Here is a 57,671-nt window from a genome sequence, read left to right as displayed (position 1 = left end):
TCAATCATTTCCATGGCTTTGTTAAAAGGTATTTCCATCACTTCAATTTCTTCCCCTTCAATTTCCAAACCGCCGCCGTGATCAATTTTATCCGAATCTTTATATTCTCCAATAAATAAGTGCACGCGCTCTCTCACTATGCCCGGGGATAAAAACACGGTATTTATGGCTTTTAAATTTGAAATATGGTACCCCAATTCTTCCTTGGCTTCTCTAATTACCGTTGTTTCTGGCAATTCGCCCTCGTCAATCGCGCCACCGCAAACTTCGATGGAAACGCCTTGGGAAACCCCAGAAATAAAAACCGGTATCCTGAACTGCTTTGATAAAACAACTTTTTTTGTTTCAGGGTTATACAGCAATATTGCAACACCATCGCTCTTGCCGTAAGCTTCGTGCGACAAGCGTTTCCAGTTGCCGTTTTTAAATTTAAAATCGAAATCGATGCGTTCCAATTTGCCCCAAAATTGGGATAATACGGTTGATGTTATGTTTTTTATTCTTTTATCTTTTTTCATCAAATTGTGCTCTAGCCTCAGTTTCTATATTCAATTGATTTACTCTGGCATCTACTTTTCGTTTAAAATCAGTATCGGCAATGGTGGCCACATTATCTAAATAACGCACCACTTCTTGTCGGCGAATTTCAGAAAAATCCAAACCTTTCATATTCGCTTTCATGAGTTCTTGAAGCATCCCCAATTTGGTATCGTAATCTTTTTTGAAATAAATTTCGGGATTGTCGAACCAATCGGTTTCCAAATCGAAATCGGTTAAACGCAAAGAAATGGCACTTTGAATATTCCGAACATCACGCGATGAAAAGAACGGAAATATCTTTTGGATTTCTTTATACAAACTCGCGTAAAACAGATGCTCGTTGGTGTCGTGCATCTTATCCGCTTTTTCAAAAGCCTCTAAAACCCGCTCTTCCGATGGTTTTTCAATTACATTTAAAATATCGCCCATGCTTTTTGCCAACCCTTGGTCTTTTAAATAGCTATAACCTTGTGGGTTTTGCATATTCACGAAATCGGGCATGGTCTTATCAAACTTTTTCCACCACAGATAGTCTTGATCTAAAAAGTCGTGTTCGGTACGTGCGCCATCAATTTTAAAACGCCCTTGCACACGCGAAATCACGGCTTTATCCAACATTTCGGGAAGATTGGTGAATAACCCGATGGAACTGTTGCCGTAATTTACCGCATAGGCGCCTTCGGTATAACGTAAAAACACGCCGATAACTTCTTTTACACCAGCCGAAACACCTTGCGCTGTTCGCTCCTGTAAATTATTTTCGGCATCGTCAATTGGTGCGAAAATGAGTTTTGAAGGGTCTTGTAAAGGTTTCATCCACTCTACCATTTTTTCGGCAGAACCACCTTGAAATGTACTAATCAAAGTATCTGGCATGGGGTGAAACAAAAACGGAATATCCAAATGATCGCAATGCTCTTTTAGACGCGTTGCAATGGCAGCAATAAGCATGCTTTTTCCGGTTCCCGGAATGCCGTAGCCCATAAAAACGGGCATAAAACCGCCTAATTCTTGAAACGGATTTTTTTTGGCGATAAAATCGTAACTCAACATGCGCTCGGTTAATCGGCGTGCAAAATGTTTGGCATCCCGATTACCCACAATTTGTTCGAATTGGATTTTATTGAACTCGATGCTTTTTGCGGTTCCCGAAAACACATTGTTCCAACCGGAAACGGCGAATTCCGATTTCTCCAATTTATAGGTTCTGTCTTCAATGGTTTCGGTGTATTCCAAAGTACTTTTTCTCAGTTGGATTTCATCAATCAAAGCTTCAAAATAAACCACCGTAAAATTGATAACATCTTTATCGGACTTTATAATTTCAGGATGACTCAAATACTTATCAAAATAGAACAAACTGCACGATATGCCTTTTAAGGGCGATAAGAAAGACACTTCCGGAATACCGGCAAACTTCTGTTTCATCACACTTAAATCGTCTGAAGCGTGTGGTTTTAAATCGTGCAATATTTTGTATGCCGTAGCAAAAAGCATAAATGCCGTTGCGGTGTGCATTTTGCTTTCAAACTCGCGCTTTCCGTTGTTATCCAAAGCCGATTTATTCTCATTCAAACTCGATAACCCCGAGGCGTCGTAATAGCTATCCTTAATCCAAATTCCTAATGTGATACCTTCTTGAACGGCATACAGGGCTTGGTTTAAACAAACAGGAATCGCTACCGAATCTGGTAACAATCGCTTTTTTAAAGCTAGAATAGTTTTTGAAACCGCGGTGATTTCAGTCGATTTACTACCGTTATTGGCACGCGATAAATACAGTAAAATAGATTCGTCTTTTGCATCTTTTTCTCTGTTTTTAGCACGGTCACCTTGAACCCATTGTATAGATTTCAAATACGATGCCGCTTCGTCGCGAATCATGTCGAGTTCGGTTAGTTTTATTGGGAAAGTTGAGTTGTGGTTCATATGTTTATTCTTTACGTCATTGCGAGTGAAACTTGGCAATCTGTTAAATTTGATGAGATAACCACATCGCTTTGCTCCTCGTTATGACGTTAATTTTTTAAATCTATTTCTAAACCAGCTATCTGAATCGGAGCTTTTTCAAGCCCATTCATAATCTCCGGAGTTTTGTTATATAATAATTGAATGATCCTGTGGGGAGCAAACACATATTTTCGTTTAAAAATAGCATCCCACTTTTGCAGCGTTTGCTTGCTAAAAAAGCCGCCTTCCTTAACCTCGCTACCGGAGCTAACTTCATCCAATCGTAACGAAATGGCATACGATTCCAACGGAATATCCTTTTTACCAATAGCCTTTAAAAGGGCATGTGTTATCTCGTTTTCATCTTTTGCAAACACATTGTGCATGGGACCCAAATCAATGCGTTTTATCTGTTTTGGCAAAACCTTTGGCAATTTCCTATCAATGGTATAGGCCATGGTATCCAGGGTCATGTCTCTATCGGCAACCGTTTTTAAAACCTCGTAAATGTCATCTTTATAATCGTTTACATCCTTTCCATCATAATTAAAATACATAAAACAGATAAAGGGCCGGTTATGCGATACATCATAAAAACTCCAGCTCACCAACAAATCGGCAACCGATTTTTCTGGAGCCTTCAGTATTTTTCCCTGCACAAACCGATTGAAAATATATTCCTTTTTAACCGACGAGTAATACACTATCGATGCCGCCTGAAACAACCTGCTTTTCTTAATCGGTTCTTTTTTTCGCATTAAGGTATCCAAAAACTCTTCCTTAATAGTATCAATGGGTGTAAGCTTGCCCAAATACTCATCGCGCAACTCCAAATCGTTAAACAAATACCTAAATTCCAAATAATTGGGAAACCCAGAATATGTTAAATCCACCTTCATATTATCCTCGTCGTCGTACATATATTTAATGCGCATGGCTTCAATAGAGTACAATAACAAATCGCAGTATTGCTTAAACAATTGCACCTCAACGTCATTACAAATCCTTTGGCGTTGCACGGCAACAATCAATTCTTTAAAAGCAAAATCGACCATTTTATGATAGAAAACATAATGCTCTTTAGAATCGAGAACAGCAGAATCCAATGGTGTTACTATGTGGTTTATGGACATTTTTTAGTCTTCAGTATGCAGTATCCAATAAGCAGTTTTGCCACGAATACACTAATATTTTAATAATTTGGGCGTTACCCGAGGGGTCGGGCTTTCACTACTCGCTTCCTCCTATCGTCGGCGAGCTCAAACATACCGCTCAATCCCTAACGCGAAAAACGAAACTGGTTTTTAAACTTACAACGCCCTTTAATAAGATTCCTGCCTTTGCAGGAATGACAGCTAACTTAATAGATCGTCTTCTTTAGCCTCTGGTTTTGGATTAGGCTTATCGCCTTTTCCGCCGCCATCAGCTGGTTTGTTGGCATCGGCGTTATAATAATCTTCAAAAATCTCTTTCATATCGATGCCGTAGCGCTCAGCAAAATTCTTTTGTATATCACTATCCTTCACACGAATTTCCTGTAAAGCCTCGGCATAACTACTATAAACACCTTGCATCACTTTTTCGTGCACCGGAATATTGTCCATCATATCTTGTCGTGCCTTGGCACTTGCCGTATGCATTGACGCTAAGGTTTCGCCAATATGCTCATCGGTTTTAACACCTAAATGTTCTAAAATAGCAGCAAATTCCTGGTCGGTTCTCGCTTTTAAAGCCACCACGTAACCATCGTAATATTTAAGGCGCTCTTCGGTATCACTCTTTAATTTGGCGCGATGTGTTTGCAAGTTACTGCGTAACGATGTTAATACTTTAATGGTTAAATTGTGCTTGTGCACAAAGCTGTCTTTACTTGCTGCAAGCGTTGTATAGGCGTTTTTAAGACCTTCCAGTTCTTCAACCTTTTGCTCTAAAGCGGTTACTTTACCAATAGCCTCGGAGTATTCTGGAGATTGTTTATCGGCAATGTCCCCAAGTTCCTGGCGGGCCTGTTTTAAAAGCGCGTAGCGTTCCTCTAATTTAGCTTCAACTTCGTTCTTTTTTTCTAAGGCTTTTGTGTGGTTTTTAGAGGCCTCAACAATGGCTTCTTTTAGTTTTTCTTCAACTTCCTTTATCTCTATTTCCCTGTTTTTTAAACGAGATACTGCAGCTTGACTTTTATAAGACAACTCACTTAAAAGCGTTTGAACATCGGCGTTCTCAATACGTTCCTGGAACATGGCTTTGGCCTTATTATCGGCTCCTGCACGTACTTTTTCAGCAGCTTTAAATTCTTCCTCTTCTTTTTTAATCTTGCTTTTGCGGCCCCAAAGGTTGTTCCACCAAGTATCTGGCTTGTTTTTGGCATCTTCCAATTCAATTCGCGCACGGTCCAATGCTTTTTGGGCATCGTCAATTACCTTTTGTTCGGTTGCGTTAAGCGATGAGAATTTTTCAAAAATAATGCCCACCTCATCTTGATAATCGGTTAAATCTTTAATGGCATCCAAAAGTGTGGTTCTGTCTTTTTCAGCCATGTGCACCACATCATCCAAAGTGGCATTCAGTATTTTTTGCCGAACTTCCGGGTCATCTTCTTGAGACAATTTAGATTTCATCGTATCAATGGCTTTTCCCCAATTGACATCTACTTTTTCGTTCTTTTCGTTTGAAGAGGTTTCTAATAAATCAAAATCATCTGACATGGTATATCTTGTATTTTAGGTTTAACAATTTTTATAAACAAGCAATTTCGTTAAAAAATATCAATTTCAAAATTAATCCTGCTTAAATTATTGGTATGTTTTTTTTACAAAATGTTACATTGAATTTTATAGGTGCCATCAAAACTTATTTTTAAAAATATTTTTTTAGGGGAACGGAATAAACATCGGACTTTTAGCACAATTTAAACCTCTAAAATCCAATGCGATACCATTATTATTTATAATAGTTAACAAAAAAATGGTATATTTGAATAGCTATTAACCCAAATAAAGCACTGTAAATGCTTGTAAATTACATAAGTCTCTCATTTTTCCGCATGCCATTAATTACACAAATTGATATAGTTACCGTGTTAATTATTGTTGTTGTTATTTTCTCTTTTCTGTTGATACTTGGTGTTAGAAAATCTTATTTGCTAAAAAAAGAAAACGACCGTTTAAACAGTATGAATACAACTATTGAAGAAGAAAATGAAAAGCCCTATAAAGATTTTACCGATGGGCACATGTATGGTGGCAACTAATTAAAAAAGACAAAACGCTTTAAAATTAAAAAGCCTGCAATTGCAGGCTTTTTAATTTTAGCATTACCGTATTAATTTCTTGTATTTTATTCGTTTGGGCATCAAATCGCCACCCAATCGTTTCTTTTTGTTTTCTTCATAATCGCTAAAACTACCCTCGAAGAAATACACCTGCGAATTGCCTTCAAAAGCCAAAATGTGCGTACATATTCTATCTAAAAACCAACGGTCGTGACTAATTACAACGGCACAACCTGCAAAGTTCTCCAAGCCTTCCTCTAAAGCTCGCAATGTGTTAACATCCAAGTCGTTGGTTGGCTCATCCAAAAGCAACACGTTACCTTCTTCTTTTAGCGTCATAGCCAGGTGCAAACGGTTACGCTCACCACCGGAAAGTAATTTTACTATTTTGTTTTGCTCACTCCCAGAGAAATTAAAACGACTTAAATAAGCTCGGGAATTTACTTGTTTTCCGCCCATCATAATCAACTCTTGCTCGTCGCTAAAGTTTTGCCAAATCGTTTTTTCTGGGTCTATATTGGAATGACTCTGGTCTACGTAGGCAATTTTTGCCGTATCGCCTACCTTAAACTCGCCTTTATCTGGGGTTTCTTCGCCCATTATCATTCTAAAAATAGTGGTTTTACCAGCACCGTTTGGTCCAATAACACCCACAATTCCCGCTTGTGGCAGGTTAAAGTTTAAATCTTCGTAAAGCAATTTATCATCGTAACCTTTGCTAACGCCGATAGCTTCGATAACGTTGGTACCCAATCGTGGGCCATTAGGAATGTAAATCTCCAATTTTTCATCGAGCTGTTTTTGGTCTTGACTCATGAGTTTGTCATAATTCTTCAAACGTGCCTTTTGCTTGGTCTGTCTGCCTTTTGCACCTTGTCGCACCCATTCCAGCTCGCGCTCAAGCGTTTTTTGGCGTTTTGATGCCGCTTTTCCTTCTTGTGCCATTCGTTTCGATTTTTGGTCTAACCAAGATGAGTAGTTGCCTTTCCAAGGGATCCCTTCGCCTCTATCGAGTTCGAGAATCCAGCCGGCCACATTATCTAAAAAATATCTATCGTGGGTTACTGCAATTACGGTGCCTTTATATTGTGCCAAATGATGCTCTAACCAATGTACAGATTCCGCATCTAAGTGGTTGGTTGGCTCATCCAGCAATAACACATCCGGCTCTTGTAAAAGTAAGCGACATAAGGCTACACGACGGCGTTCCCCACCAGATAATATCGAGATTTTTTTATCGCCATCAGGTGTACGCAGCGCGTCCATGGCAATTTCAAGTTTGGTATCGAGTTCCCAAGCATTTGCTGCATCAATTTGATCTTGAAGTACTGCTTGACGGCTCATCAATTTCTCCATTTTGTCTGGGTCGCTATAGACTTCTTCCAACCCAAACATATCGTTAATTTTGTTGTATTCGTCAAGTATGGCAACCGTTTCCGCTGCGCCTTCTCGAACAATTTCCATTACGGTTTTGTTCTCGTCGAGTTTTGGTTCTTGCTCTAAATAGCCCACGGAATAATCTTGCGAAAACACCACATCGCCCTGGTAGTTTTTATCTACACCCGCAATAATTTTTAGCAAAGTGGATTTACCCGAACCGTTTAAACCAAGGATTCCAATTTTGGCACCGTAGAAAAAACTTAAATATATATTTTTTAAAACGGGTGTATTGGCACTCGGGAATGTTTTTGTAACCCCCGACATTGAGAAGATTATCTTTTTATCGTCGCTCATTTTTGTTTGTTGTAATTTGTTAAGTTGTATATAAAGGCTATACCCTACCCTTTAAAGCATTAAATACCCAAGCGATACAGAAAAAGCCACCTCCAACGGCCGCAAACCCCCAACCTGCAACATCGTCATATCTAAAAGCGCCCAATCCTATTAAGCCAAGGCCTACAAAAATCATAATCCAAGTAGCCCAAGCCAATACCGTATTTTTATTCATTGCCATAATCTTATTCTTAAATTTTTGATGGTTAGTTTAAAAGCAAATATCGCTTTTTTACATAAAAAAAGCACCCTTTAACGGATGCTTTTTATTAACTGTTTGGAAGAAACCCCATTTTACCCATTTGATAGTCGCGCATGGCCTCCATAATTTCGGTTTGCGTATTCATAACGTAAGGGCCATAAGTTGTTACCTTTTCATGGAATGGTTTTCCCGATAAAAATAAAAGCTTGCTCTCTGCCTTTGCCTCTATTGAAAACTGATTGCCGTCTTGATTAAATTCAATCAATTGATTTTTATTTTGAATTAAATCGACTTCATCATTCACTTTTACGTTTCCGCTGAGCAAATACAGTACTGGTTGATGCTCGTTATCAATTTTGATATGGTGCTTACCACCTGCTTCAACATCAATCATATATACATTAACCGGCGTTTGTGTAGCAATTTTTCCGTTTTTACCTTCTAAACTTCCAGCGATCACTTGAATGCTTACTTTTTTGTCTTCGGAAAAGACCAGGTTAAATTCATCTTTTTTAACATGCTGATAATTGGGTTGAATCATTTTTTTTTCGGCTGGTAAATTCAACCATAATTGAATACCTTCTAAAGTGCCACCATTTTCTACAAAGGTTTTTGTTGGTCGCTCTGCATGAATAATCCCTCTGCCCGCGGTGGTCCATTGTACGTCTCCGGCTTTTACCACGCTTTCGTGCCCCAAAGAATCGCGGTGCAATTGTTCGCCCTGAACCAAAAATGTGATGGGCTCAAAACCACGATGTGGATGCGGGCCTAAATCGAACGGGTTGTTTCTTTCATCAATAGCATAGGGTCCGTAATGGTGTAATAATACAAACGGGTCTATCATATCGATGTGTTGTGTAGGTATAGGTTGGCGCAATTTTATGGGGCCCATGTTTACAAAATCGCTTCGTCCTATGGTTTTTATTGTATTTTGTTTCATAATGTTGTTATTTTAATTTCCATGGAAACTATGTGGGCAAAAAAAAAAGCACTAGCGTATTTTATCGAGTAAATCGCTTAATTGTTCTGCCTCTTTTTCTGTTAAATTATCCAGTAAATCCACATTAAAATCTATTGATATTTTTTCTAAGAGCGCTAATCCCGCTTTGGTTATTTGAATATGAACTACCCGTCTGTCACTGCTACAAGGCATGCGTTCAATGAGGTTTTTAGCGCATAGCTTATCCATTAACCGTGTTGCATTTGGTGCCCTATCAATCATGCGTGCTTTAATCGTTTGTACTTTTAAAGGTGTTTTGGCACCATGCAAAATTCTTAAAATATTGTACTGCTGTGGCGAAATACCGAAAGGCTTAAAAAAAGCATTTTGATGTGACGTAATCCAATTTGCGGTAAATAAAATATTGATTAACGCTTTTACTTTGTTGTTTTCAAACTTCGAGTTAACATCTTTAGAAATATTGCCCATGGCACATCTTCAAATTATGGTTAAAACATTCAATCATCCTATCAAGATAAGACATCTTTATACGCGTCGTGTTTCTTTTTAAAAACAGCGGCGGCGAATGGGCATAACGGTATAGCTTTAATATTATTCGCTCGCATAAAATCTACTGCCGCTTCTACTAATTTATAACCAACACCCTGTCCTTTTAATTTTTCGCTAACTTCGGTATGGTCAATAATAATCTTCTCTTTTCCTGCATAGGTATAGGTCATTTCAGCCTCTTGACTGCCTTCAATCTCTATATAGAACTTTCCTTTTTTGCCGTCGTCAAACTGTTTGATTTCCATATTATAGTGCTTTTTGAAATGTTTGTACTTTATTTTTTAATGCTGAATTTAAATCCTTATTCACGATTTTACCTTCTGAAAAATTATCGCCAAAAAACGGCAATGAAAACGTTTCAACAATATGGGCGTCGTGCCTAGGGAAACGATCTTGGGCCATAGCCAATACCGATGCGCCACCTCTTCCGCCCGGTGATGCCGCCATCAATAGCATGGGTTTTCCGTAAAAAGTTTTTGCTTCAATTCTCGACATCCAATCAAAAATATTTTTAAATGCCGTTGAATACGCCCCGTTATGTTCGGCAAGCGATAAAACAATGCCATCAGATTCCTTTATTAATTTCAAAAATTGATGAGCAGGTTCTGGAATTCCTGATTTTTTTTCCAAATCAACCCCAAAAAGCGGTAATTCAAAATCATTTAAATCTAAAATATCAGTTTTAACATTTTCAACCAAACCAGAAGCATAAGTCGCTAATTGCTTATTAATTGAGGTTTTACTATTGCTTCCTGCAAACACTATAATGTTTTTCATTTATTTAGCTATTCTTTTATTAAAAATGTAAGATACAATTAATGCCACAATAGCCAAAACAGCGGTTCCTTCTTGCCCATCGCCTATCATGTAATGAGCAAAAAACGCTAATATAAAGGCATAAAAATAGCCTGCATAAGCCCACTCTTTAATGGCTTTAAAATTCGGATTCCAAATAGCAATCAAACCAAGTAATTTTGCCGTTGCAAAAGGGTAAATAATATAGGTTGGATATCCAAAACCTGTAAAAGCCTCTTTAATAGCTTCGTGTTGAAAAAAATACATGCTTACTGAAAATAGCATTATTGCCGTTAGCAATCCTGTGGCCGTGTAATAAATTATTTTGTCTCGTTTCATTTTAATTTATATATTTATTAATACTGCAAATATAGCATAAAAATATTTATATTCCTAGGAATATATTTCCATGTAACTGTTTTTGCGAATTCATCAACAAACTCGAAAATAAAATTTGAAACTTTTGTACATTAGCGTCAAACTTAAAATACATGGATATTAACTTCAATAAAAACGAAGACCACAATAAACTTCTACTTTCCGAATTAAATAAAAAATTAGCAAAAGTTAGCCTCGGTGGCGGTAAATCGCGAATCGAAAAACATAAAGCCAAAGGTAAAATGACCGCGAGGGAACGCATTGATTATCTTCTGGACTCCAAAAGGAACACCATAGAAATTGCGGCTTTCGCCGGCGAAGATATGTATGCCGAACACGGCGGTTGTCCGTCTGGTGGCGTAGTGGTTAAAATGGGTTATATAAAAGGCAAACAGTGTATTGTTGTTGCCAACGATGCCACGGTTAAGGCCGGCGCCTGGTTTCCCATTACGGGAAAAAAGAATTTAAGGGCACAGGAAATCGCTATTGAAAACAAGCTTCCGATAATATATTTAGTCGACTCTGCCGGGGTGTATTTACCCATGCAAGATGAAATTTTTCCTGATAAAGAACACTTTGGACGCATTTTTAGGAACAATGCTGTGATGAGCAGTTTGGGCATTACCCAAATTGCTGCGGTAATGGGTAGTTGTGTTGCCGGTGGCGCCTATTTGCCGATTATGAGCGATGAGGCGTTGATTGTTGATAAGACAGGAAGCATTTTTCTTGCCGGGAGCTATTTGGTTAAAGCCGCCATTGGGGAAACCATTGATAATGAAACTTTGGGCGGTGCCACAACACATTGTGAAATCTCTGGTGTAACCGATTATAAAGCAAAAGACGATGCCGATGCCATAAATACCATAAAAAACATTATGGATAAAATTGGCGATTTTGACAAAGCTGGTTTTAACCGAAGTGAATCAAAAAAACCAAAAGAAAACCCTGAAGATATTTATGGTATTATCCCGAAAAGTCGTGCCGACCAATACGATATGTACGACATTATTAAGCGTTTAGTTGATCATTCGGAATACGATGAATACAAAGCAGGCTACGGACAAACCATTATTACTTGCTACGCCAGAATTGACGGTTGGGCCGTTGGTATTGTGGCCAACCAACGCAAATTGGTAAAAACCAAAAAGGGCGAAATGCAATTTGGTGGCGTTATTTATAATGATAGCGCCGACAAAGCGACGCGGTTTATTGCCAACTGCAACCAAAAGAAAATACCCTTAGTGTTTTTACAAGATGTTACGGGCTTTATGGTTGGCAGTAAATCTGAACATTCGGGCATTATAAAAGACGGTGCTAAAATGGTAAACGCAGTAAGCAATAGTGTGGTTCCTAAATTCACCATTATTATAGGTAATTCGTATGGCGCAGGAAATTATGCCATGTGCGGAAAAGCATACGACCCCAAATTAATTGTGGCATGGCCAAGTGCAGAACTGGCTGTTATGAGCGGGAATTCTGCAGCCAAGGTTTTACTCCAAATTGAAAAAGCATCACTTGAAAAACAGGGTGAAAAATTCACCAAAGAAAAAGAAGATGCACTATACAAAAAGATAAAGGACAGATACGACAACCAAGTTTCGCCATATTATGCGGCTGCTCGAATTTGGACCGATGCCATTATAGACCCATTAGACACCAGAAAATGGATTTCAATGGGGATTGAAGCGGCTAATCACGCGCCCATTGAAAAGCAATTTAACATGGGTGTTTTGCAAGTGTAATTTTTCAATCTTACGAAAATTTTGTACCTTTTGTATTGAAAATCAATAATTTCAATCATGGGAACAATAAAATCATTAAACAAATGGGCCAATGCGCATACTTACTTGCCACTTGATTTAATTCGCATTGCCCTTGGTGTCTTTCTTTTTATTAAAGGCATCAACTTTATGGGAAACAGCGAAATGCTTATGAGTCTTTTTGAACCTGTTCAAAATATGGCCGGTGGCATGTTTATTATCCATTATGTGGCACCGGCACACTTTATTGGCGGTATTTTAATTGCCTTTGGTTTATTAACTCGTTGGGCTATAATGGCGCAATTGCCAATATTAATTGGCGCGATTGCCATTAATTTTTTGGGCGAGATGAATTCGGACAATTTAACATTGGCATTAATCACGTTTTTAGTTTGTGTTTTCTTTTTGTTTTATGGCTCTGGAAAACATTCAGCAGATTATTACTTTAAAATGCAACAGTGAGATTTAAAAGGGTTATCTATTAAGTGATTATCCAGCGTAAAACTGAGCGCAGTCTAAGTTTTTATGTTTTGAAAACCAAAGCATTTCGACTGCGCTCAATGTGACATTTAGAATAGAAATTGACTTTTTTGGACGGCCTCCTTTAATATTTAAACTATACTTCTATTTTAGCAACTATTTGTTTGTCTTTGGTTTTGGTTAATCGAATTATTTTAATGTCTTTTGTTTCATTTGGTTTTCCAAAGTTTTTAAACATGGTAACCTTCATAAACGTTGGGTTTTCTATTTTTTGATATCGATCTCCAAAATAATTCACTTTTATAAAATACGTCCCTTCTTTTGCATGCTTTAACGTGAATTCCTCTGGTCCAAAACCTTGGGTCATATCTTGCGATAACCTACCTCCTATTTTGGTTTTTGGGTGGCTGTAATAACATTCTTCCAGATTAGGGTCGATAATATGCAAATCAATATCGGTGTCGTTATGGTTCCAATCTATAACAACTCTTATATCAAACGATGCCTCGTTTTTATTTGCATTTATGAAATCTTCATTTTTTATTTCAGCATTTTTTTGAAGTAATGTATTGATTTCATTTCTAGAAATTTGTTGCATGCCGGCAAACTTTCTTCGGTCGTTATTTTTGTAAATAGCACCGTTAACAATACCATTTAATAAATTAAAAGACTCTTGAGCCAAACCTATTTCTTGATAAACCAAGGCTAAGTCTCGGTACGATTGGGAATCTTCAGGTCGCAATTTTAATACTTGATTGTAAATATAAGCTGCCAACCCATAATTATTTGCTTCTTCTAATTTGTAACCCAAAACCCTTAAAAGCTCGTAATTATCAAAATCCAATTCTGCTATGTTCGTTAATATTCTAAGCGCAATTTCTTTATTGTTCCATGTTTTAAAATAATCGAACACATCAATATAATAAGCGGGTACGTGTTCATATTTTTCCCTTTGAGACAAGTAGGTTTTATAGGCATCTTCCAAAGATTTCGAATTATTTAATTCAACAATATAAGGTGTATTCAGTGTTTGTGTTTTTATTTTTAATCGTCCTTTATATCGGTTTTTGTTCTTTCTTGAGCTATTAAAATTGCGCGCTGTATTCGTTCTATTATTATTAAACGTACTCGTTATAATAATAACGCCATTTGCCGCTCTACTACCGTATAAAGCTCCGGCAGAAGCACCTTTTAGCACTGATATACTTTCAATATTATTAACATCGATTAAGTCGTCAACATTGCCACTTACTGGCACACCATCAATAACGTATAGCGGTTGATTGTTGCCATTTAATGACGTAGCGCCTCTTATCATAATATTAGAACTAGCACCTGGATTATTTCTAGAACCTACTTGCACACCAGCAATTCTTCCTTGTAAAGCACTGGCAATATTTCCTTGATAGCCAGCACTCAAATCTTCACTTTTTATGGTTGTAACCGAACCTGTTAATGATTTCCTTTTTTGTGTACCGTATCCAACAACAACAACTTCATCTAACTGCGCCGAATCTTCTTGCATTGAAATGTTTACCGTTGATGAGCTGCCTATTGTTGTTTCAAGAGTTTGCATGCCGATGTAGCTGAATATTAAGTCTGCGCCTTCATCTGCATTTATCGAAAAATTACCATCAAAATCGGTTTGTGTTCCTGTGTTTGTTCCTTTTACAATTACATTAACTCCTGGAAGTGGCAGTCCAGATTTGTCTAAAACTGTTCCTGAAAAATTCCCAGAATTCGGTGTTTGGTTTGTTTGTCTTTCTTCAGTTTGGGTTTCATTTTCCTGTACAGCAATAACCTTTTTACCATTATTTCTATTGATGATTCTATTGTATTCTTCCAATAATTCTTCCGGTGGCGTAATTTTATAGCGCACATAATCCCAAACGGTTTCCAAAACAATTAAAGACGTGTGGTTACTTACCAAATTATAAAACATACTATGTTTTACGATTTCATCTTTATTCATATCGCTTTCTTGCTGAAGTTTATTTAGTTTCTTTTGAGCCCAAATACGTTTTACTAAATTATTTGAAGCCTCCGATTGTATAACTAAAGTGTCTTTTTGAGTAATCTTGTTTCCGTAACCAAACTGCAAAATCACCATATCATTTTTCTTAAAATTTTTACCGGTAAACGAAAAATCCGTTGAAACGGTTATGGCATTATTCGGATAAACTTCCAAGTTTTTGTTTGAAGACTCAAAACCTAAAAACTTAAAAGATTGATACATCACTTTATCAACTGATTCTTTAACGGTAGCATTTTTTAGATTGATATACTTTCCGTTGGTAGCTTCGCAAATACTATTCAGCTCGCTATGATTTGCTTTAACAATACTGTTTACAACATAAATGGGCTGACTTGTATTAACTGCCAAATCGCTTAAATTTTTCATGCCATCAGAAAACATTAGAATTTCTTGGGATGAATTATTCAAAAATAAATTAGCATAAGATGTACCACCATCATAAACCGTATTTATTAATGCTTGTTTAAGATTTGACCAATTTCCCTTAGATATTATATAGTTTTTGGTCGATAGTATTTGATTACTGAATTTTACCAGTTCTACTTTTACATCTTTTAAATGGTTGATGTAATTATCTAAAAACTCAAGTTCTTTTTCCAAATCTCTTGATTTCATTGATAATGATGCATCCCAATAAATACTAATTTCACCAGCTTTTTCCCTGAGTTTTTTATTGGTTTTTAAGGTTTTATAGATATAGAAATAATCATCATAAGTTATGGTTTTATTACTGTTGAAATACTGTGGAATTTTAATGGTTAAAGACTCACTCGGGGTGTAATTCTTCTTTTCAACTTTAGCGTAAAAATTATTATACAAGGCTTTAAATTGAAAATTTTCAATATGTCCTTCTTTTAATGAAGGTTTCATTTTTTGATCGAACACATTCATTTCCAAAACAAAATGATCTAAATGTTTTTTAAACCCCAAAGGCAAATGAAAGTAATGCGCCTCTTCACTAAAAATCAATTCTTGTTCGTGTGCCAAAACCACTCTTTTATAACCTTTTGCCGGAATCGGGTAAATTCTTGCTTTGTAATTATTACCGGTTCCTTTTTCCAATAAAACAGGGTCTACGCGTCGTCTTACTACAGCTTCAAAAGCAACGCGACCTTGTTCTTTTTCCACTACAACGGCTTCTCTAAGTTTTCCGTTTACTTCAAGCGCCAATCTCGATACACGTTGCCCTTCGCCTAACGGAAAAGCCAATTCGCCTTCTAAAACATTGGATGTCGGGTTATAAAAAAGCATGTCGTAAGTCGTGGTAGCTATGTTTCCAACAACGTCTACTTTTACATCTAACGATGTAATTCCCAACTTATCGTTCCCTACTTTTATTGATGGCATATTTTGGGAAAAGAAAGCAATCGGAAGGATTAAAAAAATAACTTTTAATAAGGTTTTCATAATAGTTGATTTTTAAGTTTAGCATAAAACTATCATCAAACTATATATTAAAAAACCAGAAATGAGTGAAGCGTGCTTTTGGGTGAGTTAACTATAAAAGCAAAAAAGGTTAAGCTCTCGCCTAACCTTTTAAATTATTGATTTACTATTATTATTTAATGTCGGTACTAAAAGGAAGCAGCAACTGAATGCCTTTTCGTTGCGACATCGCTTTTATATCCTGCATGATTTTGTAATTGGCCTCACCTAATTCTTCTTTTAATATAGTTTCTTTTGTTTTAGCCAAACCAAAACTTTGCAAAATTTTATCGAGGTCTTTCTCAAAAACGGGGAACTCTTTAATTTTATAATCCTCAATTTGCGCCATGTCTGCGGCATGTTTTAGTGCCACTTCCAAACCACCAAGTTCGTCAACCAGTCCATTGTCTAAGGCGTCAACACCTGTCCACACCCTGCCCTGTGCAATGGCTTTAACATCATCTTGTGTCATATTTCTACCTTCGGCAACCCTATTAGTGAACAACTCATAAATATTATTGATACTTTCTTTTATAAAAGCTTCTTGGGTATCGCTCATGGGTTCAAACAAACTATAAACCACGGCATTTTTATTGGTTGAAACCTGTTCGGCATTTATGCCCCATTTATCGGCGAGCCCTTTTACATTTGGTAGCATGCCAAAAACACCTATACTGCCAGTAATTGTTGTAGGTTCCGCTATAATTTTATCGGCATTACTGGCGATGTAATAACCACCGGAAGCGGCCACATCGCCCATCGATACTATAACCGGTTTTACTTTTTTGGTCAGTTCTATTTCGCGCCAAATAAGTTCGCTTGCCAAAGCGTTTCCGCCTGGTGAATTTACACGAATTACAACCGCTTTAACCTTATCGTCTTCTCTGGCTTTTTTTAACGAACGGTTTACAGCGCCTTGACCGACATATTTCTCGTCGCCCTCACCGTATATAATTTCACCTTCGGCGTAAATAATGGCAATGTGATTACTGCTTGTTTTTGTTTTGATTTTGTTGGCCGTATGAATGGCATAATCCTTTATAGAAATGCTGTTTATCTTTTTTAAAGCTTCCAAATCTAGAGCGTGTCTTAAACCATTTTGAAACTCATCGTAATATGCAATCTTATCAATCATTTTTGATGCTATTGCCAATGGCGCAGTTCTCGACAACAAACTGTCGGCAATAGTGTTTAAGCGTTCAGCAGATATGTTTCTGCTTACAGAAATTTCTTTTTTAAGTTCGCTCCAAATCCCATTTAAATACCCTTCGATTTGCTCGCGATTATTGGCGCTCATTTCGTTTTCCAGAAAAGGCTCAACGGCACTTTTATATTTTCCTAAACGGATGACCTCCATTTTAATCCCCGATTTTTCCTGGAAATCCTTAAAGTACAAATGTTCTGTAGATAAGCCGTTAAACTCCATCATACCTGCGGGATTCATGTAAATAGTATCGGCAACAGAACTTAAATAATAGTCTTTTTGCGTATAAATATCGGCGTACGCCACAATAAACTTATCCGATTTTTTAAACTCCAAAAGGGCATCTCTAATCGCTTTGGTTTGCGAAATTCCCGCTTGAATAAAATTATTATCAATAGTGATGCCTTTTATTTTATCATCGGTCGCCGCATATTTTATGGCATCAATAATATTGAAAAGACCATCTTTTCTATCTTCATTTAAAAAGCTGTATTGCTTAAAAACCGTTTTTCCGGCATAGTCTTTTATAGGGAAATCCAGTTTCAGGTTTAACACCGAATTGTTTTTAACAATAATGTTGTCATCTGCCGACGAGCCTGCCAACAACCCGATTACTATGAGTAATGCAAAACAAATAAACAGGAATACAAAAATTCCCGTAACGGTAGAAAGGACGCGCTTTATAAAGTTCATATTTTAAATTTTGATGGTTAGTAGATTAAACGGTGGCAATGTTACAATTAATTATGAACTTTTAATTGTTTTAAGATTTTGCTGCGCTGGATTTTGCCTGAAGTGGTTTCATTAAATTGTGCAACGTTGTAAATAGCTTTTGGTTTCTCGAACTTTTCCAACTCTGAAAACACGGAATCAGCCATGGTGTTGGATTCGTCTTCAACAACCAAAATTACCTGTTCGCCCAATCTTTCATCTTTTTCAGAAGCTATAAAAAAGCGTTGTTTTATTTTATTTTGAAGTTTGGCCTCTATCTGTTCCGGGGAAAACTTAATGCCTCCAGAGTTTATAATGTTATCAAAACGACCCAGCCATTCAAATTCGGTTTCAGAATACAACTTTACAATATCGTTGGTTACTATGGGCTCGGTTGAAATTTTAGGCGCATCAATTACCAAACAATTTCGCTCGTCTTGAGACAATAAAATATTTGGCAGTGTTTTAAAATGGGATGAAGCCACAGACCCTGCTTCACCAAAATTGTTAAGCTTTTTTAATGCGATATGCGTTATGGTTTCCGTCATTCCATAAGTTTCATAAACATTTGATCTTATGCCTTGGATGGCTTTTTTCAAGTTGTTTGAAACAGGTGCGCCACCCACAATAATAGTTTTAATGGCATCGCAATAGCCGTAGATTTTTTCAAGTTGCAAAGGCACCATAGCCACAAAATCGTAATGCTTTTTGTAATCGAAAATAGGTTGCGATGTAGGCTGTCTTAAATCTAGTTCCAAGCCTAAAATGATGGCTCTAACCAGCATCATTTTACCTGCAATATAATGTGCTGGCAAACAATATAAAGCCGTATCGCCCGGGTTTAATTTAAGGTAATTGCCCGTCGCAACGGCCGAATTCACCATGCCTTGCTTGCTTATCTTAATAGGTTTTGGTTTGCCCGTAGAGCCCGAAGTGTTTACCGTTATATAATCTTTTTTATCCAACCAATCGAGTAGAAAATTGCCAATATCCTGCTCAAAAGGGCGGCCTTCTTTTACAAAACTATAGGCTACCTCATCAAGGTCTTCAAATGAATAATGATTTCTATCGAGTTTGAATTTTGAATGTACTTTACTATAATCGGGTATCATGATTTCCTATTTCTTCTATTATTTTATAATTTTCTTTTGGAGGCTCTACAACATCGCCCAACAACCTGTCTTTCCAATTGGACCAATTGTATTTTTTTGATAAGATGAAAAGCAGTATTGGAAATATAACAAATACGGGGACAAATATTTCGGCTATTCCCATTTTTTCTGGATCGGACATATCTTTTAAAATTGAATCCGTTTGAAACGCTGTCCAATCTGCCGTAACCAACAATGCCGTAAACAAATTGTTTGCCGCATGAAAACCTAAGGCCAGCTCCAAACCATCGTCCATTAAGGTAATGATACCTAAAAACAAGCCTGTCCCAATATAATATACCATTATGATATAACCTAATTTTTCAACTTCCGGGTTTGCAATATGTAACAATCCAAAACCTATCGAGGTTATTAATAATGGTGCCCATTTATTTTTTAAAACAACCCCAAGTCCTTGCATCAAATAGCCTCTAAATAAATACTCTTCAAAACTGGTTTGTAAAGGCACAAGCAAAATAGCTATAACACATAATATTAAAAAGGGCTGTAATTGAAAGTTGAGAACGTAATCTTCGGGTGTTAAGAAAAAATAATCGACAAGCACAAAACCGCTAGACACTATGCCCCATAGAAAAAATATAAACCAAAAGCGTTTCCAATCTATTTTTTTTCGAGCTGTTGTTAAGTGTGTTAAAGGCTGTTTGTGTAAAAACTTTGTTGTTAAAAGCAAGCCAACCAAACCAATGGCAAACGATAAAAGCATTAAAAACAAAAACAAATTATTGCCTAAAAGCGCTACCATTTGCGGTATGTCTCCAGGAATTTCGCCACCGCCCATAACTTTTATACCTATGCCTATAGCTAAAGGAATCATCCCTATTAATTGCCACGCAACAAATACAAAAACAGAGCCTACTAAATACCGCCACCAATCGTGTAATACATTAAATGTTTGATTTATATACATTATAAAATTTTATGTTAAAAGTTCTAAATTCCAAGCTCGTTTTTTATGGTTTTGCAATGTACCATTTTTTACTTGTAATGGGCTATCAAAATTATTGGTAAATAATGCGCCAGTACCAAGTCCTTGGGGTAAATCGCTTTGCTTTACAAAAGTGTATTGGGCTATGGCATTTAGCCCGATATTACTTTCCAAAGCACTGGTAATCCACCAACCAATATTCAGTTTTTCAGCAATTTCTATCCACATATCGCTACCTTTAAAACCGCCCACTAAACTGGGTTTTAAAATAATGTATTGCGGACTTATGGTTTGTAGCAGTTCCTTCTTTTTTGTTACAGAAAAAACACCTATTAATTCTTCGTCTAAAGCTATGGGTAATGGCGTATTTTCGCAAAGGTTTGCCATGGCTTCAATTTGACCCTGTTTTATGGGTTGCTCGATGGAATGCAAATCGAAATCCGACAACATCTTCAACTTTTCCAAAGCTTCATCTTTTGAAAAAGCGCCGTTGGCATCCACGCGTAATTCAATATCTTTTGATGAAAATTCCTTTCTAATCGATTTAATCAGATTGATTTCCGTTTGAAAATCTATGGCTCCAATTTTCATTTTTATACAATTGAATCCCGCTGAAATTTTATCTTTTATTTGCTGCTTCATAAATGCCTCGGAACCCATCCAAATGAGTCCGTTTATAGGAATTGAAGCATTGCCTTTTGTAAATTCGGAAGGGAATAATTCAAATTTATTTTCACTTTCCAAAGATTTAAAGGCCATTTCCAACCCGAATTGTATGCTGGGGAATTTTTTCAACTCATCCAATAACAGCCCTAATCCTAAATGGATGTTCACACAAGTCCATTGTAAAATATCTTCGTAATGCGGCACATCGTCAACACTCAAACCACGAAAAACACCACATTCGCCAATGCCTTTTTTTCCGTTGTGCTCAATAACAATAAACCAAGTTTCCTTGGTTTTTAAAACCCCGCGCGATGTTCCGCTGGCTTGTTTAAAGTTTAAAATGTATTTGTGGTACGTTGCAATCATAGAATTTTCAAAAATAATCAATAAAAATGTTTAATTTGTAAAGCTTTAAAACTAATTTAAAAACCATGCAGTCTCCCGAATTTCCTGATATTATACTATTTGCTATTCCTTTTTTTATCCTTTCGATGCTTATCGAATTATATGTAACGGTAAAGGAAGGCATTAATTCTTACGAAAAAAAAGATGCCATTTCGTCCATTACCATGGGTTTGGGCAACGTGTTTTTAGGGTATTTTAGCAAAGCTCTGGTTTTGTTGTCGTTTTTATTTATTTATGAAAACTTTAGACTGTTTACCATTCCCGTTGCATGGTGGAGTTTTGTGCTTATTTTTTTTGCTGATGATTTTGCTTACTATTGGTTTCATCGCATTTCGCATGAGTGTCGTTTGTTTTGGGCATCGCATGTGGTGCACCACTCGTCGCAGCATTACAATTTAAGTACGGCGTTACGGCAAACCTGGTCTGGGGGTTTTTATTCGTTTATTTTTTGGTTGTGGCTGCCATTGCTCGGGTTTCATCCCGCGATGATTATGTTGCAAATGTCTATTAGTTTACTCTATCAATTTTGGATACATACCGAAGCCATAAATAAAATGCCCAAGTGGTTCGAGGCTGTATTTAACACGCCGTCGCACCACCGTGTGCATCACGGTAGCAACCCTATTTATTTGGATAGAAATCATGCGGGCATCTTAATTATTTGGGATAGGTTGTTTGGCACCTTTCAGCCAGAACTTAAAGATGAAAAAGTGATTTACGGATTGGTGAAAAACATCGACACCCACAACCCTATCAAGATTGCATTTATTGAATGGGTTAATATGTTTAAAGATGTGTTTTCCGGTAGAAAATCCATTACTAAAAGATTTCTTTACTTTATAAAACCACCGGGTTGGAAACACGATGGCACAGGCAAAATCTCTGACGATTTACGGAAAGAATGGATGGATTCAGTTGGCGGTGAAAAAAGAATGTAAACAAACTACAACTCCAAACTCTCGCCAATTTTTAATAGCATTAAATCTTTGCCTTTTTCAAAAAACTTGCGTTTGGCAACTTCGTGATCAATTTCAATATAGCCAAACGTATCAAAGTGATAGCCTAAAATTTTATCGCATGCTACAAAATCACTGGCCAAAATAGCATCATCAATACCCATGGTGAAATTATCGCCAATGGGAAGAATCGCTAAATCTAATTTTGTTTGAAGTGGAATCAATTTCATATCAAAAGTTAAAGCCGTATCGCCGGCGATATAAATATTTTTGTGCTCGCCTTCAATTACAAAACCACCTGGTTGCCCACCATAACTGCCATCGGGAAACGATGACGTATGAATGGCATTGACGTATTTTACACTTCCGAACTCGAAATCCCAAGTGCCGCCATGGTTCATGGGATGGCCTTCCAATCCCAAATTCTCGAAGTGCGAAACAATTTCAAAATTAGAAACAATAACGGCATCGGTTCGTTTTGCAATGGCTTCAACATCCAAAATATGATCTTGGTGCGCATGGGTTAGCAAAATATAATCTGCCTTAAGCGTATTTATATCAATATGTGACGCTTTATCATTTCCCGTAATGAAAGGATCGACTAAAATATGAGTGTCCTCAACTTGAATGCCCAAACTCGCGTGACCGTAAAATGTGATTTTCATGTGTTCTAAATTTTAACAGAAAAATACAAAAACTATAACAAATGTCCAATTCCCATTAAAATAGCCAAAAACACCGTGGTTAAGGCTAATTTTTTCAGTTCGGGATCTAACAATTTAGGGTCTTTATTGTTGTTTATTTTTTTTATGTGAACAATTAATGGCAAATAGGCAACCACAAAGATTAAATTGAATGGTGAGGTATAATACAAAATGCCGAAAAGCCCCGATAAAATTATAGCGGATACTATTAGCACCGTGTGATAAGTTTTAACTTTATTTTGTCCCAATTTCACCGCTAGTGTGATTTTATTCGATTTTTCATCCGAAATTATATCACGCATGTTGTTCAAATTTAAAACGCCCATACTCAACAAGCCGATGGTGCAGGCTGGCAAAAAAACCACATGGTCAATGGTTTTCGCGTACAGTACATAACAACCAATAACGCTTACCAATCCAAAAAAAACAAATACAAAAACATCGCCCAAACCTCGGTAGCCATAAGCATTTTTTCCAATAGTATAGCGCATTGCCGCTACAACACTTGCAATTCCCAATACAAAGAAGAGCATGGTGAGTAAAAAATGTTTAACGCCAAAAGCCGTAAATACTAGTGCGAAAGCCAATGTTATTGAAATTAAAATATTAATTCGGATGGCATGAAACATATCATCGGGTGATATTTTACCACTTTGAATGGCGCGCTCCGGCCCTATACGGTCTTTATTATCGGTGCCTTTAATACCATCGCCATAATCGTTTGCCAAATTGGAAAGTATCTGTAAACTTAGCGTCGTTAAAATAGCCAGAACACAGATTTTCCAGTTAAAATAACCATTATATGCCGCTAAACAAGTCGCTAAAATAATTCCGGAAACCGATAGCGGTAGCGTTCGTAAACGCATGGTTGAAATCCAAATAGAGATATTTTTCATTTACGGAATCCATTTTTTTACAAAGTTAGGTTTTCGTTTTTCAAGAAAAGCATTTCGACCTTCAATAGCCTCGTCGGTCATATAGGCTAAACGGGTTGCTTCGCCAGCAAATACCTGTTGCCCTACCATGCCATCATCAGTTAAATTCATAGCAAATTTTAACATTTTAATTGATGTTGGCGATTTTGCTAATATTTCCTGTGCCCAATTATAAGCGGTATCCTCTAATTCGTCATGCGGAATTACGGCATTTACCATACCCATATCGTAAGCTTCCTGAGCGGAATAATTCCGACCCAAAAAGAAGATTTCACGGGCTTTTTTCTGTCCCACCATTTTTGCCAAATATGCAGACCCATAGCCGCCATCAAAACTGGTTACATCGGCATCGGTTTGTTTAAAGATAGCGTGCTCTTTACTTGCTAAAGTTAAATCGCAAACCACATGTAAACTATGTCCGCCTCCTACTGCCCAACCAGGAACCACTGCAATAACTGCCTTTGGCATAAACCGGATAAGCCGTTGCACTTCCAATATGTTTAACCGGTGGTAGCCATCTTCTCCCACATAACCTTGATGTCCCCTGGCTTTTTGGTCACCACCCGAACAAAAACTCCAAACGCCATCTTTGGTTGATGGCCCTTCGGCCGATAACAATACCACCCCTATATTTACATCTTCGTTGGCATCATAAAAGGCATCATAAAGCTCGCTGGTTGTTTTTGGACGGAAAGCATTTCGAACATTTGGTCTATTAAACGCAATTCGTGCTACGCCATTATATTTTTTATAGGTAATATCTTGATATTCTTTAGCGGTTACCCATTTTGCTTGTTCCATTTTTTATATTTTAGTCAAAAATAAATTTTATTTCATTAAAACACTTGTTTCAGCATGAAAAATAGCCTTATTGTAGTCATTTTAATTTTTGTTTCATTTTTAAGCAATTCGCAATCTTATGAATTTGAAACCCTAATAGATTTAGAAACAACCGATGTGATTAGCCAAGGCAATACGGGAACTTGCTGGAGTTTTTCTGCATCGTCGTTTTTGGAAAGTGAAATCATGCGTACTACGGGCAAAAAAATAGATTTATCAGAAATGTACACCGTTCGAAACACCTATCCGAAAAAGGCTTGGAATTACATTATGAGACAAGGCAAAGCACAGTTTAGCGAAGGCGGTTTAGCCCATGATGTAATTAATAGTGTTGCAGATTATGGCTTGGTACCAAACGCTGTGTATCCTGGTTTGGAAGCTCATACCACAAGACACAATCACTCTGAAATGATAGCTGTTTTAAAAGGCATTCTCGATGTTTATATTGAAAATCCCGGGCGCCAGTTATCTCCAAAATGGAAACAGGTAACCGAAAGTGTTTTGGATATTTATTTGGGCAAAAACATATCAACTTTTAATTATGAGGGCGTACAATACACCCCGGAATCATTTTTAAAAATGACAAAAATAAACCCGAAAGATTATGTTAGCATTACCTCGTTTTCACACAAACCTTTTAATTCAAGCTTTATACTAAACATTCCGGATAATTTTTCCAACGGGTCGTTTTTAAACGTTAAGCTAGACGATTTAGTGGACATAACAAATAAGGCGCTAAAAGCGGGTTATACTGTTGAATTGGATTGCGATGTAAGCGAAAAAACCTTTTCATCAAAACATGGTTTAGCGGTAATTCCTGAAGATACTATTAACCAAATTGAAGCCTTGGAACGTGTACTGCCGGAAAAAGAAATCACCCAAGATTTAAGGCAGCAAGAATTTGAAAATTACAATACCACCGACGACCATTTAATGCACATTACCGGAATGCTAAAAGACCAAAATGGAACGACGTATTATAAGGTAAAGAATTCTTGGGGTAAAAATTCAGACCGTGTAGCAAATGACGGTTATATATATATGAGTGAGTCCTATTTTAGGTTAAAAACCATTTCTATCATGGTGCACAAAGATGTTTTGCCAAAAAATTTATTGAATTAAAATGAAATAAATTTGAAAATAAATTGAAAAACATAGGTTTGTAGTCTTTTATTTATTATTTTTGTCCAGATTTAAAATTTAATCGGTAAAAACAATCACTTTAACCTTTTTTTTATTTTATCGATTATTTAATCCCAACATCTATGCTATTTACAATTACCATTTCAATTTCTACGCTCGTTGCTATAAATTTTTTATTGTTAAAATTTAGCAGCAACAAAACAAACAGAACCTCAAAAGTAAATAAAAAACCTATTGTTTTAAAGCCAACTATTGTTTTAAAACAAGAATCTGAAAAACTTGCACCTACAGGAAGTTAACAGCATATATTTTACCAGGCTATCGTTTTATTCCCTTTTTGATTTAATAGTAAATTCACTTTACTAAAGTGCTTATTGCCAAACCAATATCCTCTATTTGCGCTTAACGGAGAAGGATGTCCCGACTCTAAAATACAATGCTTTTTCGTATTGATTAATTTGGCTTTTTGTTTTGCAAAACCGCCCCAAAGTAAAAATACAACTCCTTCTTTATTATCACTTATTAGCTTTATCACTGCATTTGTAAACAGTTCCCAGCCTTTTTTTTGATGGCTACCTGCTAGATGCGCCCTTACTGTTAACGTGGCATTTAACAATAAAACACCTTGGTTTGCCCAACGTGATAAGTTTCCGTTTTTAGGATACGGTATGCCTAAATCGCTTTCAATTTCCTTAAAAATATTAATTAACGATGGCGGATGTGCGATACCTTCATTTACCGAAAAGCACAAACCATTTGCTTGCCCAACGCCATGATAGGGATCCTGACCAATAATTACAACCTTTACATCGTTAAAATGGCACTGATTAAAAGCATTGAATATCTGGTTTTCAGGAGGAAAACAGGTTTCATTTTTATACTCAGATTTAACAAAATCAGCAAGTTTTTTAAAATACGCTTTATCAAATTCGGTTTGTAAATAGGGTTGCCAACTTTTGTGAATTTCTAAGGTCATTTTTATATATCTAAAATTACACTAAAAATATTACTATCTTTCGATTAAATAAAACAATCAGGATTGAAAAAAATAAAATTTCCAACGGCCCAAACCATACTATTAATAATTGCTGGCTTAGTTGCTATTTTAACCTGGTTAGTTCCTTCAGGAAAATACGATTCATTAGCCTATAATAAAACCGAAAATACGTTTACCAAAACAAGTTTAAATAAAACTGTAGAATTAGCAGCTACTCAAGAAACCTTAAATGCCCTGGAAATTAAAATTCCGTTAGAGAAATTCACTAATGGCGATATATGGAAACCTATAAGCATCCCAAATACATATAAGGAAGTTGAAGCCTCTCCTCAAGGCTTTGTTGAATTTATAAAATCTCCCATTAAAGGTATTATTGAAGGTGCAGATATTATTTTTTTAGTGTTAATTATTGGCGGGTTAATTGGTATTATAAATTTTACAGGTGCCTTTGATGCTGGTATTTCTTGGTTGGCAGAAACATTAAAAGGAAACGAGTATATTTTAATTATTTTAGTTACCTTACTTATTGCTGCTGGAGGGACCACCTTTGGTTTAGCAGAAGAAACCATAGCCTTTTACCCTATTCTCATTCCTATATTTTTAGCGGCTAAATATGATGCCTTGGTGCCGTTAGCATGTATTTATATTGGCTCTACTATTGGTACTATGTGCTCTACTACAAATCCTTTTAGCTCTATTATAGCATCTGATGCGGCTGGTATAAATTGGACAACGGGAATTACCGGAAGGTTTATCATGTTGGGTTTAGGCACACTTATTTGTATTTTGTATATCATTAGATATGCAACACGTGTAAAAAAAGACCCTACAAAATCTATTATCTACGATCAAAAAGAAGACATAGAACAACACTTTGGCAATACTACAAACGCTTCTTTAAAATTAACTATGCGGTTACGCATTATCCTTTTCATTTTTATTATGTGCTTTATCGTTATGATTTATGGGGTTTCTCAATTGGAATGGTGGTTTGTAGAAATGACCGTAGTATTCTTAATAGGCGCCATTGCCATAGGTGTTATTGGAAAAATAAAAGAACACGTTTTTGTAGATGTTTTTGTAAAAGGCGCCGGCGATTTATTGGGTGTCGCCATTATTATCGGAATTGCCAGAGGTGTTACTATAATAATGAATGACGGACAAATTAGTGACACCCTTTTGTACTATGCCAGCAACACAACTAACGGCATGAATAAAGGTCTATTTATAAATGTTATGCTATATATTTATGGCGGATTGTCGTTCTTTATTCCTTCATCTTCTGGAATGGCGGTATTAACTATGCCTATAATGTCTCCGTTAGCTGATGGCGTTGGTATGGGAAGGGAAATGGTAGTAAACGCTTACCAATACGGTATGGGCTTGTTCGCATTTGTAAATCCAACAGGGTTAATTTTAGCTTCTTTGGCCATTGTAAAAGTAGGCTACAACAAATGGTTGAAATTTGTAATGCCATTGGTTATCATCCTGTTGCTATTTACGATGCTTGTACTAACTATTTCGGTTTATATATAAAAAATCACGACAGAATCCTAACCAACAACTCCTTTAACAAATCCCCTTGAGGCACGGCATTACTACCAACACCTTTGCTTTTTACATCAAATTCGCGCAACACAGAAACAATGGTACTAACTTTTCGCATCGGGTAGTTTTTGGCCGCCGTAATATATTCGTTTACAAAATAAGGATTCACCTTTAATGCCGATGCCACGTTACGGGGCGATTTATCATTTAACCCATGAAAATGAAGCAGTTGCGAAAAGAAATTAAACAAAAGCGACACCGTAACAACCATGGGGTTGTCCTTTGGGTTTTCGGCAAAATAATTAATGATCTGATACGCTTTAACAGCGTTTCTATCGCCAATAGCCTTTCGTAATTCAAAATTATTAAAGTCTTTGCTAATACCAATGTTCTCTTCGATATGTTCGGGCGAAATTTGAGTGCCTTTGGGCAAAATAATTTGAAGTTTTTCCAACTCGTTATTGATTTTACTCAAATCGGTACCCAAAAACTCAACCAACATTTGCGCCGCTTTAGGGGAAATGGTATATTTTTTTGACGATAGCACTCTGCGAATCCAATCGGCGACTTGGTTTTCGTACAATTTTTTGCTTTCGTAAACAACCCCAACTTTTTTAACAGCTTTATATAAGGCCTTGCGTTTATCAATTTTTTTGTACTTATAGTTTACCACCAAAACCGTGGTTTGTTGCGGATTGTTTGCATAATCCACAAGCTTTTCAATGGTACGCGATAAATCTTGTGCCTCTTTTACTATTACCACTTGACGCTCTGCCATCATGGGGTAACGTTTGGCATTCCCAACAATATCGTCAATGGTCACATCGCGTCCGTAAAGCACCATTTGGTTAAACCCCTTTTCTTCTTCTAAAAGCACATTATCTTCAATAAAATCTGAAATCCTATCAATATAATACGGCTCCTCGCCCATTAAAAAATAAATAGGTTTAAGGTTTTTGTTTTTTATATCGGTAACTAATTGTTTGACTTCGTCCACACCATGTAAATTTAAAACTCCAAAAGAAACAACAATCTATTGGAATTTGGTATTTGAATATTGCGATTTGTTATTTTGTGTTTAACTTTGAAAAAATATTAATATCGCATTGCAAGAGCTCAACTTTCCAAAGTTTTCGTTTCGTTTCAAAAGTAGCGAAAATAAAATTTCTATATTCGATAGTATTCGTAAAAAATTTGTGGTTTTACAACCCGAAGAATGGGTGCGACAACATTGTGTTCAATATTTAATAGAAGAAAAAGGCTATCCGATATCTTTAATTAACGTTGAAAAGGAATTGATTGTGAACACGTTAAAAAAGCGATACGATATTGTGGTTTTTAATCCAGACGGAAGCATCCATTTAATTGTAGAGTGCAAAGCGCCAAACATTGCGATTAACCAAAATACTTTCGATCAAATTGCACAATATAATTTGGTGCTTAACGCGAGTTATTTAATGGTAACCAACGGATTAAATCACTATTATTGCCAAATGGATTTTGAAAAGGAGCGCTATAATTTTTTAAAGGAAATTCCAAAATATAGTAAGCAGTCGCGGTAAACAGCCACAGTCAATGAAAACAAAGTCAGAATATATTTTAAACGGGAGTAGTATCAAAAGTGAAAAAAGTTTTTACAATCAAGTAGAAAAGCAACTCACTTTTGGTTTGACATGGAAAATTGGAAGAAATTTAAATGCTTTTAATGATGTTCTTCGTGGTGGATTCGGTCGTTTTGACTGTGATGAAAAAATAATATTGAAGTGGAAAAACTTCAAAAAAAGTGAAGAATACCTTAGTCAAGCTTTTTTAAATAGAGTATTGGAAATTATTGATGAAAGTGAAAATATTACATTCATTAAGGTTAATTAAATGAAAACAGCCATCGTCATATTAAACTGGAACGGAAAAAAATTGTTGGAGCAATTTTTGCCATCGGTCATTCAGCATTCAAACGAAGCTGAAATTTATGTAGCCGATAATGCCTCGACCGATGACTCTGTCGCATTCATCAAAACCACTTTCCCTACAATTAAAATCATTCAAAATAAAGAAAACGGCGGTTATGCCAAAGGGTACAATGAAGCGTTAAAAAATATTGAAGCTGATGTGTTTTGTTTGTTGAACAGTGATGTGGAAGTGACCAAAAAATGGCTCACTCCTATTATAGATACGTTTAATGCTGAAGAAAATACCGCGATAATCCAGCCTAAAATTTTAGATTACAACAAAAGGGATTATTTTGAATACGCCGGAGCAGCCGGTGGTTTTATCGACAAATTTGGGTATCCGTATTGTCGCGGACGCATATTTAACACCCTTGAAAAAGACAACGGACAATATAACGATACCACTGAGGTTTTTTGGGCATCGGGTGCCTGCTTGTTTATCAGAAAAGAGGTTTTTAATACCTTAAACGGATTTGATGAAGCCTTTTTTGCACACATGGAAGAAATAGATTTATGCTGGCGCGCCAATAATTTGGGATACAAGGTAAAATATGTTGGCAGCTCAACAATTTTTCATGTGGGCGGTGCCACTTTAAGCAATACCCATCCGAAAAAAACTTTTTTAAATTTCAGAAACAGTTTATTCGCCGTAACAAAAAACGCTAAGGGCAACCTTTTCTTTTTAATACTTGCCCGATTAATTCTAGATGGCGTTGCAGGCGTAAAATTTTTATTCGAATTAAAGTTTAAACATATTTTAGCCATTATTAAAGCGCATGTTGGTTTTTACGCGCATTTACCCTATTTACTCAAACAGCGAAAAACACTAAATCAAACCATAAAATATTATCAAAAAACATCCATAGTATTTGCATATTTCGTAAATAAAAATACCCTTTATAAAAGTTTATGAAAGGGTAGTAAAAGTTTTGTTAACAATGCCTTAATCAGGAGTTTTTTTCATACTTTTGCGTATCAACAAAAACAGAAATTTTAATCCATTTAATAATTATGAAAAAAGTTTTATTACTTAGCTTAGCAACTATTTTTTTATTAAGCTCATGTGTATCAAAAAAACAATTTACCGACTTACAAGCAAAACAAAAAGAAACTCAGGATTTGTTAAATTCTGCAACCGTTAAACTAAACTCTTGTTTAGCAGACAAAGCAGCTGTAACAGCAAGAGCAACCGCTTTAGAAGAGCAAATTGCAGATTTGCGTAAAAGCAACGACAACCTACAAATATTATCTGCCAAAGGTGCAAGTAGCATTGAAAAAACACTTGAAAGCATAAAAGAAAAAGAACTAAAAATAACGCGTTTACAAGATGCGCTTACCAAAAAAGACAGCGTAACATTGGCATTGGTAACTAGCCTTAAACGTGAGGTTGGTATTAACGATCCGGATATTGAGGTAAACGTAGAAAAAGGTGTTGTATTTATTTCAATTGCCGATAAACTATTGTTTAAAACCGCAAGCTACAACGTAACTCCTAGAGCCAAAGAAGTTTTAGCCAAAGTGGCTAAAGTTATAAACAGCAAACCAGAATTTGAAGCAATGATCGAAGGTCATACCGATAGCCGATCGTTCCAAAAAGGTGTGTTGTTAGACAACTGGGATTTAAGTGTTAAGCGCGCTACATCAATTGTTCGTGAGTTACAGGATCTTGGTGTAAACCCAGGACAATTAATCGCAGCCGGACGTAGCCATTACGTGCCTTTAGTTGATAACGATACTGCTGAAAACAGAGCAACAAACAGACGTACACGTGTTGTTGTGCTACCTAAAATCGATCAGTTCTACGAAATGATTGAAAAGGAAATGAAAAACCTAGAAGCTGGTGGAAACTAATTAGCTCTCAATTATAATTTTAAAAGCCCAATCTTTCGATTGGGCTTTTTTTTGTGCTGATTTTAGCTGAATGCATTTCAATATTATGGCGTTACCCCACCCTTCGACTCTGCTCAGGGCAAGTGGGGTCAGGCTTTCCGTTATATCTTTTTTTCGCGCACTCAAAAAAGGATGCCACTGCAATCCTTAACGCGCTTATTTGCCAAGTGTAGCTCTTGATTAAAGTCCATTTTAATATTGGCATTTTTGGTAAAACAACAAAACTCATTCACTATAACATTCAAAACACGCTATTAATGAGTCTGGTAAATCTATATCCTCCGAACCTTTTAATGCCTCATGGAGTTTACCTCGTTCATCAATTACTTTTTTAAATTCAATGGCATACTGCACAAGGTTGTCCCTTCGGCTTTTAATTTTTTCAACAATCTCCTCTCCATCACGGTTGGCAATGGCTTTGTCCCAAACATGCAAAGCGGATTCAATGGTTTTATCCGTTAATTTTTTCTGTAAAAACTTGGCTTCTCCTATAAAAATAGATTCCGGTGTATTAAGCAGAAAATATCTGTCAAAGGGGTAAACAAGACCAGGTAAAAAATCTATATCTTTTTCAAATGGTCGCAACATGGGTTCTATATTTTTATTAGCAATTAACGACGGAATAACTCCTTCAATATTAAAAAAAGCATTATCACGGTCTGCTGCAATTGGTATGCCCGTATATTGATTGTTGTTTTTTTGAATCGCCCAACCCCATTGTTTTGTGTGCCTATCCCAATCACCAATTAAAAAATCGAATAAGCGCGAGCGCACCAATGCATTTTTATCTATGCTTACTGTTTCTGGATGATTGCGTTTAAGTTCTTGCAAGTCTTCAGTATCCAAAATTTCAATGATATTTTCAAGTGCAGTCCAATTTTTTTTGCTGTCCGATTCGTATTCCAACAAAAACAATCGATTTCCAAATTTATCATTAAAATCACCCAATAATTTTTGCTTGGGAATAAAAACCAACTTGGGATGTGTGTGCAGTACTTTTGATGATTCGGCCAGTTCTGCCGCTAGTATAGCACCATAAGGATGCTGTGCTGAAATACCATCAACAACTATATTTTCGAGGCCTAGGGTTCTTAAAAACTCGGGGATTAAAGGCTGTGGATCCTTATTAACGCTTCGTAAAGTGTAAACAATTCCACTTGGTGCCTTGAGCTTTAACGAGTGTGTTTGTTTACCGCCACCTTCTTTAATTATGCTCATCCCTCCAAAAAGCGTATCTAGATAAACAACCGGTGCTTTTATTGGTGTTGCCCATGCCTCTCTATATTGTTCGCCTTGAATGAGTTTTTTAATGGTTTCACCCTCGTATAGCATGCTTGCTGCGATACGAACCGAATCGTAATCTTTAAAATTTATCGACTCTACGTTATCGATATTTATAAGATGTCCGCGCTCAAACTCTTTGTCTGTACTGGAAACAGACCAATATATTAAACCAATGGCAAGTATTAAAAACAGTAATAGGAATAATAAAAACTTTTTCATTACAGCAATTTAAGAATTTATTACCTCAAACACTATAACTCACAACCTGTTTCATGTTTAATTAAACAACCAAACGTTCAATAATAGCTTTGGTGGGTAAAATTTCTGTGGTGTGCTCAATACTTGGACCTGCCACCCAAACTGTTTTGTAAGTCGCCTTGGTTGCTGCATTTTTTGTGGCATTCATCCCAATGGAGAAACGAATCATCTTCACCCATTTTTTGAGCTTTTTATTCTTATTGAGTAAATTTTCAATCCATGTGGCCTTAGTACCTATTTTTTGGACATAAGGTGTATTGATAACTGTACACGGCGTGCCCGAAATACGTTCGGTCACCACAATGTCGTCAGCGCCGTAATCTACACAAGCTTGTTTGTATTCTTCGGTAACACTGGCTTCGGTTGATGCAATAAACGGACTGCCCACCGATACACCCGCTGCGCCGTAACTCAACATCTTATCAACATCTGCTTTACAACCTACGCCACCGGCAGAAATTATGGGAATGTTGCAATTAGACACCAATTGCTTAATCAAATCTTCAGGCGATTTACCACCTCTATGGCCACCGGCTTTGTTGTTCACAGCTATAACAGCATCGGCACCTAAGTCTTCAACTTTTTTGGCGAACTTTAAATCCACCACATCGCAAAACACTTTGATACCAGCTTTATGTGCTTGGATAATGGTTTCTTCCGGACTGCCTAACGAGGTTATTATAAAATCGCAACCTTCTTCACAAATTACGCGTAACTGATCTTTATATTTAACATTCGATTTGTTTACAATTAAATTAAAACCAAACGAACCACCTTCAACTTTGTTGGCATGCAATTCTTTTATAGCCGCTCGTAATTCATCAAGTGTTCTATAATTAAGTGCCGGAATACAGCCTGCAATACCGCCTTTCATGGCTTCAGTAACCATGGCCACGTTTGATACCAAAAACATGGGCGCTTGAATGATGGGGTATTTAATATTTAAAAGTTGTGTGAGTTTGGTTGCCATTTTTTAAATTGATTTGAGCAAATATAATAAATATTATGCACGCATAACAAATTAAGATAAATCTAATCTAAAAAACGATAATAGCCGGTTTTAAGATAAGCGCCTTCGGGGAAACCTATTGGATGATCGATATCGTGCTGTGTTTTTAAAAGCACCTTAAATGCTCTTTGGGTTTCCAATAGCACTTGATTGTTAATATCGTAAAAAACCTGTGCCTGGATACGGGACGAACACGATGCCAATACCAACAATCCGTTTTTACTTGTAAGCTGTTCACCCAATGCTGCCAATTGCGCATATTTTTTTTTGGCTAGCGCAATTTCCGAAGCTTGTTTGGCAAAACTAGGTGGATCGATAACAACAACATCAAAAGTTGTTTTGTTTTTTATAAGATCATTTAACGCTTTAAAAGCATCATCAGCAATGGTTTTATGTGTTCCGGTGTAAGTGTTTAATTTTCCGTTTTCAATGGCGATTTCCAAAGCTTGTTTGCTAATATCCAAACTGGTTACTTCTTTGGCGCCATTTGCCAGTGCATGAACCGAAAACCCACCAGCATAACTAAACACATCCAAAACCGATTTGTTTTTGCTCCACATACCCACTTGTTTTCTATTGGCGCGATGATCTAAAAAATAACCGGTTTTATGACCTTTGATTACGTTAGCTGAAAAATTAACACCATGTTCAACAAACTGAACGACATCATGTTCCAAGGCTCCAAAAACAACATCGCCGTTTTTAAATTGATGGTTTTTAGACTGCTCTAAACCTCTGCTTAATCGAAGCACAACGGTTTCAGCTTTCGAGGTTTGTTGCAAACTCGGAATAATGGCATCTAAATACGGCAGCCAAATCTCAGAATAAATTTTAACAACCAATACAGTGGCATAAACGTCGGCTATTAAACCCGGAAACCCATCGTTTTCACCAAATAGTAAACGATAACTATTCGTATTTGTTTTTAATAAACCAAGCCGTTTCGCATACGCTTCCTCAATTTTATCTTGAAAAAAAGCGGCATTGATTTGAACCTTTTCCTGCTCGCTATAAAGCATCTTAATGCGAATGGGCGAATGCGCATCATACAACCCCAAACCTATAACCCGGTTTTTATTTTTACCAAAAATGATGGCCAAATCCCCGGTTTTGGCATCATCGTTTATTTTTACAATATTATTGGAAAAAACCCACGGATGTCCTTTTACAACAAACTGTTCGCCTTTAGCGCTAAGCTTAACGGCTAAACGTTTTGGTTTGTAATTTGATTTTATTTTTGGTGAAAAAGGCATTAAAATTTTAATTATAACGATTGAATTTACAAAGAAACGCTTTTTCTGATTCATTTTGCTTCGATTCGGACGCCATCGGAACTTAAGGTCATAATTATACGTTCTATTTTTCAGAAACAAAAAAACGCAACCAAATTAATGATTGCGTTTTTTATTATTATCAACCTGCTGCTCTTCCACTAAGCTAATTCCCCAATATTAATTACTTGTGGAGAATATGGGAATCGAACCCATGCACACAGAATATTTTGATGAGATTCCTGCCTTCGCAGGAATGACAACTTACTTCACTTCCTCAAAATCTACATCTTCCACATCGCTACCTTCTGCTTGACCGTTTTGGCTGGCATCTGGTCCGGGTTGCGCTTCTCCGCCACCTTGAGCTTCAGCTTGTGCTTTGTACATTTCTTCGCTAGCTACTTTCCAAGCTTCGTTTATTTTGTCTAAAGCTGGCGTAATCACCTCAATGTCTTTAGTTTCGTAAGCTTTTTTCAACTCTTCCAAAGCATCTTCGATAGGCTTCTTTTTATCATCGGATAATTTATCGCCAAACTCTTCCAATTGCTTTTCGGTTTGGAAAATCATAGAATCTGCTTCGTTTAATTTCTTAGCATTTTCCGCTGCTTTTGCATCAGCTTCAGCATTCGCTTCAGCATCTGCTTTCATTTTTTGGATTTCCTCTTCAGTTAAACCAGAAGATGCTTCAATACGAATATCTTGGGTTTTATTTGTTGCTTTATCTGTTGCAGTAACGTGAATAATACCGTTTGCATCAATATCGAAAGTCACTTCAATTTGCGGTGTACCACGTCTTGCAGGTGGAATACCATCTAAGTGAAAACGTCCAATGGTTTTGTTGTCGGCAGCCATAGCACGCTCACCTTGTAATACGTGAATCTCAACCGATGGTTGATTATCGGCAGCTGTAGAGAACACTTGCGATTTCTTGGTAGGAATCGTAGTATTCGCTTCAATAAGCTTCGTCATTACATTACCCATGGTTTCAATACCTAATGATAAAGGCGTTACATCCAAAAGCAATACGTCTTTAACATCTCCTGATAAAACACCACCTTGAATTCCAGCTCCTAAAGATACCACCTCGTCTGGGTTTACACCTTTGCTCGGTACTTTTCCGAAGAATTTCTCAACGGCTTTTTGTACGGCAGGAATACGTGTTGAACCACCAACCAAAATAACTTCGTTGATATCTCCTTTTGATAAACCAGCTGCTTTTAATGCAGATTGACAAGGCTCGATAGTACGTTTTACCAAGTCGTCAATTAATTGCTCAAATTTAGAACGTGTTAAAGTTCGCACCAAGTGCTTTGGTCCACTCGCTGTTGCTGTAATATATGGCAAGTTAATTTCTGTTTGCTCAGAAGATGATAATTCAATCTTCGCTTTTTCGGCTGCTTCTTTTAATCGTTGTAAAGACATCGGGTCTTTGCGTAAATCCAAAGACTCTTCTGCTTTAAACTCATCAGCTAACCAGTTAATGATTTTTTCGTCAACATCATCACCACCTAAGTGGGTATCGCCTTCAGTAGATAATACTTCAAAAACACCATCACCTAATTCAAGAATGGATACATCATGTGTTCCTCCACCAAAATCAAATACAGCAATTTTTTGGTCTGTACTCTTTTTGTCCATGCCGTAAGCTAAAGCTGCAGCTGTAGGTTCGTTAATAATTCTTCTAACTTTTAAACCTGCAATCTCACCTGCTTCTTTGGTAGCCTGACGTTGTGCATCGTTAAAATAAGCCGGTACGGTAATAACCGCTTCGGTTACCGTTGCGCCTAAATAATCCTCGGCTGTTTTCTTCATTTTTTGAAGAATCATGGCCGATAATTCTTGAGGCGTATACAAACGTCCGTCAATATCAACTCGTGGTGTATCGTTATCACCTTTTACCACTTTATATGGTACACGTTCTGCTTCTTTTTTAGATTCAGAATATTTATTACCCATAAAACGTTTAATCGAATAAACAGTTTTTGTAGGGTTAGTTACCGCTTGTCTTTTTGCAGGATCACCAACTTTAATCTCACCGCCTTCAACAAAAGCGATAACCGATGGTGTCGTGCGTTTACCTTCTGCGTTTGGGATAACAACAGGGTCGTTACCCTCCATAACAGAAACGCAAGAGTTGGTTGTTCCTAAATCGATTCCAATAATTTTACTCATAATATTTTATACTTTTAATTTGTTGTGTTTACTTTTTATAATTAGTCTTTTTTAATTCTCAATTTCTACTTATCTAACATTATTGTAACGCCTTTTCTCGTTCCAAGTATGTCCCTTTTTATTAGCATTAAGCTTTAAGGTAAATAAATTATTTTTTGTTCTCATAACATGTAAATCTTCTCAATGTTCATTTTTAATTTCAGGTAGGTTAAGTCAATCATTATGCCAACTCAAAAAGTATGACACAGTGTCATATTTTAGTCGACAGTAAGCAGTTTACAGTCACACTCAAATACAACAAAAACTGCGGCCTCCTGTCATCGGTCTCCTGCCTTCTGCGTATTCTCTCATCTCATTTTTTAATATGGGCGCAACCTTTGCCCTTCGGCTGCGTTCAGGGTGGCAGGTCGGGCTTTCCGCTTATAGTTTTGGCTCGATGCGCGCCTCGCCAAAAGCTGCCGCTGCAATCCCTTGCGCACTTGCTCGCAGCAACAGTAACTTAACGCCTAATATTTTTTCAACACAACACTTTGTCCCTTAGCATCTTTGCGCGACATAAAGGTTTTAAGTCACAGTCGCAGTATTCAATCGCACTCAAACGCAACAAAACCTTCGGTCATCGGCCTTCTGTCTTTCCTCTATCATTCATCTCTTTTTTCCAATGTGAGTAAAAGTAGTAACAAACCTCCGCGAATCTCCGTGTAACATCCACAATACTAACCCTTCCGTGAAAATCGGTGAAATCCGTGTCAAAAAAAATTATGAATCAAAAACAATCTCTCTATATTTGCCAAACTATAACGATTGCGTAATTATGGAATGTATCTCGGTTTTCGATATGCTAAAAATAGGCGTTGGCCCTTCAAGCTCGCATACACTCGGGCCTTGGCGCGCCGCCGAACGTTGGATTAAAGAATTAAAAACGGCAAACAAGTTTGATAAAGTTGAAGCCATCTCCGTCGATTTGTACGGTTCGCTGTCATTAACAGGCAAAGGGCATGCCACCGATTTTGCCATTATGCTTGGTTTAAGCGGTGCCGACCCGGAAACCATCCCTACAGAACACATTAATTCAACCATTGCGGCCATAAAAAACACAAAAACAATACGTTTTAACAACGAAAAAACCCTTGCGTTTAACCCAGAGACCGATATTGTTTTCAATAAAAAGTTTTTACCGTTTCATGCCAATGCCATGATTTTTACTGCCCTCATCAATGGTAGGAAATCAAAATCGACCTTCTACTCCATCGGTGGCGGTTTTGTTGTAAAAGAAGAACGCACAAACCATAAACGAAATTTTGAAATCAAGTGCACCTTTCCGTACCCAATCGAAAAAGGCACAGAGCTTTTACAGTTTTGTAAAAACCTGAATTTACCAATTTCGCAGGTCGTTTTGGAAAACGAAAAATCCATCCGCGAAGAAGAAAAAATCGATAGCGAACTAAAACGCATTTGGGACACCATGCTGGAATGCATGTATATCGGCTGCCATACCGAAGGCCATCTCCCTGGTGGTTTAAATGTACGGCGACGCGCTTACGATATGCACCAAAACCTAAAAAGCGGCAAACCCTATACAACACCTGTAGAATGGATTTATTCCATTAGGGATACCGAAGTAAAATTTAGGCAAATCATTAAATGGGTAAGCTGTTTTGCATTGGCGGTAAACGAGGTTAATGCCTCCTTGGGTCGGGTGGTTACGGCACCAACAAACGGAAGCGCAGGTGTTATTCCCGCAGTGCTTATGTATTATTTGGTTATTGAAAACCACGATGGCGATTTTGAAGACATCAAACGTTTTTTATTAGTGGCTGGCGAAATTGGAAGCATCTTTAAAAAAGGCGCCACCATAAGTGCGGCCATGGGTGGCTGTCAAGCCGAAATTGGCGTGTCGTCGGCCATGGCGGCCGGCGCCTTAACCGAATTGCTTGGAGGCACCCCGGAACAGGTTTTGGTAGCCGCCGAAATTGCCATGGAACACCATTTAGGGCTAACCTGCGACCCCATTGGCGGACTCGTGCAAATACCGTGTATAGAGCGCAATGCCATGGGCGCCATTAAGGCCATTAATGCCGCAGAATTGGCTTTGGACACCGACCCAAATAATGTAAAAGTACCTTTGGATAAAGTGGTAAATACCATGTGGGAAACCGCCAAAGACATGAATACCAAATACAAAGAAACCAGCGAAGGCGGTTTAGCGGTTGGTGTGCATCTTACCGATTGTTAGTTTGGGCAACCCGTTACTCTGGTTAGCTTTATTTAAAACTTGAATTTGTCAGAAAAAATTTCTAAATTCGTGTACGAAAATTAAAGATATATTTCGTACATAATAAATATATAGTTAATATTAATCATATATGATTGTTGTGCTTCATGTCGAAAAACCTATCAAATAAATGATTGCAGAATTCATAGGACAAGGATTGTTTGAAGATACCGAAGAAAGTATCGGAAATCACGTGTGTTCTACTCTGAATAAAATTTCATTTAACGAAGTAACTTTTTTTAATGCTTTTTTAAGGTCAAAAGGTCTTGAAAAACTTAAACCTTTCATAAAAAAAGCGCAGGAAAATGGAACTAATTTCACTTTTTTTATTGGTATCGATGATAAGATTACATCAAAAGAAGCTCTTGAAATGCTGTTGGAATTGAAAATTGACAGTTACGTATATTCATCTAAACAGTACATTTATCATCCAAAAGTTTATGTGTTTGAAGGAGATGTTAGGAACCGAATTATTACTGGCTCTTCCAACCTAACAAAATCAGGTCTATTCTATAACATAGAATCATCTATTTTACTCGACTTTACAAATGAAGACAAAGGTGGAAATAAGGTTTTGAATCAACTCAAAGATTACTTCTCACCTTTATTGGAATTCACAAGTGATAATCTTGATAAAGTCACTCAAGAACACATAGATTATTTAGCAAACGAGTCTCTAATTTCAATTGAAAAATATGAATCTGATGAAAATTCGCTATTGGACTTTCACGACAATTCTAAAAGACGTTTTAAAAACCCTGAAATAGGAACACTTGGCGAAATAGAAATAACCGAAAATGCTCGTCAATCAAAAAAATATAAATTTAAAATAACAGAAGAGTATTTAGAAAAATGGGATGGAATGTTTGAACGCATGAAAGCCTATAAAGAAAAGTTTGGTCGTACTACTGTTAGTAAAAATAATACAGATGATAAAACTTTAATTGGATGGTATTACAAACAAAAATGGATTTATAATGACTCTGAACTTGAAATGCCTGAAGAGCATTTAAAAAAATTAGAATCAATTGATTTTTATTTCGGAGATGGAAAAGATGAAAGAAGTGATTTCATCCGAAAAAGATGGTTAAAATTATTAAGTAAAGCTTTAAAACAAGGAGAAGAAGTTAGTCAAATTCATAGTTACACATTTGAGGGAGAAAATCTTGGAACATGGTTACAAGAATCTAAAAAAGACCCAGAAACAAGAGCTTTAATTGAAAAAACGGGTTTTGATTATAACAAAAAAAGTAGAAGTCCTAAAAATTCTGCAATAAGGTTTTTAGCACACCTCGAAGAGGATATAAATCCAAAAAAATCCAAATATCAGACTTTATTTAATTCAAGAATCATTCATAGAAAAGATAAAATACCAGATTATCTAATCAATGAAATAAATAAATTGTGGAAACAGAAATTTAAAGAAGATAGAAGTTGGATAAAAAAGTCAAGAGTTAAAGATTATACAGAGGAATGGAAAAAATTTAGAAATAATAAATCTATTAATCCAGAAGGAAAATGGTTTAAGCCAAAACCATACATGGGAAATATTTATGAATGGGTTTGGGGTAAAAGAAAGAATAAAAGTAAAATGGATTTAGTAATTGACAAATTTAACCAAGAAGAGTTAAAAGAATTAAAAAATGAAGGATTTCCTATTGAATAACTAAAAAACACGAAAGCACAACAAAGAACTGAGTTAAAAAATTACGTATTTAAGCTTAACCAAAAACAGTTACACGTGAGCTACAACTACCTTCCCTTTTAAAAATCCAACAATCCATTCTTGGCACGCTTCTTTTCTTCCGGTATCCATTACAGTGGCCTCATTGTTTTTATTGGTATAAGCTGTTTGCAAGATTATTTTATCCATCCTCACAGATTTCATAAGTGCTGTGTCATTTTTATGAAAACCTTCAAAAAACGTATCGACAGTTACTTTAACTTGTGTTTTTTTATGTGTTTAACCAAAAACCGTGGATGCAATCAACATGGCTAAATATAATATTGCGCGTGCCATAATTCTGAATTTTAATCTAAAAATACGCGATACACCTCATAATCAGCACCTCATAAAGAAAAGTTTAACAAAAACACCAAATAAACCTTAATTTACTATTTTTACCAACTATCAAAACAAAGCAAAAACTATGTCTACAGCAAAAAAGGAATACAAGCGCATTACCGTAAAAACATTGGTTGATATGAAAGCCAATGGCGAAAAAATATCGATGCTTACCGCATACGATTATACCATGGCGAAAATTGTTGATGGCGCCGGAATTGACGTTATTCTTGTGGGCGATTCGGCCAGTAATGTTATGGCGGGCCACGAAACCACATTGCCCATTACGTTGGACCAGATGATATACCACGCATCGTCTGTGATTCGAGCCATAGAAAGATGTTTGGTGGTTGTAGACTTGCCTTTTGGAAGCTACCAAAGCGACCCTAAAGAAGCCCTGCGTTCGGCCATTCGCATTATGAAGGAAAGCGGTGCGCACTCGGTAAAAATGGAAGGCGGACGCGAAATAAAGGAATCTATAAAACGCATTTTGAATGCCGGTATTCCAGTGATGGGGCATTTGGGTTTAACGCCACAATCGATATATAAATTTGGAACTTATACGGTTAGGGCGAAAGAAGAAGTTGAAGCCGAACAACTTATTGACGATGCCAAAATGCTCGAAAAAATTGGATGTTTTGCCATTGTGCTCGAAAAAATTCCAGCCAAACTTGCCAAACAGGTTGCCGAAAGTGTCAGCATCCCAATTATTGGTATTGGTGCTGGTAATGGTGTTGACGGACAGGTTTTGGTATTGCACGATATGTTGGGAATGACCCATGAGTTTAATCCCCGTTTTTTACGTCGATATATGAATTTATTTGAAGACATGACCAGCTCCATTTCGCAATATGTGGATGATGTTAAATCGCGGGATTTCCCAAATGATTCCGAGCAGTATTAAGTTTCCGTTCGCAGTCGCAGTATCCAGTTTCGCTCAAACGCAAAAACCTTGATTTATAATTCAACAAAAAATATCAGTAATTAAATATTCGTGAATTAGTGGCCGAAAAAGTTCTATCAAATAAATCAAACCTCAATGTGCTTTACGAAGACAACCACATCATTATTGTTAACAAACGTGTGGGCGACATTGTACAGGGAGACAGAACGGGCGACAAACCCTTAAGCGATGTTGTAAAAGCCTATATTAAAGAGAAATACAACAAACCGGGAAACGTGTATTTAGGCACCGTACATCGGTTGGACCGACCCACTTCAGGCCTCGTGATTTTTGCTAAAACGAGTAAGGTTTTACCGAGGCTCAACAAATTATTTGTTTCAAAAGATATTAGTAAAATCTATTGGGCTGTTGTAAAAAACCAACCTCCAAAAAAGGAAGACACGCTTATTAATTGGCTTAAAAAGAATCCGAAAAACAATAAATCGTATGCCCACAACAAAGAGGTAACCGATAGCAAAAAAGCGATTTTACATTACAAAACCATAAAAAAACTCGACAATTATTTTTTACTGGAGGTTAATTTGGAAACCGGAAGACACCATCAAATACGCAGCCAATTATCAACCATAGGTTGCCCCATTAAAGGCGATTTAAAATACGGATTTGACAGAAGCAACAAAGATGCGGGCATTCATTTGCACGCCAGGGAAATTAAGTTTATTCATCCTGTTTCCCAAATAACCATTCATATTACTGCACCGCTACCCATAGACCCAATTTGGGATGCTTGTTTGTCTTAATTCTGTATCTTTATAAAAAAACATGTTGAATAACATTCCAGAAATAATTTCAAATCAAAAGGCCTTTTTTAACACACAAAAAACTAAAGATGTCTCGTTTAGGATAAGTGTGCTTAAAAAGTTAAAACAAGCGATTATAAGTCGCGAAAAAGACATTTTTGAAGCCCTGCACAACGATTTTAAAAAACCATCGTTTGAAGCCTTTTTAAGCGAAAACGGTTTGGTTATTGCCGAAATAAACCTCGCCATAAAACACCTAAAATCGTGGAGCAAACCAGAGCGGGTTAAATCGTCTGTACTTTTATTTCCATCCAAGGATTATATTTATAAATCGCCCTACGGCACAGTGCTTATTATTGGCCCCTGGAATTACCCGTTTCAACTCGCCATAAACCCTTTAATTATGGCCATAGCTGCTGGTAATACGGTAGTTTTAAAACCGAGTGAGCTCACACCAAACACATCGCAATTGGTAGCGGATATTGTAAAAGATATTTTCCCAAAAGAGATGGCTACGGTGGTTCAGGGTGGCGTTGATGTTTCTACCGAACTTTTAAAACAGCATTGGGATTACATTTTTTTTACGGGCAGCGTTTCGGTTGGTAAAATAGTGGCACAGGCGGCAGCAAAACACTTAACGCCCGTAACCTTGGAATTGGGCGGAAAATCGCCTTGCATTATTGACGACACCATTAATTTAAACCTAACGGCGAAACGTTTGGTTTGGGGCAAGTTTTTTAATGGCGGTCAAACCTGTATTGCACCGGATTATTTGATTGTTAAAGCATCCATAAAAAATGGTTTGATCGATGCATTAAAGAATGAAATACTTAAAGCTTATGGCGATGCTAAAAATTCTGAAGATTACCCAAGGATTATTAACCGTAAAAACTTTACGCGGTTAACACAGCTTTTAAAAGGTGTAACGATTGCTTTTGGTGGCGATTATAATGAAGAGGAATTATACCTTGCGCCCACACTTATTGATGAACCGCCGTTAGATAGTGAGGTTATGAAAGATGAGATTTTCGGGCCTATTTTACCCATTCTTTCTTATGAAACCGAAGACGATATAACGTCCATTATACGGCATTATGACAAGCCTTTATCGCTTTACGTTTTTTCGAAAAACAGACGTTTTATTGAAAACACAATTGAAAAATTCAGTTTTGGTGGTGGAGCCATTAACGACACTTTAATTCATTATGGCAACGCCAATTTGCCGTTTGGAGGTATTGGCGCCAGTGGTATTGGAGCTTACCATGGCAAGTTTGGTTTCGATACGTTTACCCATAATAAGGCGATTGTAAAACGCGGCAATTGGGTTGACCCGCCATTTAGATATGCGCCGTACAGCACGAGCAATTTAAGATTGATTAAAACCATGTTTAAGTGGTTTTCGTAGTTACGACGTTGGGTAATTTAGCGTAAGTGTAACACCTTCGTTTGGTTTTGAGTATAAATCCAATGTGGCATTAATCAAGGCTGCCCTACTTTTCATATTTATTAAACCTGAGCCTTTTTCAACGGTATTCAAATCAAAGCCTTTACCGTCATCTGAAGCTATTATGGTAATAAGTTTTGGTTGGTACTCCAAAACTATTTTAAGGTTTTTAGCTTCGGAATACTTCACCGAATTGGATAAAAATTCTTGTAAAATTCTAAAAATAATAATTTCGTGTTTTCTGTTTTCAAAATCTACCTTATCGCCCTTAATCACTAATTCGGCACTGGTAAATTTCATTTTTTTTAAACGATTCAATTCATTGTTAATCGATTTTTCAAATCCAATGTTCAACACCACTTCATTGTTTAAGGTTTTTGAAAGCGAACGGACTTCCTTTAAACTTTCCTTAAGCGCATCAGAGGTGTCCTTAAACTTATCTTTTATATCGCTATCGGTAAATTGGGTTTTTAAAATACTTAATTGCATACTTGCAAAAGCCAAGAGTTGACCGACATTATCGTGCAATTCCCAACCAATATTTTTTAGCGTTTGTTCTTGGCTTTCGGTTTGGGCCATGGCTATTTCCTTTTCAAAGGCTTGCTGTTGTTTAATCCTATCTAAAAGCAACTTGTTTTTTCGTTTTTGAAACACCACAAAAAACACCACAACCAAAGCTGTAATAATGATTAAAACCATAATCATGTACACGAGCAAGTAGCGTTCGGCTGGTGTAGTAACAGGTTGGGTTTGGGCTAAAAAAACAGTTAAATAGTTAATCATTATTAATATCTGGTTTACAATAAATGAGTGCAAAAGTAAAAGTGGAGTACATAAATATATTTACGAATAAATAGATTTGCCATTTAAGAATTATAAAATTCCAATCTACACTTCTAAAGTAAATATCATAAAACATTAATGGGGTTGTAATTAACCACCACACAAATATGGTTATCGCAATATAGAAATTTATGGACTTATAAAAGTTTAAAATCTTATCGCTCATTAAAACCTCTACAAAATAAAAAACAGCACATAAAAAAACAATAAGGGCGCCAAAAATTCTAATTGTTGTTAGGTTTCTTGTAAAATACGCCTCCCAATTAAAAATGATGTATAAAACAGAGAAAAGCAAGAAGGAATATGACGTTAATCGCAGAATTAATCTATGGGATTTAGCTTCTAAAACTCTTATAAAATAAAATGAAAAAAACATTATACTGCCTATACTCCAATAGATTGTGCCCCACCAATAATTCTTTTGAAATACGGTCCCTTTTAAAAAACTAAAGTAACCATCGTTGTCAATGTATAGCGTATAAGTCGATATAAACTCTGCCAATACAACAAAAACCAAGAACCATATAAAATACTTAGCAGCTACAAACTTGTATTTTTTATATAAAACCAAACCAGTTATAGCTGCTAATATTTCAAAACTATGTGTGAGTAATAAATAGTTTTGTCTAAAAAAATCTTCCAATATCTATTATGTATTAATTAGGATATGGTGCCCCTGGCGGATAACCTGTGCCTCCATCATTTAAAGGAGAACATTCTGGACAATCCTCTTCATCTCCCTGAAAAGCAAACGGATTCATACTGGCTCTATCTGTACCTTTTTTTGCTGTTGGCACCATAAACATGGTTGTGTAATCTTTTTTATCCTGTCCAGCATTTTCACCGTACACACCTAGGTAAACTCGAATTCCCGTCATGCTGTAACCCAAACTATCAGATTCATGTTTAGCAAAAGCTAAGTAGTTTTCAATATCGTCTAAAGACCACCAAGTCGAGCGGTTATCCACTTTTCTACCTTGTTTACTTGCTGCCGAATCTACGGCTGCTTTTCTGTACGTTGTCCAATTATTATTTAAGGTTTTAGCTTGATCTGGTGTAATAACGCCTTTAGGTTTTACAATTTTAATATCATCTATGCCATCATCAATTTGTCTTGGGCAAAAATAATACGTCGCAAGCGCACCGATAATAAATCCTAAAATAATGTAGCTTAGTTTTTTCATGTGATAATTCAGTTTATAAGGTTAGTAATAGCTGGTCTAAAATAGTAAAAAGTTTTTATTGCAGTTAGTGTTATTTGTGTTTTAATGAAATCACTTTTCACATTATTGTGGAAAACCAAGCATATCGCCCATGCCAACCGTAAACAACCAACAACCGTAAATGGTGTGCTCAATAGTAACCAAAAGTGTGGACTTTGTTTTATTATAGGTTATGGCGAATAATAGACCGCCTAAAAAAGTTAACACTATTACCAATGTATTTCTAAAGAAGATATGTCCTAATGAAAAAACCACGGCATTTAAAAAAATGAAAAGGTTTTTGTTTTTAAAAAGGCTGTGATAGCGTTTAAAATAAAATGTTCTGTAAACCAATTCTTGAGGGTACACTGAAAAAACGCTGTAAATAAACAAGATAAAAAGCCATAATTTTGGTTTATTGATGAGCACCATAAAAAGCGCTTCTTTATTGGTAAGCCAAACAAAAAGCGTCGTTATGCAAACAATAGCCAAAAACTTTACAAGCGTTTGTTTCATGAATAACCGCCATTTTAAATTTTTGGCGATACGGAATTTTTCCTTTTCAACCTTCAACAACATAAAAACGATGTATAAAAAGCCCATAAACCCGATACCTAATTTGATCCAAAACGGATAGCTTAAAACCAAACTCAAGGGGATCAAAATAAAAATGATAAAAAACTCGAAACCTTTATATAAAACCGAATTCATCTAAACCTTAATTGCTGTGGTGTGTTTTACCTCGTTAATAACAAACATGCTGTGCGTACTGCCAATATGGTTGATGGTGGTTAGTTTTTTTACCATAAACTCCCTAAAGGCTGCCATGTCCTTTACCAATACTTTTAAAAGATAGTCGTAATCGCCACTTACGTGATAGCACTCCAAAACTTCTGTTAAACGATTGACTTCCTTTTCAAAACTAACCACAAAATCCTGACTGTGCTTTTCAAGTTTTATATGACAATACGCCACAAAAGCTTTATCGGTTTTTTCCTTGTTAACCAAGGCTACATATTTATTGATAAACCCTTCCTTTTCCAGTTTTTTAATACGTTCGTAAACCGCCGTAACCGATAGGTTTAATTTATTTGAAAGCTCTTTATTGGTCTGCTTACTATCCTTTTGTAAATAAAACAATAGTTTTTTATCAATATCATCAAAAATCATAATCGAAAATTTTTCATAAAGATAATATTTTAAGAAGAATCTATAAACTTTAAATCTGTATTATAATATTATTATAGATTTATTTTCTAAACAACATCACATATATTGTATTATAATCTAAATTAATAGAGTTTTGCAAAAACAACTAAAATCAATTATTATGGCTTTTAAACCTGCAAACAACATTCAAGATTTACAATACTTTGGCGAATTTGGCGGCGTTAACCCTTCAATATCCGACTCTTCAACTTACACTTTTTTATCGGCAAAAACCATGTTTGATACTTTTGAAGGAAACGCCGATGGCTGTTATTTATATTCGCGCCATTCATCGCCTTCTAATTTATATTTAGGGGAAGCTTTAGCCGCCATGGAAGGCACCGAAACCGCCAACGTTTCAGCTTCGGGTATGGGCGCAATCACACCGGTTATATTGCAACTTTGTGGGGCTGGCGACCATATTGTTTCAAGCCGGACGATTTACGGCGGCACTTACGCGTTTCTTAAAAACTTTACGCCGCGTTTTAATATTGAAACTTCGTTTGTCGATATTACAAAACTCGATGTGGTTGAAGCCGCCATTACAAAAAACACTAAGGTTTTGTACTGCGAATCGGTTAGCAACCCGCTTTTGGAAGTTGCCGACATTAAAGGGCTGGCAGCTTTGGCCAAAAAACACAATTTAAAATTAGTGGTGGATAATACGTTTTCGCCATTATCCATTTCTCCGGCCATTTTAGGTGCCGATGTGGTAATACACAGTTTAACAAAATTTATTAACGGATCGAGCGATACGGTTGGCGGCGTGGTTTGTGGCACTCAGGATTTTATAAACGATTTGCGTAATGTGAACAACGGCGCCTCTATGTTATTGGGCTCTACCATGGATAGCTTGCGAGCGGCATCGGTTTTAAAGAATTTAAGAACCTTGCACATTCGTATGCAACAACACAGTTTTAACGCTACTTTTTTGGCTGAAAAATTTGAAGCTGATGGTTTAAAAACAGTGTATCCGGGTTTAAAATCGCATCCTTCGCACAACCTATTTAAATCCATGATGAATGATAAATACGGCTTTGGAGGTATGCTAACCATTGATGTGGGCTCTTTGGAAAAGGCCAACGAACTTATGGAATTGATGCAAAACAGAAACTTAGGTTATTTGGCCGTGAGCCTTGGTTTTTACAAAACCCTGTTTTCTGCTCCTGGAAGTTCCACCTCATCAGAAATTCCCGAAGACGAACAAAAAGAAATGGGCTTAAGCGATGGCTTAATTCGTTTTTCAATAGGATTGGATGCCGATATTGAACGGACTTATAAAATGATGCGTGACTGTATGAAAGCGTTAAACATTATGTAGTCGACTTTATATTGGTCGGAAAAAACACAACCACTCAAGAAAACAAACAAAGCGACTTCAAAAGTATTTCTATTTGCATACATCTTATGAAAATCGTAACATTACGAGACCAAAAACGAGCAGATGCAAGACGAAAAAAATATTTCAGAGATAAAAATTAAAAATCAAAAAATAATTGACAATACAGAATTAAACATTTGGGAAGCTTTAATACCCGTAGTTGCACTTATTGGTATGCTGGCTTACAACATTTACATTTATGGCGATAATGCCTTGAGCGGCAGTAATCAATTCATACTTTTAATGGGAGCTGCAGTAGCCGCAATTGTAGGTTACAAAAACAAAGTACCCCATAAACGCATGATTGCCGAAGTTGCAGAAAACGTTAAATCGACAACGGGTGCCATTTTAATTTTATTAATGGTGGGCGCTCTGGCCGGTACGTGGTTAATAAGCGGCATTATTCCAACCATGATTTATTACGGCTTGCAAATACTTAATCCAACTATTTTTCTGGCGGCTTGTGTAATTATCTGTTCCATTATTTCTATCGCAACGGGAAGTTCCTGGACCACATCTGCAACCGTAGGTATTGCTTTGGTTGGCATTGGCCAAACTTTAGGCATTTCTATGGGCATGACTGCAGGCGCCGTACTTTCTGGAGCTTATTTTGGAGATAAATTATCGCCCCTTAGCGATACCACAAACTTAGCACCCGCCATGGCTGGCAGCGAATTGTTTACACACATCAAATACATGACACTTACTACGGTACCAACCATAGTAATTACCCTCATTATCTTTATAATTATTGGTTTAAATTTAGGTACGACCGGTGCGCCAGTTATTCAAGATAAATTGGACGCTATGGATGCCGTATTTAATATAAGCCCTTGGTTATTTATTATTCCTGGATTTGTGATTTTTTTAATCATTAAAAAGAAACCACCACTTATCGCCCTTTTATTAGGCGCCCTTTTAGGTGGTGCTGCTGCCATTATTGCACAACCAAATATTGTTGCCAATATCGCAGGTGCCGAATCGATAAACTTTCATTCTGCATACAAAGGCGTTATGAATGCCTTAACCATTGATACCGCAGTAACGACAAGTAGTGAAGAACTTAATGATTTATTTACCGCGGGCGGTATGAAAGGCATGCTTGGTACCATTTGGCTCATAATTTGCGCCATGGTTTTTGGAGGCGTTATGGATGCTATTGGTGCTTTATCCAGAATTACAAAATCGCTCTTAAAGATGGCACATACTACATTTGGGCTATTTGCTAGCACCGTTGCCAGTTGTTTGGCATTGAATTTAACGGCATCCGATCAATACCTGTCTATTGTTGTACCCGGTAAAATGTTTAAACAAGCTTATGAAGACAAAGGCTTAGCGCCAGAAAACTTAAGTAGAACGCTAGAAGACTCCGGAACGGTAACCTCGGTTTTAATCCCGTGGAACACCTGTGGCGCCTATCATTCAAAAGTCCTTTTTGGTTACGCCGGAGCTACAGCTTATATTCCCTACGCATTCTTTAGCATCTTAAGTCCGATTATGACTTTACTTTTTGCCGCTTTTTCGATTAAAATCAAGCAACTGAAAGAGAATAACAAATAACTATTGATATTGTTTTTTACCATAATTAAAATCTATCGAAAGATAAATAATAAGAATTTTATTTCCTCATAAAATTGAAAGGGTATAGTATCTTTGTATGGAAGAAATTATTAACAATTAAAAATAAAATTCACATGTCATTTGTAGGTAAAAAATTTCCAGACTTAAACGTAAACGCCATGAACGAAATGGGCGATACTTTTAAAGTAAACGTATTAGAAGAAGCAGTAAATAACAAGAAAAAAGTGGTGTTATTTTGGTACCCAAAAGATTTTACGTTTGTGTGTCCAACAGAGTTACACGCCTTTCAAGAAGCTTTACCGGAATTTGAAAAACGCAACACAATCGTTATTGGCGCGTCTTGTGATACACCAGAAGTTCATTTTGCTTGGTTAAGTACAGCCAAAGACAATGGCGGTATTGAGGGTGTAACCTATCCTATTTTAGCGGATAGCAACCGAAACCTGTCAAGCATTTTAGGTATTTTAGATATTACAAACGAAACTTACGACGAAGAAACCGGAACCGTTCAGGTCGAAGGCGACAACGTAACATATCGAGCTACTTACATTATCGATGAAGACGGTATCGTACAGCACGAAAGCATTAATAACATGCCTTTAGGTAGAAACGTTGGTGAATATCTTCGTTTGGTTGATGCTTTAACGCACGTACAAGTAAAAGGCGAGGTTTGTCCAGCAAACTGGGAAGAAGGTAAAGACGCCATGCAAGCCAATGCCAAAGGTACTGCTGCGTATTTAGCAACTCACTAGAGTTTGCACTAACCAGTTAGGTTAAAAAACTATCACAAAAATTCAATAAAAAAGTACCAAATTCCAAACAAGATAAATTGGAATTTGGTACTTATAATTTAAAAAATCAAAACATTATGGTACAAGAATTAGAACAAGATAATTTAGGAGACATCATTTCAAATAACGATACCGTAATTGTACAATATTCTGCCACTTGGTGCGGCAACTGTAGAATTATGAAACCTAAATTCAAGAAATTGGCTTCTGAAACCGAAAACGCTACATTTGTCATGGCCGACGCCGAAAAATTTCCAGAATCCAGAAAATTGGCAACCGTTGATAATTTACCAACGTTTGCAACCTTTAAAAACGGTAATTTTGTAAACCAAGTTCAAACTAACAAATTTGACGTTTTAAAGGAATTAGTAAACGAAACAGTTTAAGGTTTTCGCTTTCGCGGAAACATCAATCACACTTCAATATTAAAGATTTCCACCCAAGTTTATCTTCTCAGATAGTTGAACGGCGGAAACAGAAAACACAATAACAAATGAAACTACCAATAATAAAACACCTAACAGAATTCATTGAAGAAAACGATGAAGATTTTGTAATAGAAACTATTGAAACCCTAGAGGCTTTAACAGAAGTATCTTCTTTAAAAGATGAAGAATTAGATGTTATTGGTGAGTTAATTTCCAACATGTACGGCGCTATCGAAGTCAATAAATTGATAAAAGACGGTACACCCAAAAAAGAGGCCTTAAATAGTTTTATGAAACGTGTATTAGGCTCAATCGATACTTAAAAGATTGCCTTTATAATAAATATTAAACGCTTTGTCCCATTTAACGGATAAAGCGTTTTTTTGTTGAAACAATTTTAAAAATGATAAGCGTAAAAACATTAAATATTCATATTTTTAAATTCTTAACCAATAAACAAATAAAATGGCAACAGTAACATTAAAAGGTAACCCAATAAATACCTCAGGAAGTTTACCTGCAATAGGAACAAAAGCACCGGACTTTTTACTTACGGCAACAGATTTATCTACCCATAGCCTAAGTAACTATAAAGGAAGTAAATTGGTTTTAAACATTTTCCCGAGCATTGATACGGGCACCTGCGCTCAATCTGTACGAACCTTCAATCAAGAAGCCAGCGAATTGGAAAACACTAAAGTACTTTGCATTTCGCACGATTTACCATTCGCCCATGCACGTTTTTGTGGCGCCGAAGGTTTAGAAGATGTCATCAGTTTATCAGATTATAAAGATGGAAGATTCGGTAAAGATTACGGTTTAAACTTTATTGATGGCCCTTTAGAGGCTTTACATTCGCGTTGTGTGGTGGTTTTGGACGAAAACCATACCGTTAAATACACCGAACAAGTAAGCGAAACCGTAGACGAGCCCAATTACAAAGCGGCATTAGAGGCCTTATTAGATGAGTAAAAAAGAGTCCTTTTTGTTCAACCGCATAAAAAGTGTGGGCTATGCTTTTAAAGGCGCTTTACTACTTTTAAAAACCGAATCCAGCATAAAAATACAGTTTTTTATAGCCATTTTAATGACTATAGCTGGATTCTATTTTAATATTTCAACCTACGAATGGATTGTGCAATGCCTAGCCATTGGCATGGTTATGAGCGTTGAGGGCATAAATACCGCGATTGAAGAAATTGCCGATTTTATGCATCCGGAGCATCATATAAAAATCGGACTCATCAAAGATATCGCTGCTGGTGCGGTTTTTATTGCCAGCGTTTTTGCTATTATAATTGGGTTTGTAATTTACCTTCCCAAGATTTTTTAATATACGATAACCCTTAGGATAAACGTTAGTAATTTGTATTTTTGCTCAGTCGTTTTTAGCGATGCAACCCTGGCCGCGTTTCAGGAACTCAAATTGATATTAAACACCATTAATGGCGAAGAAAAAAACAAAGACTAACAAAGCACCAAAACGAAAAATTAAAAAACCTGATTTTAAGTTATCTAGCCAGCAAAAATTGGTATTGGGTAGCTTTTTGGTTATTTTGGGTATACTGTTGTGTATTGCTTTTATATCGTTTTTCTTTACGGGTGAAGCCGACCAAAGTAGCTTGTCAAATTTCACAAATCGCGAAACAGAAACCCAAAACTGGTTAAGCAAAAGTGGCGCTTGGTTAAGCGATTTATTTATACAGCGCGGGTTTGGTGTCGCTTCCTTTATATTTTCTGGATTGCTATTTCTTTCCGGTGTTTACGTGCTTATGGATATTGCCAAAGCAAAATTGCGCAAACATTGGTTCTGGGGCATATTCATCATCATTTGGATATCTGTTCTTTTTGGTTTTTTTGGCGATAAAAAGGATATTCTCGGAGGGACAATCGGTTTCGAAATAAATATGTTTCTACAAGATTATATCGGTAAAATAGGCACTTCACTCCTACTTTTATTTGGTTTAATCACCTATTTAGCCATTCGTTTTAAAGTGACGTTCCACAGTATTGCTAAACTTTTCAAATCGGCCAAAAAAGATATAAAGGATGAATTTTCTAAAGCCAATGATGAGTTTTCTATTCCGCTTGACAATAATTTATCCGAAGAAGCCGAAGCCATAAAAACGGCTTTTGATATTCCTTTGGAAAATAAACCACCAACCGCGAAAAAAGAAACTAAACCCGAAACCGCAACACCTTTGGAGGTCAAAATAACCGAGGAAGAAGAACCGGATTTAGAAATGAAGGTTGAAACCGTAGCCGAAGAACAATCGGAAACCGATAATTTGGCCAATAAATTGGTAGAGGATTTCGGGCAATTCGACCCTACTTTGGAGTTGAGCAACTATCAATTTCCGCCACTGGACCTTCTTAAAAAATACGATACCGAAGGCATTACCATCAATCAAGAAGAGCTTGAGGAAAATAAAAATAAAATTGTTGAAACCTTAAGCAATTACAAAATTGGCATTGCCAGCATAAAAGCCACGATTGGCCCAACGGTTACCTTGTATGAAATTGTTCCCGAAGCCGGCGTGCGAATTTCGAAAATCAAGAATTTAGAAGACGATATCGCTTTATCGCTCTCCGCACTTGGTATTCGTATTATTGCGCCCATTCCAGGAAAAGGCACTATTGGTATTGAGGTGCCCAATAAAAATTCAACCATTGTGTCGATGCGTTCAGTAATCGCTTCAAAAAAGTTCCAAACATCCGAAATGCAATTGCCTATTGCTTTAGGTAAAACCATTAGCAACGAAACCTTTGTTGTCGATCTTGCAAAAATGCCACACTTACTTATGGCGGGTGCAACCGGACAAGGTAAATCGGTGGGATTAAATGCGGTATTAACATCTCTTTTGTACAAAAAACATCCGGCAGAGGTTAAGTTTATTTTAGTCGATCCTAAAAAAGTGGAACTGACGCTTTTCAATAAAATCGAACGCCATTATTTAGCAAAACTACCAGATAGCGAAGAAGCCATTATCACGGATAACACAAAGGTAATCAATACATTAAATTCATTATGTATTGAAATGGATAACCGCTACGAGTTGCTTAAAAATGCCTTATGTAGAAACATAGCCGAATACAACGCGAAGTTTAAAGCACGAAAGTTAAACCCGAACGACGGTCATCAATTTTTACCATACATCGTTTTGGTTGTTGATGAGTTTGCAGATTTAATAATGACTGCCGGTAAAGAGGTTGAAACACCCATTGCGCGTTTAGCTCAATTGGCGCGTGCCATTGGTATTCACTTAATTATTGCCACACAGCGTCCGTCGGTTAACGTTATCACAGGTATTATTAAAGCCAATTTCCCGGCGCGAATTGCGTTTAGGGTAACCAGTAAAATAGATTCACGAACCATTTTAGATGGCTCTGGTGCCGATCAACTTATCGGTCGTGGTGACATGCTGTTTACGCAAGGTAACGATGTTATTCGTGTGCAATGCGCCTTTGTTGACACCCCCGAAGTAGAACGCATTACCGATTATATTGGCTCGCAAAAAGCTTACCCCGAAGCCTATCTTTTACCCGAGTATGTTGGGGAGGAAAGTGGCACAAGTCTTGATATAGATATATCAGATCGGGACAAGCTGTTTAAAGACGCCGCCATTGTTATTGTTACGGCGCAACAAGGCTCGGCTTCTTTATTGCAACGAAAACTAAAATTAGGATACAACCGAGCGGGCAGAATAATAGACCAATTAGAGGCCGCCGGTATTGTTGGCCCATTTGAAGGCAGCAAAGCCAGACAGGTTTTAATACCCGATTTATTGGCGCTCGATCAGCATTTAGAAAACGAATTATAATTAGATTTCCTTAGCTTCCCTGAGCGCAGTCGAAGTGCGGAAATGAAAAAAAAGTTATTCAATGAAAAAAATTATTAGCATTTTATTACTCACACTTTCAGTTAGTGTCTTTTCTCAAAACGAAGGTAAATCGTTATTACAAGACGTTTCGGCCAAAGTAAAAAGCTACGATAATATTTCAATAGATTTCAAATATGTCCTTGAAAATACTTCTGAAAACATCAAACAAGAAACCCGTGGCGATGTGGTGATGCAAGGTGAAAAATACCGATTGAACATTTTGGGAATTACGCGTCTTTTCGACGGTAAAACAACATACAGCATTAGTCCCGAAGACGAGGAAGTTACCATTTCATCTGATAATACCGACGACGAAGACAACATTACCCCAAGTAAAATGCTGTCGTTTTACGAAGATGGTTATACCTATGCTTTGGATATTGAGCAAAATATACAAGGCCGAAAAGTACAGTACGTTAAGTTAACACCCATTGATTCGAACTCTGAAATCAAGCACATTCTTTTGGGTGTAGATAAACAAACCAAACACATTTATAACCTCATTCAAATCGGTAAAAACGGAACCAAAACAACGCTTACTGTTAATTCTTTTAAAACAAACGAACCTTTATCAAAAAGCTTATTTACCTTTGATGCCAATAAATACAAAGATTATTACATCAATAAATTAGATTAGGTAACTTTTGTGAAAATTCTTGACCGTTACATACTAACCACATATCTTAAAACTTTTCTCAGCGTATTTGTAATT

At 36.7% G+C, this 57,671-nt stretch carries 57 protein-coding genes (2 of these 57 cut by a window edge); 26 read left to right on the top strand and 31 right to left on the bottom strand.

From position 1 onward, the window contains the following. From ACN5J7_RS11860 to ACN5J7_RS11845, 4 genes are all read right to left on the bottom strand, one after another. Window positions 1–518 carry the 5' portion of an NUDIX domain-containing protein gene (locus ACN5J7_RS11860; RefSeq protein ID WP_418604048.1) on the bottom strand. The gene continues 73 nt to the left of window position 1, outside the view, so 518 of the gene's 591 nt are visible here — the first part of the coding sequence; it begins with the start codon at window positions 516–518; its stop codon lies off the left edge, out of view. Then, window positions 505–2,469: an AAA family ATPase gene (locus ACN5J7_RS11855; RefSeq protein ID WP_418604047.1), complete on the bottom strand. Its 1,965-nt coding sequence runs from the start codon at window positions 2,467–2,469 to the stop codon at window positions 505–507. Before ACN5J7_RS11855 ends, ACN5J7_RS11860 begins: the two co-directional genes overlap by 14 nt. 89 nt (window positions 2,470–2,558) lie before the next feature. Further along, window positions 2,559–3,623: a hypothetical protein gene (locus tag ACN5J7_RS11850; protein ID WP_418604046.1), complete on the bottom strand. Its 1,065-nt coding sequence runs from the start codon at window positions 3,621–3,623 to the stop codon at window positions 2,559–2,561. Between the two features lie 222 nt (window positions 3,624–3,845). Beyond that, complete coding sequence (locus tag ACN5J7_RS11845; protein WP_418604045.1) at window positions 3,846–5,192, bottom strand: microtubule-binding protein; 1,347 nt, start codon at window positions 5,190–5,192, stop codon at window positions 3,846–3,848. A 338-nt stretch (window positions 5,193–5,530) separates the two neighbouring features. Here ACN5J7_RS11845 and ACN5J7_RS11840 point away from each other — a divergent pair, with 338 nt between their 5' ends. Then, window positions 5,531–5,737, top strand: coding sequence for a hypothetical protein (locus tag ACN5J7_RS11840; RefSeq protein WP_418604044.1), 207 nt, complete (start codon window positions 5,531–5,533; stop codon window positions 5,735–5,737). A 63-nt stretch (window positions 5,738–5,800) separates the two neighbouring features. Here the strand turns inward: ACN5J7_RS11840 and ettA are convergent, their stop codons facing one another. The 7 genes from ettA to ACN5J7_RS11805 all read right to left on the bottom strand — a co-directional run bounded on the left by ettA (window position 5,801) and on the right by ACN5J7_RS11805 (window position 10,377). After that, complete coding sequence (ettA, locus tag ACN5J7_RS11835; protein WP_418604043.1) at window positions 5,801–7,492, bottom strand: energy-dependent translational throttle protein EttA; 1,692 nt, start codon at window positions 7,490–7,492, stop codon at window positions 5,801–5,803. A gap of 37 nt (window positions 7,493–7,529) precedes the next feature. Further along, window positions 7,530–7,712, bottom strand: coding sequence for a CAL67264 family membrane protein (locus ACN5J7_RS11830; RefSeq protein WP_311937728.1), 183 nt, complete (start codon window positions 7,710–7,712; stop codon window positions 7,530–7,532). 88 nt (window positions 7,713–7,800) lie between these two features. After that, a complete protein-coding gene (locus ACN5J7_RS11825) occupies window positions 7,801–8,673 on the bottom strand; it encodes a pirin family protein (RefSeq protein ID WP_418604042.1) in 873 nt (290 codons plus the stop codon). A gap of 51 nt (window positions 8,674–8,724) precedes the next feature. Beyond that, window positions 8,725–9,162, bottom strand: a complete 438-nt coding sequence (locus tag ACN5J7_RS11820) for a MarR family winged helix-turn-helix transcriptional regulator (protein WP_418604041.1) — start codon at window positions 9,160–9,162, stop codon at window positions 8,725–8,727. Between the two features lie 41 nt (window positions 9,163–9,203). Beyond that, a complete protein-coding gene (locus ACN5J7_RS11815) occupies window positions 9,204–9,488 on the bottom strand; it encodes a GNAT family N-acetyltransferase (protein WP_418604040.1) in 285 nt (94 codons plus the stop codon). Window position 9,489: 1 nt separating this feature from the next. Further along, window positions 9,490–10,020, bottom strand: coding sequence for an NAD(P)H-dependent oxidoreductase (locus ACN5J7_RS11810; protein ID WP_311937719.1), 531 nt, complete (start codon window positions 10,018–10,020; stop codon window positions 9,490–9,492). Continuing rightward, window positions 10,021–10,377: a DoxX family protein gene (locus ACN5J7_RS11805; protein WP_418604039.1), complete on the bottom strand. Its 357-nt coding sequence runs from the start codon at window positions 10,375–10,377 to the stop codon at window positions 10,021–10,023. 152 nt (window positions 10,378–10,529) lie between these two features. Here ACN5J7_RS11805 and ACN5J7_RS11800 point away from each other — a divergent pair, with 152 nt between their 5' ends. Further along, entirely contained in the window at window positions 10,530–12,158 is a 1,629-nt protein-coding gene (locus ACN5J7_RS11800) for an acyl-CoA carboxylase subunit beta (protein ID WP_418604038.1), read from the top strand. Between the two features lie 57 nt (window positions 12,159–12,215). After that, window positions 12,216–12,638 carry a DoxX family protein gene (locus tag ACN5J7_RS11795; RefSeq protein ID WP_311937712.1) on the top strand — a complete coding sequence of 141 codons (423 nt, stop codon included), beginning with the start codon at window positions 12,216–12,218 and terminating at the stop codon, window positions 12,636–12,638. A gap of 154 nt (window positions 12,639–12,792) precedes the next feature. Here ACN5J7_RS11795 and ACN5J7_RS11790 read toward each other — a convergent pair whose 3' ends face one another. The 5 genes from ACN5J7_RS11790 to ACN5J7_RS11770 all read right to left on the bottom strand — a co-directional run bounded on the left by ACN5J7_RS11790 (window position 12,793) and on the right by ACN5J7_RS11770 (window position 21,160). Beyond that, window positions 12,793–16,098, bottom strand: a complete 3,306-nt coding sequence (locus ACN5J7_RS11790) for a TonB-dependent receptor plug domain-containing protein (RefSeq protein ID WP_418604037.1) — start codon at window positions 16,096–16,098, stop codon at window positions 12,793–12,795. 151 nt (window positions 16,099–16,249) lie between these two features. Continuing rightward, window positions 16,250–18,013 carry a signal peptide peptidase SppA gene (gene sppA, locus ACN5J7_RS11785; protein WP_418604036.1) on the bottom strand — a complete coding sequence of 588 codons (1,764 nt, stop codon included), beginning with the start codon at window positions 18,011–18,013 and terminating at the stop codon, window positions 16,250–16,252. 47 nt (window positions 18,014–18,060) lie between these two features. After that, a complete protein-coding gene (locus tag ACN5J7_RS11780; protein WP_418604035.1) occupies window positions 18,061–19,143 on the bottom strand; it encodes an AMP-binding protein in 1,083 nt (360 codons plus the stop codon). Next, complete coding sequence (locus ACN5J7_RS11775; RefSeq protein WP_418604034.1) at window positions 19,127–20,110, bottom strand: lysostaphin resistance A-like protein; 984 nt, start codon at window positions 20,108–20,110, stop codon at window positions 19,127–19,129. Before ACN5J7_RS11775 ends, ACN5J7_RS11780 begins: the two co-directional genes overlap by 17 nt. A 9-nt stretch (window positions 20,111–20,119) precedes the next feature. Then, window positions 20,120–21,160 (bottom strand): o-succinylbenzoate synthase, encoded by a 1,041-nt coding sequence (locus ACN5J7_RS11770; RefSeq protein WP_418604187.1) that lies wholly within the window; start codon window positions 21,158–21,160, stop codon window positions 20,120–20,122. Window positions 21,161–21,225: 65 nt separating this feature from the next. Here ACN5J7_RS11770 and ACN5J7_RS11765 point away from each other — a divergent pair, with 65 nt between their 5' ends. Beyond that, window positions 21,226–22,137 (top strand): sterol desaturase family protein, encoded by a 912-nt coding sequence (locus ACN5J7_RS11765; protein WP_418604033.1) that lies wholly within the window; start codon window positions 21,226–21,228, stop codon window positions 22,135–22,137. A gap of 5 nt (window positions 22,138–22,142) precedes the next feature. On the opposite strand, the gene ACN5J7_RS11760 is transcribed toward ACN5J7_RS11765, so the two are convergent. From ACN5J7_RS11760 to ACN5J7_RS11750, 3 genes are read right to left on the bottom strand one after another with little or no spacing between them, the layout of a single operon-like run. Continuing rightward, window positions 22,143–22,820 (bottom strand): metal-dependent hydrolase, encoded by a 678-nt coding sequence (locus tag ACN5J7_RS11760; RefSeq protein ID WP_311937698.1) that lies wholly within the window; start codon window positions 22,818–22,820, stop codon window positions 22,143–22,145. A 32-nt stretch (window positions 22,821–22,852) separates the two neighbouring features. Then, on the bottom strand, window positions 22,853–23,755 hold the full coding sequence (gene menA / locus ACN5J7_RS11755; protein ID WP_418604032.1) for a 1,4-dihydroxy-2-naphthoate octaprenyltransferase: 903 nt from the start codon (window positions 23,753–23,755) through the stop codon (window positions 22,853–22,855). Then, window positions 23,756–24,595, bottom strand: a complete 840-nt coding sequence (locus tag ACN5J7_RS11750; protein WP_418604031.1) for a 1,4-dihydroxy-2-naphthoyl-CoA synthase — start codon at window positions 24,593–24,595, stop codon at window positions 23,756–23,758. It lies immediately after the preceding gene. A gap of 54 nt (window positions 24,596–24,649) precedes the next feature. On the opposite strand from ACN5J7_RS11750, the gene ACN5J7_RS11745 reads away from it, so the two are divergent. Both ACN5J7_RS11745 and ACN5J7_RS11740 read left to right on the top strand, forming a co-directional pair. Further along, entirely contained in the window at window positions 24,650–25,756 is a 1,107-nt protein-coding gene (locus ACN5J7_RS11745) for a C1 family peptidase (RefSeq protein ID WP_418604030.1), read from the top strand. Between the two features lie 143 nt (window positions 25,757–25,899). Continuing rightward, the gene (locus ACN5J7_RS11740; RefSeq protein WP_311937689.1) at window positions 25,900–26,076 is read left to right on the top strand and encodes a hypothetical protein; all 177 of its coding nucleotides are present in this window, start codon (window positions 25,900–25,902) and stop codon (window positions 26,074–26,076) included. Between the two features lie 11 nt (window positions 26,077–26,087). Here the strand turns inward: ACN5J7_RS11740 and ACN5J7_RS11735 are convergent, their stop codons facing one another. Continuing rightward, entirely contained in the window at window positions 26,088–26,753 is a 666-nt protein-coding gene (locus ACN5J7_RS11735; RefSeq protein ID WP_311937687.1) for a uracil-DNA glycosylase, read from the bottom strand. Window positions 26,754–26,816: 63 nt separating this feature from the next. On the opposite strand from ACN5J7_RS11735, the gene ACN5J7_RS11730 reads away from it, so the two are divergent. Beyond that, window positions 26,817–28,310, top strand: a complete 1,494-nt coding sequence (locus ACN5J7_RS11730; RefSeq protein WP_418604029.1) for a YfcC family protein — start codon at window positions 26,817–26,819, stop codon at window positions 28,308–28,310. 4 nt (window positions 28,311–28,314) lie between these two features. Here ACN5J7_RS11730 and holA read toward each other — a convergent pair whose 3' ends face one another. Further along, the gene (gene holA, locus ACN5J7_RS11725) at window positions 28,315–29,319 is read right to left on the bottom strand and encodes a DNA polymerase III subunit delta (protein ID WP_311937683.1); all 1,005 of its coding nucleotides are present in this window, start codon (window positions 29,317–29,319) and stop codon (window positions 28,315–28,317) included. 109 nt (window positions 29,320–29,428) lie between these two features. Here holA and ACN5J7_RS11720 point away from each other — a divergent pair, with 109 nt between their 5' ends. From ACN5J7_RS11720 to ACN5J7_RS11705, 4 genes are all read left to right on the top strand, one after another. Beyond that, complete coding sequence (locus ACN5J7_RS11720; protein WP_311937681.1) at window positions 29,429–29,884, top strand: type I restriction enzyme HsdR N-terminal domain-containing protein; 456 nt, start codon at window positions 29,429–29,431, stop codon at window positions 29,882–29,884. A 13-nt stretch (window positions 29,885–29,897) separates the two neighbouring features. Beyond that, entirely contained in the window at window positions 29,898–30,194 is a 297-nt protein-coding gene (locus tag ACN5J7_RS11715) for a barstar family protein (RefSeq protein ID WP_311937679.1), read from the top strand. Beyond that, the gene (locus ACN5J7_RS11710; protein WP_311937677.1) at window positions 30,195–31,184 is read left to right on the top strand and encodes a glycosyltransferase family 2 protein; all 990 of its coding nucleotides are present in this window, start codon (window positions 30,195–30,197) and stop codon (window positions 31,182–31,184) included. 98 nt (window positions 31,185–31,282) lie between these two features. After that, window positions 31,283–32,122 carry an OmpA family protein gene (locus ACN5J7_RS11705; RefSeq protein ID WP_311937675.1) on the top strand — a complete coding sequence of 280 codons (840 nt, stop codon included), beginning with the start codon at window positions 31,283–31,285 and terminating at the stop codon, window positions 32,120–32,122. Window positions 32,123–32,386: 264 nt separating this feature from the next. On the opposite strand, the gene ACN5J7_RS11700 is transcribed toward ACN5J7_RS11705, so the two are convergent. From ACN5J7_RS11700 to dnaK, 4 genes are all read right to left on the bottom strand, one after another. After that, complete coding sequence (locus ACN5J7_RS11700) at window positions 32,387–33,664, bottom strand: hypothetical protein (RefSeq protein ID WP_311937673.1); 1,278 nt, start codon at window positions 33,662–33,664, stop codon at window positions 32,387–32,389. A gap of 61 nt (window positions 33,665–33,725) precedes the next feature. Continuing rightward, complete coding sequence (locus tag ACN5J7_RS11695; protein WP_311937671.1) at window positions 33,726–34,673, bottom strand: nitronate monooxygenase; 948 nt, start codon at window positions 34,671–34,673, stop codon at window positions 33,726–33,728. A 62-nt stretch (window positions 34,674–34,735) separates the two neighbouring features. Then, window positions 34,736–35,965, bottom strand: coding sequence for a class I SAM-dependent rRNA methyltransferase (locus ACN5J7_RS11690; protein ID WP_376717819.1), 1,230 nt, complete (start codon window positions 35,963–35,965; stop codon window positions 34,736–34,738). A 282-nt stretch (window positions 35,966–36,247) separates the two neighbouring features. Then, complete coding sequence (gene dnaK / locus ACN5J7_RS11685; protein ID WP_311937667.1) at window positions 36,248–38,155, bottom strand: molecular chaperone DnaK; 1,908 nt, start codon at window positions 38,153–38,155, stop codon at window positions 36,248–36,250. Between the two features lie 814 nt (window positions 38,156–38,969). On the opposite strand from dnaK, the gene ACN5J7_RS11680 reads away from it, so the two are divergent. Together ACN5J7_RS11680 and ACN5J7_RS11675 are read left to right on the top strand one after the other, a co-directional pair. Then, a complete protein-coding gene (locus tag ACN5J7_RS11680; protein ID WP_311939042.1) occupies window positions 38,970–40,391 on the top strand; it encodes an L-serine ammonia-lyase in 1,422 nt (473 codons plus the stop codon). A 169-nt stretch (window positions 40,392–40,560) separates the two neighbouring features. Beyond that, the gene (locus tag ACN5J7_RS11675; protein ID WP_311937666.1) at window positions 40,561–42,096 is read left to right on the top strand and encodes a helicase associated domain-containing protein; all 1,536 of its coding nucleotides are present in this window, start codon (window positions 40,561–40,563) and stop codon (window positions 42,094–42,096) included. 69 nt (window positions 42,097–42,165) lie between these two features. On the opposite strand, the gene ACN5J7_RS11670 is transcribed toward ACN5J7_RS11675, so the two are convergent. Then, window positions 42,166–42,303: a hypothetical protein gene (locus tag ACN5J7_RS11670; RefSeq protein ID WP_311937664.1), complete on the bottom strand. Its 138-nt coding sequence runs from the start codon at window positions 42,301–42,303 to the stop codon at window positions 42,166–42,168. A gap of 277 nt (window positions 42,304–42,580) precedes the next feature. On the opposite strand from ACN5J7_RS11670, the gene panB reads away from it, so the two are divergent. From panB to ACN5J7_RS11655, 3 genes are all read left to right on the top strand, one after another. Beyond that, the gene (panB, locus tag ACN5J7_RS11665; protein WP_311937663.1) at window positions 42,581–43,399 is read left to right on the top strand and encodes a 3-methyl-2-oxobutanoate hydroxymethyltransferase; all 819 of its coding nucleotides are present in this window, start codon (window positions 42,581–42,583) and stop codon (window positions 43,397–43,399) included. 98 nt (window positions 43,400–43,497) lie between these two features. Next, window positions 43,498–44,199, top strand: coding sequence for an RluA family pseudouridine synthase (locus ACN5J7_RS11660; RefSeq protein WP_418604028.1), 702 nt, complete (start codon window positions 43,498–43,500; stop codon window positions 44,197–44,199). 22 nt (window positions 44,200–44,221) lie between these two features. Further along, the gene (locus ACN5J7_RS11655; RefSeq protein ID WP_418604027.1) at window positions 44,222–45,604 is read left to right on the top strand and encodes an aldehyde dehydrogenase; all 1,383 of its coding nucleotides are present in this window, start codon (window positions 44,222–44,224) and stop codon (window positions 45,602–45,604) included. Here ACN5J7_RS11655 and ACN5J7_RS11650 read toward each other — a convergent pair whose 3' ends face one another. The 5 genes from ACN5J7_RS11650 to ACN5J7_RS11630 form a co-directional block, all read right to left on the bottom strand. Then, the gene (locus ACN5J7_RS11650; RefSeq protein ID WP_418604026.1) at window positions 45,605–46,426 is read right to left on the bottom strand and encodes a sensor histidine kinase; all 822 of its coding nucleotides are present in this window, start codon (window positions 46,424–46,426) and stop codon (window positions 45,605–45,607) included. Continuing rightward, window positions 46,419–47,129, bottom strand: a complete 711-nt coding sequence (locus ACN5J7_RS11645) for a hypothetical protein (RefSeq protein WP_418604025.1) — start codon at window positions 47,127–47,129, stop codon at window positions 46,419–46,421. Before ACN5J7_RS11645 ends, ACN5J7_RS11650 begins: the two co-directional genes overlap by 8 nt. A 13-nt stretch (window positions 47,130–47,142) precedes the next feature. Next, on the bottom strand, window positions 47,143–47,670 hold the full coding sequence (locus tag ACN5J7_RS11640) for a hypothetical protein (protein ID WP_418604024.1): 528 nt from the start codon (window positions 47,668–47,670) through the stop codon (window positions 47,143–47,145). Between the two features lie 102 nt (window positions 47,671–47,772). Next, entirely contained in the window at window positions 47,773–48,204 is a 432-nt protein-coding gene (locus ACN5J7_RS11635) for a CPBP family intramembrane glutamic endopeptidase (protein WP_418604023.1), read from the bottom strand. Window positions 48,205–48,399: 195 nt separating this feature from the next. After that, on the bottom strand, window positions 48,400–48,858 hold the full coding sequence (locus ACN5J7_RS11630) for an Lrp/AsnC family transcriptional regulator (RefSeq protein WP_311937651.1): 459 nt from the start codon (window positions 48,856–48,858) through the stop codon (window positions 48,400–48,402). 160 nt (window positions 48,859–49,018) lie between these two features. On the opposite strand from ACN5J7_RS11630, the gene ACN5J7_RS11625 reads away from it, so the two are divergent. The 10 genes from ACN5J7_RS11625 to ACN5J7_RS11580 form a co-directional block, all read left to right on the top strand. Then, window positions 49,019–50,218, top strand: a complete 1,200-nt coding sequence (locus ACN5J7_RS11625) for an aminotransferase class I/II-fold pyridoxal phosphate-dependent enzyme (protein ID WP_418604022.1) — start codon at window positions 49,019–49,021, stop codon at window positions 50,216–50,218. 123 nt (window positions 50,219–50,341) lie between these two features. Further along, on the top strand, window positions 50,342–51,838 hold the full coding sequence (gene nhaC / locus ACN5J7_RS11620) for a Na+/H+ antiporter NhaC (protein ID WP_418604021.1): 1,497 nt from the start codon (window positions 50,342–50,344) through the stop codon (window positions 51,836–51,838). Window positions 51,839–51,972: 134 nt separating this feature from the next. After that, the gene (locus ACN5J7_RS11615; protein WP_311937645.1) at window positions 51,973–52,611 is read left to right on the top strand and encodes a peroxiredoxin; all 639 of its coding nucleotides are present in this window, start codon (window positions 51,973–51,975) and stop codon (window positions 52,609–52,611) included. Window positions 52,612–52,727: 116 nt separating this feature from the next. After that, window positions 52,728–53,036: a thioredoxin family protein gene (locus tag ACN5J7_RS11610; protein ID WP_418604020.1), complete on the top strand. Its 309-nt coding sequence runs from the start codon at window positions 52,728–52,730 to the stop codon at window positions 53,034–53,036. 107 nt (window positions 53,037–53,143) lie between these two features. Then, entirely contained in the window at window positions 53,144–53,401 is a 258-nt protein-coding gene (locus ACN5J7_RS11605; protein ID WP_311937641.1) for a DUF6952 family protein, read from the top strand. 142 nt (window positions 53,402–53,543) lie between these two features. Next, entirely contained in the window at window positions 53,544–54,050 is a 507-nt protein-coding gene (tpx, locus tag ACN5J7_RS11600; RefSeq protein WP_311937639.1) for a thiol peroxidase, read from the top strand. Further along, entirely contained in the window at window positions 54,043–54,411 is a 369-nt protein-coding gene (locus ACN5J7_RS11595; RefSeq protein WP_418604019.1) for a diacylglycerol kinase, read from the top strand. Before tpx ends, ACN5J7_RS11595 begins: the two co-directional genes overlap by 8 nt. 112 nt (window positions 54,412–54,523) lie before the next feature. Next, window positions 54,524–56,899: a DNA translocase FtsK 4TM domain-containing protein gene (locus ACN5J7_RS11590; protein ID WP_418604018.1), complete on the top strand. Its 2,376-nt coding sequence runs from the start codon at window positions 54,524–54,526 to the stop codon at window positions 56,897–56,899. A gap of 61 nt (window positions 56,900–56,960) precedes the next feature. Continuing rightward, window positions 56,961–57,596 (top strand): LolA family protein, encoded by a 636-nt coding sequence (locus ACN5J7_RS11585; RefSeq protein WP_418604017.1) that lies wholly within the window; start codon window positions 56,961–56,963, stop codon window positions 57,594–57,596. A 9-nt stretch (window positions 57,597–57,605) separates the two neighbouring features. Next, window positions 57,606–57,671 carry the 5' portion of an LptF/LptG family permease gene (locus tag ACN5J7_RS11580; RefSeq protein ID WP_418604016.1) on the top strand. Its footprint extends 1,923 nt past the window's final position, so the window shows 66 of its 1,989 coding nt (coding positions 1–66); its start codon is at window positions 57,606–57,608; its stop codon lies beyond the right edge, outside the window.

It is taken from the genome of Hwangdonia sp. (assembly GCF_048381975.1).
Taxonomy (GTDB): Bacteria; Bacteroidota; Bacteroidia; order Flavobacteriales; family Flavobacteriaceae; genus Hwangdonia; species Hwangdonia seohaensis.
The sequence above is the reverse complement of the archived record's forward strand: the minus strand, read 5'-3'. Positions and strand labels throughout refer to the sequence as shown.

Excerpts from the sequence above, each read along its gene's own strand:
- ACN5J7_RS11855 (WP_418604047.1), bottom strand. The coding sequence starts at position 2,469 with ATGAACCACAACTCAACTTTCCCAATAAAACTAACCGAACTCGACATG.
- ACN5J7_RS11850 (WP_418604046.1), bottom strand. The coding sequence starts at position 3,623 with ATGTCCATAAACCACATAGTAACACCATTGGATTCTGCTGTTCTCGAT.
- ACN5J7_RS11845 (WP_418604045.1), bottom strand. The coding sequence starts at position 5,192 with ATGTCAGATGATTTTGATTTATTAGAAACCTCTTCAAACGAAAAGAAC.
- ACN5J7_RS11840 (WP_418604044.1), top strand. The coding sequence starts at position 5,531 with ATGCCATTAATTACACAAATTGATATAGTTACCGTGTTAATTATTGTT.
- ettA (WP_418604043.1), bottom strand. The coding sequence starts at position 7,492 with ATGAGCGACGATAAAAAGATAATCTTCTCAATGTCGGGGGTTACAAAA.
- ACN5J7_RS11830 (WP_311937728.1), bottom strand. The coding sequence starts at position 7,712 with ATGGCAATGAATAAAAATACGGTATTGGCTTGGGCTACTTGGATTATG.
- ACN5J7_RS11825 (WP_418604042.1), bottom strand. The coding sequence starts at position 8,673 with ATGAAACAAAATACAATAAAAACCATAGGACGAAGCGATTTTGTAAAC.
- ACN5J7_RS11820 (WP_418604041.1), bottom strand. The coding sequence starts at position 9,162 with ATGGGCAATATTTCTAAAGATGTTAACTCGAAGTTTGAAAACAACAAA.
- ACN5J7_RS11815 (WP_418604040.1), bottom strand. The coding sequence starts at position 9,488 with ATGGAAATCAAACAGTTTGACGACGGCAAAAAAGGAAAGTTCTATATA.
- ACN5J7_RS11810 (WP_311937719.1), bottom strand. The coding sequence starts at position 10,020 with ATGAAAAACATTATAGTGTTTGCAGGAAGCAATAGTAAAACCTCAATT.
- ACN5J7_RS11805 (WP_418604039.1), bottom strand. The coding sequence starts at position 10,377 with ATGAAACGAGACAAAATAATTTATTACACGGCCACAGGATTGCTAACG.
- ACN5J7_RS11800 (WP_418604038.1), top strand. The coding sequence starts at position 10,530 with ATGGATATTAACTTCAATAAAAACGAAGACCACAATAAACTTCTACTT.
- ACN5J7_RS11795 (WP_311937712.1), top strand. The coding sequence starts at position 12,216 with ATGGGAACAATAAAATCATTAAACAAATGGGCCAATGCGCATACTTAC.
- ACN5J7_RS11790 (WP_418604037.1), bottom strand. The coding sequence starts at position 16,098 with ATGAAAACCTTATTAAAAGTTATTTTTTTAATCCTTCCGATTGCTTTC.
- sppA (WP_418604036.1), bottom strand. The coding sequence starts at position 18,013 with ATGAACTTTATAAAGCGCGTCCTTTCTACCGTTACGGGAATTTTTGTA.
- ACN5J7_RS11780 (WP_418604035.1), bottom strand. The coding sequence starts at position 19,143 with ATGATACCCGATTATAGTAAAGTACATTCAAAATTCAAACTCGATAGA.
- ACN5J7_RS11775 (WP_418604034.1), bottom strand. The coding sequence starts at position 20,110 with ATGTATATAAATCAAACATTTAATGTATTACACGATTGGTGGCGGTAT.
- ACN5J7_RS11770 (WP_418604187.1), bottom strand. The coding sequence starts at position 21,160 with ATGATTGCAACGTACCACAAATACATTTTAAACTTTAAACAAGCCAGC.
- ACN5J7_RS11765 (WP_418604033.1), top strand. The coding sequence starts at position 21,226 with ATGCAGTCTCCCGAATTTCCTGATATTATACTATTTGCTATTCCTTTT.
- ACN5J7_RS11760 (WP_311937698.1), bottom strand. The coding sequence starts at position 22,820 with ATGAAAATCACATTTTACGGTCACGCGAGTTTGGGCATTCAAGTTGAG.
- menA (WP_418604032.1), bottom strand. The coding sequence starts at position 23,755 with ATGAAAAATATCTCTATTTGGATTTCAACCATGCGTTTACGAACGCTA.
- ACN5J7_RS11750 (WP_418604031.1), bottom strand. The coding sequence starts at position 24,595 with ATGGAACAAGCAAAATGGGTAACCGCTAAAGAATATCAAGATATTACC.
- ACN5J7_RS11745 (WP_418604030.1), top strand. The coding sequence starts at position 24,650 with ATGAAAAATAGCCTTATTGTAGTCATTTTAATTTTTGTTTCATTTTTA.
- ACN5J7_RS11740 (WP_311937689.1), top strand. The coding sequence starts at position 25,900 with ATGCTATTTACAATTACCATTTCAATTTCTACGCTCGTTGCTATAAAT.
- ACN5J7_RS11735 (WP_311937687.1), bottom strand. The coding sequence starts at position 26,753 with ATGACCTTAGAAATTCACAAAAGTTGGCAACCCTATTTACAAACCGAA.
- ACN5J7_RS11715 (WP_311937679.1), top strand. The coding sequence starts at position 29,898 with ATGAAAACAAAGTCAGAATATATTTTAAACGGGAGTAGTATCAAAAGT.
- ACN5J7_RS11710 (WP_311937677.1), top strand. The coding sequence starts at position 30,195 with ATGAAAACAGCCATCGTCATATTAAACTGGAACGGAAAAAAATTGTTG.
- ACN5J7_RS11705 (WP_311937675.1), top strand. The coding sequence starts at position 31,283 with ATGAAAAAAGTTTTATTACTTAGCTTAGCAACTATTTTTTTATTAAGC.
- ACN5J7_RS11700 (WP_311937673.1), bottom strand. The coding sequence starts at position 33,664 with ATGAAAAAGTTTTTATTATTCCTATTACTGTTTTTAATACTTGCCATT.
- ACN5J7_RS11695 (WP_311937671.1), bottom strand. The coding sequence starts at position 34,673 with ATGGCAACCAAACTCACACAACTTTTAAATATTAAATACCCCATCATT.
- ACN5J7_RS11690 (WP_376717819.1), bottom strand. The coding sequence starts at position 35,965 with ATGCCTTTTTCACCAAAAATAAAATCAAATTACAAACCAAAACGTTTA.
- dnaK (WP_311937667.1), bottom strand. The coding sequence starts at position 38,155 with ATGAGTAAAATTATTGGAATCGATTTAGGAACAACCAACTCTTGCGTT.
- ACN5J7_RS11680 (WP_311939042.1), top strand. The coding sequence starts at position 38,970 with ATGGAATGTATCTCGGTTTTCGATATGCTAAAAATAGGCGTTGGCCCT.
- ACN5J7_RS11675 (WP_311937666.1), top strand. The coding sequence starts at position 40,561 with ATGATTGCAGAATTCATAGGACAAGGATTGTTTGAAGATACCGAAGAA.
- ACN5J7_RS11670 (WP_311937664.1), bottom strand. The coding sequence starts at position 42,303 with ATGGATAAAATAATCTTGCAAACAGCTTATACCAATAAAAACAATGAG.
- panB (WP_311937663.1), top strand. The coding sequence starts at position 42,581 with ATGTCTACAGCAAAAAAGGAATACAAGCGCATTACCGTAAAAACATTG.
- ACN5J7_RS11655 (WP_418604027.1), top strand. The coding sequence starts at position 44,222 with ATGTTGAATAACATTCCAGAAATAATTTCAAATCAAAAGGCCTTTTTT.
- ACN5J7_RS11650 (WP_418604026.1), bottom strand. The coding sequence starts at position 46,426 with ATGATTAACTATTTAACTGTTTTTTTAGCCCAAACCCAACCTGTTACT.
- ACN5J7_RS11640 (WP_418604024.1), bottom strand. The coding sequence starts at position 47,670 with ATGAAAAAACTAAGCTACATTATTTTAGGATTTATTATCGGTGCGCTT.
- ACN5J7_RS11635 (WP_418604023.1), bottom strand. The coding sequence starts at position 48,204 with ATGAAACAAACGCTTGTAAAGTTTTTGGCTATTGTTTGCATAACGACG.
- ACN5J7_RS11630 (WP_311937651.1), bottom strand. The coding sequence starts at position 48,858 with ATGATTTTTGATGATATTGATAAAAAACTATTGTTTTATTTACAAAAG.
- ACN5J7_RS11625 (WP_418604022.1), top strand. The coding sequence starts at position 49,019 with ATGGCTTTTAAACCTGCAAACAACATTCAAGATTTACAATACTTTGGC.
- nhaC (WP_418604021.1), top strand. The coding sequence starts at position 50,342 with ATGCAAGACGAAAAAAATATTTCAGAGATAAAAATTAAAAATCAAAAA.
- ACN5J7_RS11615 (WP_311937645.1), top strand. The coding sequence starts at position 51,973 with ATGTCATTTGTAGGTAAAAAATTTCCAGACTTAAACGTAAACGCCATG.
- ACN5J7_RS11610 (WP_418604020.1), top strand. The coding sequence starts at position 52,728 with ATGGTACAAGAATTAGAACAAGATAATTTAGGAGACATCATTTCAAAT.
- ACN5J7_RS11605 (WP_311937641.1), top strand. The coding sequence starts at position 53,144 with ATGAAACTACCAATAATAAAACACCTAACAGAATTCATTGAAGAAAAC.
- tpx (WP_311937639.1), top strand. The coding sequence starts at position 53,544 with ATGGCAACAGTAACATTAAAAGGTAACCCAATAAATACCTCAGGAAGT.
- ACN5J7_RS11595 (WP_418604019.1), top strand. The coding sequence starts at position 54,043 with ATGAGTAAAAAAGAGTCCTTTTTGTTCAACCGCATAAAAAGTGTGGGC.
- ACN5J7_RS11590 (WP_418604018.1), top strand. The coding sequence starts at position 54,524 with ATGGCGAAGAAAAAAACAAAGACTAACAAAGCACCAAAACGAAAAATT.
- ACN5J7_RS11585 (WP_418604017.1), top strand. The coding sequence starts at position 56,961 with ATGAAAAAAATTATTAGCATTTTATTACTCACACTTTCAGTTAGTGTC.